The organism is Streptosporangium roseum DSM 43021, assembly GCF_000024865.1.
In the GTDB taxonomy this organism is placed as follows: domain Bacteria; phylum Actinomycetota; class Actinomycetes; order Streptosporangiales; family Streptosporangiaceae; genus Streptosporangium; species Streptosporangium roseum.
Genome location: NC_013595.1, coordinates 7,139,585 through 7,196,587, shown reverse-complemented (window position 1 = coordinate 7,196,587; position 57,003 = coordinate 7,139,585). Strand labels below are relative to the sequence as shown.

Genomic DNA, 57,003 nt, shown 5'->3' with positions numbered 1-57,003 from the left:
CGCGCCAGACGGTCGAGGCGCTGGCCGGAGACGGCCGGCCGGACGCGCGGTCGCGGCCGGAGGCGGACGCCGGAGGCCTGGAGGTGCTGCTCCCGCTGCGCGCCGGGGGTTCCCGGCCGCCGCTGTTCTGCGTGCATCCCGGCGCCGGGCTCGGCTGGCCGTACTCCGGGCTGCTCCGCCACCTCGGCCCCGACCAGCCGCTCTACACCTTCCAGGCCCGAGCCCTGTCCGAGCCGGACTACACGGCCCCGTCGATCGAGGCCATGGCCCTGGACTACCTCGGCCGCCTCCGCGAGGTCCAGCCGCGCGGGCCGTACCGGCTGGCGGGCTGGTCCATGGGCGGCCTGATCGCCCACGCGATGGGCGTCGAACTGCGCGCACGCGGTGAGGAGGTCGCGCTGCTGGCCCTGCTCGACGCCTACCCCGGCGAGAAGATCGACGCTGACGGGCGCGAGGCGCTGCCCGGACTGCTCGCCGCCGCCGGCTACGAGGGGCCGGAGGAGATCGGGAAGGTCATGGAGTTCGTCCACGGCCAGAACGGCAGGTACGCCACCCTCGACGAACAGACATTGCTCGCGGTCTACCGTAATTACCTCAATGGTGTGAAGATCTCTCAGGAGCATGTGCCACGGAGGTTCGACGGGGACGTGCTCCTCGTCATCGCCGCCCACGGCCGTGAGACGGACATCCTCACGGCCGCCGACTGGAAGCCGTACGTCACCGGCACGATCGAGGAGCACACGGTCGCATGTGACCACGAGGCCATGCTGAACCCCGAACCGATCGCGGAGATCGCCGCACTGCTCCGGAAGGAACTGACGTGACTTCCTCCCCAGGGCCGAAGCCCGGGGCCCCGCACTCAAGGAGATTCGATGAGCAACCCGTTCGAGAACGCCGACGGCACCTACCTGGCACTGATCAACGACGAGGGCCAGTACTCCCTGTGGCCGTCCTGGGCCGAGATCCCGGCGGGCTGGACGGTCGCCTTCGGCGAGGACACCCGGCAGGCCTGTCTCGACCACATCGAGGCGAACTGGACCGACATGCGTCCCAAGAGCCTGATCAGAGCCATGGGCGAATGAGCCGCACGATCTTCGAGGGACCCGGGGGCGAGGGGCACGCGTGAGCTGGCTGAACTGCTTCCACCCCCGCCCGAGGGCGACCACGCGGCTGATCTGCTTCCCGCACGCGGGCGGGTCCGCCACGGCCTACCGTGACTGGTCCGCGCTGCTGCCCGAGTCGGTCGAGCTGTACGGCGTGCAGCCGCCCGGCCGGGCCGACCGGTTCGGCGAGCCGATGCCGGAGCACATGAGCACGCTGGTCGACTCGGTCACCGACGCGATGCTCCCGCTGCTGGACCGGCGTTTCGCGCTGTTCGGGCACAGCATGGGCGCGGTGGGCGCCTACGAGGTCACGCGTGCGCTGGAGGCGCGGGGGATCGGCCCGGCGAAGCTGTTCGTGTCGGGGGCGACGGCGCCGCACGAGGCCGGGGAGCGGCGGAAGGTCTCCGGCTACGACGACGACGCGCTCCTGGCCGAGCTGTCCAGGCTCGGCGGCACCGAGCTGGAGATCTTCGCCCACCCCATGATGCGCGAGATCATCTTTCCCTACGTCCGAGGTGACTTCCGGCTGCTGGAGAACTACCGCCACCGTCCGGGCCCCCCGCTGCGCACCCCCGTCGCCGCCTTCGTCAGCGACGCCGACCCGGTGGTCACCCCGGCCCAGGCCAAGGCCTGGGAGACGCTCACGGCCTCGGACTTCTCCCTGACGGTCTTCCCCGGCGACCACTTCTACCTGCAGCCGCAGCGGGCGCGGGTGGTGGCCGAGGTCGTCCAGAGGTTGAGCGCCTAGGTTCGCGCCGTCCGACCGGACACCGGTGTTCAGGCCGCGCTCCACGGGGTCGAGGCCGGCGAGCGCGGCCCGTACCACCGGGGCGAGGGCAGGTGCGGCCACCCGGCCAGGCCGGGCCGGACGGCCTGGCCTGGCCGGGTCGCTCATGGTCAGGGCAGCACGTAACCGAGCCGCGACTCGTAGGTCCACCCCTCGCAGCCGGCCTGGTTGGTGATGAGATGGTCACCGTTGGCCGTGTTGCGACAGCGGTAGAGCGGCACCGAGCCGCTCACCTGCGTGGTGTAGGCGTAGCCGACCGGCCCCATGGGGAACTGCCCCTCGCAGCCGCCGTCGGTGGTGAGGAGGGTGTGGTCACCGACCTTGCACTCGTACAGGGCCACGGTCCCGGACGCCGGCCTGCGCAGCAGCCGCCAGCTCTGCTCCTGGGTGACGCCCGGCGGCAGCAGCCGTGAGGACGCCAGATGGCCGCGGGCGGTGCTGAACCCCCGGCGGAGCCGGGTGTAGGGCAGCTGCTCGAAACCGCAGGACAGCTGGGGCGGCGAGAGGTCGGCGCGGTTGGCCAGGGCCCAGGTGGCCCACGCCGGCTTGGCCGTGCCGTTGGTGCGGTGCAGGCCCACGCCGAGCCCGGCGGCGGTCTCGTCGGGATGGTCGCTCATCCGGTGCCAGATGTAGCTCTCGATGCCGGGCGTGCCGAGCACGTTGCGGAAGGAGTCGCACAACCTGGCCGCCTGGGCCGACTCGCTCGACGGCGCCAGGGAGTTGACGCCGCTCTCGGTCAGCTGCACCTCCCACGCCGACGGGGTGCCGGGGAACTGCTGCCGCAACCATCCCACCAGGACGCCGATGTTGCCGTAGGTCACCTTGGGGAAGTCGTCGGCGGAGAACTCGGGGCGCAGCAGGTTGGGCGGGTACGGATGGTAGGCCACCCGCCATGCACGGCCGCCCGCCCGCGCGGCCAGCCCCTTGAGCACGGTCATGCCCGACAGCATCGCCTCGGCCGCCGCCGGCCGGTCGTAGGTGGTGCCGAAATAGTGGTCGAGCGAGGTGAGCACCTTGGCCGTCGGCTGCTGGGCGGTGATCGCGTCGTAGGCGGCGTTGTAGTTCGCGGCGATCGCGTCCAGCCAGGCGGTCTGGTTGCACGCCGTCCCCTGGCCGCAGCCGATGTCGAACCACGTGTTGCTGTTGACCTCGTTCATGACGACGAAGTCGGCGATGCGGCCGTGGCCGTGCTGGCCGTCGTAGCGCTGGGCGAGCATTCCCGCGAAGCGGCCGTAGTCGGCCGGGTTGTTCGGGACACAGAACATCTCGAAGCCGGCGGCGGCGGGCGTGCACGTCCTGCCCTGCCGGGCCCAGGCGGGCGTGCCGTACACGACCGCGGTGACGACGAGCCCGCGGTCGGTCCAGGCCTTGATGTCGGCGTCGACGCGTGAGTTGACGGTGAAGCAGCGCCCGCCGAACTCCTGCGCGCCCGTCGCGCACGGCGGCGCCTTGACGCTGGGCTCCCAGTCCGACCAGATGAGGTTCATGGCCACGCCGCCCGCGTTGTTGCCGGAGATGTCGTTCTTCTCCGGCCAGAAGTCGGGTTGCAGACCCTTGATGCGGTAGTCGGAGCGGGTGGGGTACGGCAGCGCGGCCTGGGCCGTGGTGGGTGCCACCACGCCGAGCTGGGCGATGAGGAGTAAGGCGAGAGCGATGAGAGTGCGGTGGAATGTCCGCGCCATGCGGGATCTCCTGCCACTGTTGCCCCGATCGGTTAAAACGTCTCAAGAATGATCGAAGAAGCCGGCCGGATCAAGAGGCGATCATGGATCAGCAGGTCAACGTGGTTTCAGGGGCCTGGGAGGCCCGGACCGCCGGTGGCGGAGCCGGTGCCCCCAGGGGCCCGTCAGTGAAACGTCTCAGGCCCGTCAGCCGGCGCTCGGGTGGGCGGGGGCCGAGCTGGAGGCGCGCACCACGAGCTCGGGCTGGAAGACGATCTCCTGGTGCCAGTGGCCGGCCTCTCCCCGGGCGTCGGTGAGCAGGAGCTCGGCCGCGGCCCGTCCCAGCTGCTGCTTCGGCTGGCGGATCGAGGTCAGCGACGGCGACAGCAGTGCGGCGAACTCCACGTCGTCGTATCCCACCACGGCCATCTCGCCGGGGACGGTGACGCCGCGCTGCTCCAGGTTTCTCAGCGCGCCCAGCGCGACCATGTCGTTCATGCAGAACAGCGCCGTCGGCGGCGGGCCCGCCATGGCGAGCAGCTCATCCAGCCCCGCCTCACCCCCCGCGGCGTTGAGCACGGGCAGGGTGATCTCGGTGACGACCTCGTCGGGGACGAGCCCGGCGTTGCGGACCGCCCGCAGCAGCCCCTCGCGCCGGTCCCTGCACTGCCGTATGACCAGCGGCCCGTTGAGGAAGCCGATGCGCCGGTGGCCCAGCGAGAGCAGGTGGTTGCCGGCGAGCTCGCCGCCGCGGACGTTGTCGACCGCCACGGCGCACAGCTGCGAGTCGGCGCCGGGCCTGTCGAGCAGCACCACCCCGACCCCGCGCCGGTGGAGGTCGACGAGATGGCCGATGTCGTCGCCGGCCGGCGTGATGAGGATGCCCGGCACCCGGTGCTGCTCCAGAGTCTGCAGGTAGTGGGCTTCCTTCTCGGGCGAGTCGTTGGAGCTGCACACCACCAGCAGGAGCTGCTCCTCCGACAGCCGGCTCTCGATGCCGGGCAGCACCTCGGTGAAGAACGGGTTGCCGATGTCGCGCACGACGACGCCCACCGAGCGGCTCGTGCCCGCCCGCAGTTGCCGGGCCGGCGCGCTGGGCACGAAGCCGAGCGTCTCGATGGCGGCCTTGACCCGCAGGAGGGTGGGCTTGGCGACGATCTCCGGCCGGTTGAGCACGTTGGAGACCGTGCCGACGGACACCCCCGCGTGGGCCGCCACGTCGACCATGCTGAGCCGGCGACGGCCGTGGGCCCGCGTGTCCTCGGCGCCGAGCGCGGCGCTCCTGCGAGGGCGGGGACGCGACGGCGACGCCTCGGCCGTCTTGTCGGTCTCGGTCACCGGCGGACCTTTCTAGCTCGCCTGCTGGAGGTGCCAGTCTACCTGGTTGAAATGTTTCAGTGAGCTTGTCGGCGGTGATGGCGGGCAGGGTTGACGCCGGTTGCCGGGCTGTCTAGCGTTCCCTGGGTTGAAATGTTTCAATTGCTGGTTTCTGCTGGCCGGGCTGGAAGAGAGCGAACTCATGGAACAGGCCGTCGCGGCCGCCCTCGCCGTCACCGATCTCCGGATGGACGGCCGGACCGAACCCCTGGGCCTGGGCGAGAGCGCGCCGAGGTTCTCCTGGCGGCTCGCCGCTCCGGGCCGGGGCCGGGCCCAGAGCGCCTACCGGATCGTCGTGGGCCGCGAGTGCGACCCGCTCGCCGAGGGCGCCGAGGTCCTGTGGGACACCGGCGAGGTCGGCTCGTCCCGGACGTTCGACATCGCCTACGAGGGCGCGGAGCTGCGCCCGCGCACGCGCTACCAGTGGCGTGCGCGGGCGGCCGACGAGGCCGGCACGTGGGGCGACTGGAGCCCGGCGCACTGGTTCGAGACCGGGCTCGGCGACGTCACGGGGTGGACCGCCGACTGGATCGGCACGCCCGCCGTCCCCGGCTCGCAGCGGCTCCCGTCCCTGGAGAACGTGCCCCGCATCTGGGCCGCCGGTCCGCTCGGCCCGTCCGAGGCGCGGACCGGCGGTTTCCGCACCCGTTTCACCGTGCCCGGCGGGGCACGTCCCCTGTCGGCGTGGCTGGTGATCGGCGGCGCGCTCGATCCACAGGTCCATCTCAACGGGATGCCCGTGGCGGGGGAGGTCCGCGACGGGGCGTTCGTGGCGGACGCCGGCGACCTGATCGACTCCGGGGAGAACGTCCTGGCGCTGCGCGCCGGCGCCGTGGACGGCCTGCCCGGTGGGCTGTGCGTGCGTCTGGAGGTCGTCCTGGAAGGCCGCCCCGCCCTGCCCCAGCTCGTCCCGGTGGCCGGGGAGAGCGCCGTGACCGTGACCTCGGACGGCCGCTGGCGGGCGGCGGGTGAGCCCGCGCCCGGGTTCGAACAGCCCGGCTTCGACGACACCGGCTGGTCGCTCGCCGAGGAGGTGGGGCTGCACGGCGACCCGCCGCGGGGACGCGAGCCGGTCGCGGACCGCCCGAGCCCCTACCTGCGCCGGGAGTTCGACGTGCCCAGGCCGGTGAGCCGTGCCCGGCTGTACGCCACCGCGCTCGGCGTCTACGAGCTGCACCTCAACGGCATGCGGGTGTCCGCCGACCACCTGGCGCCCGGCTGGACCGACTACCGCCACCGTGTCACCTACCAGACCTACGATGTGACGGCACTGGTCGCCGAGGGGGGCAACGCGCTCGGCGCGGTGCTGGCCGACGGCTGGTACGCCGGCAACATCAGCTGGTTCGGCTCCTTCCAGTACGGCAGGCGGCTGGCCCTGCGCGCCGAACTGGAGATCGTCCACGACGACGGCACCACGACCAGGCTGCGCACCGACTCCGACTGGCGGGCCGGCAGCGGCGCGATCAGGTACGCCGACCTGCAGAACGGTGAGCGGCAGGATCTGGCGGCCGAGCCGGTGGGCTGGACCGCGTGCGGGTTCGACGACTCCGGCTGGCTGCCCGCCGTACCGGTGAGCCCTCCGGCAGGGCGGCCGGCGGCGGCCGTCGCCCCGCCCGTCCGGGTGCACGAGGAGCTGGCGCCCCGGGCGGTGTGGGAATCGAGCCCCGGCGTCTGGATCGCCGACTTCGGCCAGAACGTGGTCGGCTGGGTCCGGCTCACCGCCCGCGCCGGCCGGGATCGGCCGGTCGTGCTGCGCCACGCCGAGGTGCTCGACCACGAGGGGGCGCTGCACCTGGCCAACCTGCGCTCGGCCCGCGCCACCGACGAGTTCCTGCCGCGTGGCGGGGCGGGCGCGGAGACCTTCGAACCCCGCTTCACCTTCCACGGCTTCCGCTATGTCGAGGTGAGCGGGCTGCGCGAGCCGCTCACCTCGGACGCGATCCGGGCCCGGGTGGCCTACGCCGCGATGGAGCCGGCGGGCGAGTTCGCCTGCTCCGACGAGCGGCTCAACAGGCTGCAGGGCAACATCGTCCGGGGCCAGCGGGGGAACTTCCTGTCGATCCCGACGGACTGCCCGCAGCGGGACGAACGGCTGGGCTGGACCGGTGACATCTGGGCGTTCGCCCCTACGGCGCTGTTCAACTACGACGCCCGGGCGTTTTTGCACAGCTGGCTCACCGACGTGGTGGACGCGCAGGCCGAGGACGGCGCCGTGACCCACGTCGTGCCCGACGTGCTCTCCGGCCGCGGCCTGTCACCCAACCCCAGGGAGGCCGGCTCGCCCGGCTGGGGGGACGCCATCGTGATGCTGCCCTGGGCGCTGTACCGCCTGTGCGGCGACGCCGACGCCGTGGCCCGGTACTACGGGCCGATGCGCCGCTGGCTGGCCTACCTGGACAGCCGCTCGACCGACGGGATCTTCCCCGACGAGGGCTTCGGCGACTGGCTGAGCATCGGGGCCGACACCCCCAAACGGCTCGTCGGCACCGCGATCTTCGCGCTGTCGGCGCGGCAGCTGGCCGAGCTGGCCGCCGCGCTCGGCCGCGCCGACGACGAGCGGGCCTGCCTGGAGGTGTACGCCCGGGTCCGGCGGGCCTTCCGCGCCGCCTTCGTGCAGGGGCCGGGGGTGGTGGAGAGCGGCACGCAGACCGCCTACGTGCTGGCCATCACCGCGGGCCTGCTGGAGGAGGCCGAGCTGCCCCGGGCCGCCGCGCGCCTGGTACGCGACATCGAGGCGCGGGGCGGGCATCTGTCCACCGGCTTCCTCGGCACGCCGTTCCTGCTCGACGCGCTGACCCGGTCCGGGCACCTCGGCACGGCCTACCGGCTGCTGCTGCAGGAGAGCTTCCCGTCGTGGCTCTACCCGGTCGTGCACGGCGACGCCACGACCATGTGGGAGCGCTGGGACGGCTGGAGCCACCACCGCGGCCTGCAGGACCCGGGCATGAACTCCTTCAACCACTACGCCTACGGCGCGGTGGGCGCCTGGATGTACGAGACGATCGGCGGCCTCGCCCCCGCCTCTCCCGGCTACCGGGCCATCGTGGTACGGCCGCGCCCCGGCGGGGAACTCACCTGGGCCAGGACGGCGTACCGGACCAGGCACGGCCGGGTGGAGATCGCCTGGCGGCGGGAGGGCGGGGACTTCACCCTGGAGGTGAGGGTGCCGCCGAACACCCGTGCCGAGGTCTGGGTCCCCGGCGGGCCCGCGGGCGTGACCGAGTCGGGCCGCCCGGCGGCCGAGTCGCCCGGCGTCGCCCTCGACCGGGTCGTGGACGGGCACGCCGTCTACGAGGTCGGCTCGGGCTCCTACGCCTTCCACGTCTGAGCCGGGCGGACGCGGGTGAACCGGGCGGACGCGGAGGACTTCACCGCGTCCGCCCGGAATTGAGCGTTTCATCAGATCCCCCCTCGCTGGTCGCGCTCAGACGGCCGGTGGGCCATGTGAACAAACCGTTATTGCTGGCTATTGACACCACTTGGAGGTATGACGACACTCGAAACATTCCTGAAACGTTCAAATAACACCTCGGAACGAGGTTCTGGCGTAAGGCTCGATATGACAAGCGGAGAGGCAGTTCCATCGTGATTGGCCGGAAGGCGCCACCAGGGCGCCGGCGCATCCCATGGGGTGTCTACCTGGTTCTCCTGCCCACCTTCGCGGCCCTCGCGGTGTTCGCCTACTACCCCGCACTGAGCGGGATGCTGCACTCGCTCTACGAGTGGCGCCCCGGCTTCACCTCGCCGTTCGTCGGCCTGGAGAACTACGTCACCATGTTCGGCGACGACCTGTGGTGGGCGTCGTTCCGCAACATCGGGATCATCTTCGTCTGGGCGGTCACGCTCATGTGGGTCTTCCCGCTGCTGGCCGCCGAGCTGGTCATGTCGCTGTCGAGCGAGCGGCTGCGCTTCGTCTTCCGCACGCTGCTCATCCTGCCGCTCGCCTTTCCCGCCGTGGTCAACGTGCTGCTGTGGCAGTTCATGTACGACCCGCGGGACGGGGTCGTCAACAGCCTGCTGCGCGCGGTCGGCCTGGACGGGCTGGCGAGCAACTGGATCGGCGACCCGGACACCGCCCTGACCGCGCTGATGACCGTCGGCTTCCCGTGGGTGGCGAGCCTGCCGTTCCTGGTCTTCCTGTCCGCGCTGCAGAACGTGCCCGCGGAGATCTACCAGGCGGCGGAGGTCGACGGCGCGGGCAGGCTACGGCGCCTGTGGAGCATCGACCTGCCGATGATGCTGCGAGACGTCAAGCTGCTGCTGGTCATGGCGGTGATCGCGGTGCTCCAGTACGGCATGCAGGCGCACATCATGACCAAGGGCGGTCCTGACAACGCCACCCAGGTGCCGGTGCTGCGCATGCTCGACGCCGCCTTCCTGGACACCGACTGGGGTTACGCGGCGGCTCTCGGCACCGTGCTGTTCGTCCTGACCCTCGCGGTGAGCGTCGGCGCGCTGCTCGCCGGAAGGAGGGGAGGCCGGAATGCTCGTGCGTGAGAAGGCGCGGGCCGCCGAGCCGGCCGCGGGGCCGGCGGCAGGGCGGGCTGCGAAGGTCTGGATGAGCCGTACGCGCCGGACGGATCTGATGGCCGGCGCCGTGCTGTCGGTGCTCGCCTTCGCCGGCCTCTTCCCCTACCTGTTCATGCTGGCCGCGTCCGTCAAGGACAACGAGCAGTTCTACGCGAGCTACTGGGCGCCCGCGTGGCCGATCAGGCTCGGCAACTACGCGGTGGCGTGGGAGCAGGTCAGCCCCTATCTGTTCACCTCGTTCGTGGTGGCGGGGTTCGCGATCGTCGGCACCCTGGCGCTCGCCTCGGCCGCGGCGTTCGTGTTCGCCCGCTATCGGTTCCCCGGCCGGAACCTGCTGTTCGGCCTCGTCGCGGCGCTGCTCATGGTGCCGGCCGTCACCAGCCTCATCCCGCTGTTCGTCCTGATGCGGGACCTGGACATCCTCGACACCCGGCTGGTGCTCATCATCCCGCACGTCACCGGCAACACCGTGTTCGGCATCGTGATCATGCGCACCTACATGGCGCAGATCCCCGAGGAGATCTTCGAGGCGGCCAGGGTGGACGGGGCCGGCGGGATCCGCGTGTTCGTCTCCCTGATGATGCCGCTGGCCCGCCCGGTCGTCGGCACGGTGGCGCTGGTCACCGTGCTGGGGGTGTGGAACGACTACTTCTGGCCGCTCCTCACCGTGCAGACCGACGAGTTCCGCACGATCCCCGCGGGGCTGGCGTTCTTCGCCAACCAGAACGTGCAGCAGTGGGGGCCGCTGTTCGCGGGCTACACCCTGGCGAGTCTCCCGCTGCTGGTCCTGTTCACCTTCCTGTCCAAGTGGTTCCTCGCCGGCATCCAGGGCGGGATCGTCTCCGGCAAGTGACCGCTCCCGTGGCCTGCCCCATGCCATGACTGTATTGAAACGTATCAATATCTGGCTCACCCCCTCGAAAGGACCAGGCTCCATGAACACTCCCTCCACACGCCGCCGCAGGGCGGCGGCGTCGGTCGCGCTGCTGGCCGCCGGCGTGGCGGCCGGCGGATGCGGACTGCTGGGCACCGACAGGAAGGCCGGCTCGGACGGCGCCGCGGGGCAGGGCAGGGTGACCATCACCTTGGCCGGCCCCAACCAGTGGAACACCAGCGGCAGCAGCTTCGGCCCCGCCTGGGAGGCGCTCGTCGACGCCTTCGAGAAGCGCGAGCCGGGCATCGAGGTGCGCACCCAGGTGCTCCCGCTCGACGGCTTCACCCAGACGATCACGACGCAGCTCGCCGCCGGCACCGCACCGGAGCTGGTCTTCAACCAGCCGCCGCACAAGGCCCACGAGGTGCACGCGCTCGACGCCGAACTGGACAAGCCCAACCCCTACGTCGAGGGCAACCAGAAGTGGCTCGACGTCTTCAAGAAGGAGTACTTCGGTCCCGGCGTCAGCAAGGCGCTCAGCAAGGAGAGCGGGAAGCTCGAATACATCCCGTTCAACCTGGTGGCGATCGGCCTGTTCTACAACAAGGACGCCTTCGCGAAAGCCGGCGTCGACCAGCCCCCGGCCACCTGGGAGGACTTCAGGTCCGCCTGCAAGAAGCTGAAGTCCGCCGGCTTCGATCCCGTCGCGCTGGACAAGGGCGGGCTCGCGCCGGGATGGACCTGGGAGTCGATCAGCACCCAGCTCCTGGACAAGTACTACGACACGTGGAACGCCTTCGACGCCACCGGCAAGCCCGGTACGGCGCCGACCGTGACCGAGAAGTCGATCAGCAAGGCGATCAAGGAAGGGGTGCTCACCACCGCCGGGACGCCGGAGGTGGCCGAGTCGCTCAAGCTCTACAAGGAGTTCTTCGACTGCGGCACGCCGAACTGGACGGGCGTGGCCGACGGCGGCGCCACGGTCGGCTACCGCGACTTCGTCTCGGGCAAGGCCGCCATGTCGTGGGGCACCGACTTCGCCGTCGAGGCGCTCAAATCGGACGCCAAGTTCCCGATCGGCACCATGCCGTTCCCGACGATCACCAAGGCCACCAGCCCGCTGTCGACGGACGCTCCCGCCAGGTACGGAGCGTCGGTCGGCGGCACCAGCTACATGATCCCGTCCACGGTGAAGGGCGGGAAGTACGCCGCCACGATCAAGTTCCTGCAGTTCATGAGCTCGCCGGCGGTCAAGCCGTGGCTGGACGCCACCGGCGGCCTGCCCGCGACGGAGGGAGTGGAACCCTCTCCCGAGACCGCCGGCCTCCTCCAGGGCGAGTGGGGCAAGCCGTTCCGGGTGACCGCGCTGCCCGGCGGTCCCGAGGGCACCTCCTTCCGCGACGTGTTCGACGGTTACCTGCTCGGCAAGCGCCCGCTGGAAGAGGAACTGCCCGACCTGCAGAAGTGGTGGGACCGCGGGATCGAGGCCGGCATCAAGAAGAACAACTGGGGCGATGAGGACTGGGCCAAGTAGCCCGGTCGGAGACACCCCCGCCACACCCCCCGAGCAGGAGATGCAATGCCGTATTCACCACGGAACCTACGCAACGCGCTGATCGCTCTCACCCTCGCCCTGCCGGCGGCGGTGACGGCCCTGCCCGCCCCCGCGCTCGCCAGGACCGAGGCGGGCGTCACCGGGGTCGCCGTCGGCCAGAGCGCCGTCACCGTCACCGGCAGGGCGAGCGGCCAGGTGGCGCTGTACGCGCTGGACACCTGGCAGGACCCCGCGAGCCACACGGGCCTGCAGCCGGTCGCCGTCGTCGAGCCCCGCGCCGACGGCGCCTTCAGCGCCGAGGTACCGCGCATGGACGGCGCGCAGGACCGGCTGCACGACAAGTTCCTCGCCGTCGCCGACGGCCAGGTGCTCGGCGACGTGCACTACGCCGACGACCTGCGCTTCCCCTCGGCCAACGACGCCCCCTACCCGCAGGTGCCCGGCAAGAAGGGCCTGCAGGTCCAGATGACCGACGACGCCGAGGAGATCGGCGTCGAGCACGCGGGTATCAACCTGGCACTGGACTCGGTCATGATGGCCGGACCCGGCGCGGCGGGCAACACCATCGAGCACGTCTCGCAGGGCAGGACGTACTACTTCGACAAGGGCGCGGTCGCCGGGCTGGACGCACAGGTCAAGCCGCTGTCCGACAACGGCGTCCTGGTCAACCTGATCGCCATCGTCTACGACAACAAGGCCGCCAACTCCGCCGCGCCCAAGCTGATCCACCCCGAGGCCGAGCGCGGCAAGGGCACGGTGTACGCCTTCGACGTGAAGACCGCCGAGGGCGAGGGCTACTTCACGGCCGCGATGGAGTTCTTCGCCCAGCGCTACAGCCGCGCCGACGCCAAGTACGGCAGGGCCTGGGGCTGGATCGTCGGCAACGAGATCGACGCCCAGCAGTACTGGTACAACATGGGCCCCCAGGACCGCGACGTCTTCCTGGAGCAGTACACCAGGGCCATGCGGCTGACCTGGCAGGCCGTGCGCAAGTCCGACGCCAACGCCCGCGTCTACACCTCGCTGACCCACTTCTGGACCGGCGCCGTGGGCGACGACCCGAAGTACACCTACAAGGGCCGTGACGTGGTGGAGGGCCTCAACGCCCTGACCAAGGCCCAGGGCGACTTCGACTGGAACATCGCCCATCACCCGTATCCGGAGAACCTGTTCAACCCGGCGTTCTGGAACGACAAGACGGCGACCGACAGCTTCGACACGCTGCGCATCACGTTCAAGAACATCGAGCTGCTGCCGCGCTACCTGGCCCAGCAGCACCTGCTCCACGACGGGCGGCCGCGCCGGGTGATCCTTTCGGAGCAGGGCCTGAACTCCCAGGACTACACCGACGAGCAGCTCAAGCTGCAGGCGGCGGCCTACGCCTACGCCTACTACAAGATCGCATTTGCTGAGGGGATCGACTCGTTCATCCTGCACAGGCACGTCGACCACAAGCAGGAGGGCGGCCTCCGCCTCGGCCTGTGGACATGGGACGACGGGCACGCCGCGCCGTCCAACGCCGGCGACCGCAAGCCGGTGTACGAAGTGTTCAAGTACATCGACACCGAGCGCTCGCTCGAGGTGACCGAGTTCGCCAAGAAGATCATCGGGATCTCCGACTGGAAGGACGTCATCCCCGGCTTCGACCCGGCGAAGCTGGCGACCGGGAAGCTCCCGGCCACCGTCGGCGTACAGCTGGACGCCAGGCCCGCGCTGGAGCGCGTGGTCTCCGACTTCGAGCGGGACACCGGCGGCTGGCGGCCCTCCGACAACGCGGCCGCCGTCGAACGGGTGGCCGTCGACGGCGGGCACGCGCTGCGCGTGCGCTTCGACCGCGACCTGCCGGGCTGGTCGATGTACGCCAAGTCGTACAAGGGGACCGATCTGGCGCTCGACCGGCCGCTCGACGCCTCGCTCAGGTCACAGCTGTCGGTGTCGGTACGGGTGCCGGAGAACGCCGGCGACGGCTTCGAGCCGGGCAACGCCTTCTCCGCGAAGGTCCGCGTCTACGGCCCGGACGGCGAGGTCGCCGAGGGCGTCGGCGCGATCGACCCCGCCCGCGGCTGGAACCGGCTCACCCTCGACCTGTCCCGCTGGGCCGGCCGCAAGGCGATCTCCCGGGTCAAGGTGTGGGTACGCGGCTCGGTCGGCTCCGACTGGGCGGGCTCGTACGAGATCGACAGGCTGAGCCTGGCGGCCGCCGCGGTCCCGGCGGCCGACCGGCGCAACGTCGAGATCACCGCCGCGACGGGCGAGCGCGGCCGGATCGGCTCCACGGTGAGCTTCACCGTGACCAACCACGATGTGCTGCCCATGGCCGGCAAGGTCACTTTGCGGGCCTGCGACGGGGTGAGCCTCACCCCGGCCTCGCTCGGGGTGGGCGGCCTGCGGACCGGCGCCGGCCGTACCTTCACCACCGAGCTGACCGCCTACGCGCCGGCCGACCGGGAGCACCCGGTGGTGTGCGCGGACTACCTCAAGCAGGAGCAGCGGGTCACCTTCCGGCTGCCGCCCGAGGCGGCCTACGTGCCGCCCTCTCCCGACTCCTTCGCCAACCGGGAGCTGTCCGACGGCTTCGACACCGACAGCTCGGCCCGCTACCGGACGCACCGGGTCGAGCCGGAGAACAAGGAGGTCCCGCAGGTGAACGTCGGCGGCGGCACGCTGTCGGCGAGCCACGCCTCCGCGAGCTGGTTCGGGCTGCTCTCCTCGGACGTCTCGCCGCGCAACCCGGCCTTCAGCACCGCGATCACGGTCAAGGGATTCCAGGGGAACTCCACGGACATGGACACGGTCTACACCGGCCTGGTGAAGGACGGGCGGACGGACGTGGTGGCCTTCTACGTCAACACCCACAAGTTCGCCGGGTTCGAGGTGCGCGGGCCCCAGGTCCCGGGCGGTCTCGCGGTGTTCGGCGTCAAGCAGGGGGTGTCGATCCCGGACGGCGGCCGGTTCGCCCTGTCGCTGGTCGGGGACCGGGCGGCCATGTACGCCGACTCCGGCGACGGCTGGCGGCTGGTCACCGCCGCCACGCTGGAGCACCTGCCCCGGCTGACGGACCCGGACGTGCGGGCGGAATACCGCTACGGCTTCGGCGTCCGCGGTGACGCCGGCGCCGCCCCGCTGGTGCTCGACGCGGTCGAGGGCCGTAGCATCTCCTAGGGTCTGCCCGGTGATCGCGCATGATGGAGCCGGCGCGTGGGGAAACCGCCACGAGCACGATCACCGACAGTCCGGCGGGCGTGTCTTTCCGGTCCGTCGAGGCTCCTGAGGATCTCCCCAGCCGTTCACGGGTGATGTGGTGAGATTCGCGGTGGACGCGCCCCCGTCCGGGTGCGTCCACCGCGATCCCCGCCGATGCCCGTCCGCCAAGAATGACCTGTGGGGAAGAGGCTCTCAACGTCTTTCGATCCACGCTTAAAAGCACTGGTCATGCGGGTCGCGCGATACCGCGGTGTGCCGGTTCGGAGCGGAGGGGGCGCTCGGCGGGTCAGAGGATGAGCGCGAAGCAGTCCGGGCGGTAGCCCCTGGGCAGCGGTCCGGGGCTCTCCAGTGCCTTGTTGACGTAGGAGAGCATCACCGGGTCCAGCGTCTCAAGGTTGTGCCCGAGCGCTCCCTCGACGAGTCCCTTCAGCGGGCAGTCGTCCTGGAGCATCCGGTTGGTGACCTGCTCCTTCGGTCCGTCGACGAAAGTCGAGGCCGCCTCCTGCTCGGCCTTCAGCCCGAGGGCGGTGTAGCTGACCCCGTCCTCGACCATGGAGGAGTCGTTGAGCTCCTTCATCAGCGGCGAGTCCGAGCGCAGCTCGTCGCAGACCGTCTCCCAGCCGCAGCTCTTGCGCAGCTCCCCGGTCAGCTCGTGGTGCGGGGCGCCCAGGGTGATCAGCTCCGACACCTTGCCCGCTCCGCCCTCCAGCCGCATGTAGGCCCGCGGCACGATCCCGCCCAGGCTGTGCCCGACGATCGCCGCCTTCTCCGCCCCGGTGGCCTGGAGCACCCCCTCGACGAAGATCTCCAGCACCTGGGCGGAGTCCCTGATCGAGTTGCTCCACCCGTAGTCGAGCGCGAAGACGCAGTATCCCTGCTTGCTCAGGTACGGCGCCGCCACCGGCCAGGTCACCGCCCCGGTGCTCTTCGCGCCGTGGACCAGGATCACCGGGTACGGCGAGCCCTCGCGAGGCCGGCAGCCGAAGTCGTTGGCGTCCTCCAGCCCGTCGGAGGCCATCCGCCTGGCCTGGGCGACCATGTCCACCTTCGGTACGGCGGGAGCCGTCTCCCGGTTCAGCAGCGTGTCGGCCGCGAACGTGAGGACCGCGAACCCGGCCACGGCGCACAGGACGATCACGATGACGTGGCCGGGACGGAGCTGACCCACTCGTTCTCTCCCGTCGGAAGGACGCGGAAGAGAAGCCTTTCCCGGCACCCCGTCACGGATCTAGGGCCTGCCCGCGCCGGTTGGCCCCCCGAAGTTGGCACTCCGCGACAACTCCCGGCCGGTGCCCCCGCACCACCGCTCTGGACCTCCGCGCCACTGCTCTGGACCTCCGCGCCACCGCCCGGCGGCGGCCCCGGAGACGGCCGGGCCGCCGGTCGCCGGGTGGTGACCCGGGGGTGGTTCAGCCCTCCCGGCCGGGCCCCGAGCACCCAGCCGGGAGGACGATCATGGTGGGAACCGCGCGTGCGATCCTCACAGCACGGTGGGGATCAGGTCGAGGTCCTCGAGGTCCTGCTCGATCCGGGGCGCGAGCCGTACCGCGAGGGTGTCGGTGATGTGCACGTCGTCGCGGTAGAGCACGATGCCGTCCAGCGCCGCGGGGCAGCTCGCGGCGGTACCCGGGCAGAGCAGGGGCGTCACGTCCAGCAGGCGGACGCCGGGGCGCTCGCCCGCGACGATCTGCTCGGCCAGCGGATCGGGGCGCAGGCCGCGGTCGCGGGGGAAGGAGCAGTCGCCGACCGGCCCGCCCGACAGGCAGGCGGGCACGTCCTCACCGGGCAGCGGGGTGTCGCGCAGGTAGACCAGCGGGGCGCCGAGCCGGGTCAGCCGGTGGAGGGTGGAGTCCCAGGCGCGGGTCAGCGAGGCCCGGTCGGTCGCGTAGGCGTTGAGGGAGGCGACCAGGATCAGCCGGGGCGCCGGTCCGGCGGCGAGCCGGTTCAGCGCGTACTCGCGCCAGGTGTCGCACTCGTGGTACTCCCGTCCCAGGCGCGGGTCGACGACCGTGAGCCGGGGCAGCGGGCAGCCGGGCTTGGTCAGAACCTCCAGGGCCCACCCCCTGCGCACGGCGACGCGCTCCGCCGCGGCGAACCACTGGCCCGCGTGGGAGTCGCCGATGAGGACGATCCTGTCCTTGGCGGCCGGGTCGCCGAACAGGCACGCAGGGCTGGTCGTCGCGGTCAGCCCGATCTCGCACCCCTTCGACTTGGGGAAGTCGTCACGGGCCTGGGCGGGCGGCGGCTGGAGCGTCGTGACGGGGACGTCGGCCACGGTGACGTGGGCGGTGGTGGCCGCGCCCTGTACGGCTCCGCCGTTGAGCAGGAGCGCGGCCGCGACGGGGACGGTCATCGCGGTGGTGCCCAGGGCCAGGCCGCGCCTGGGGAGCGAGGTCACCACCTTCGACAGCCGCAGCGGGTTCTCCACCAGCCTCATCGTCAGGGCCGCCGGGACGGCCGAGGCCAGGACCAGCGCCAGCCGTACCGGCCAGGGCTGGGTGCCGAGTGCCGCCTCGGCGAGGACCAGGACCGGCCAGTGCCACAGGTACCAGGAGAAGGAGAGCCGTCCGAGGGCCCGGACCGGTCCCAGGGAGAGGACGGCCGAGACCGGCGAGCGGAACAGGACGACCGCGACCGTGCCGAGCGTGGGGACCAGGGCGGCCGTCCCGGGGTAGGGGGTCGCCGAGTCGAACGCCACGACCGACCAGGCGATCGCCGCCGCTCCGCCCAGGCCGAGCGCCGCCGAGGCCACCCCGGCGGCGGAGCGCGGGCGCCGCCCGCCCTCGGTGTCCGGACCGTCCCGGTCCGCGCCGCGCGGGAAGCGGGAGCCGTACGGCATGAGCAGGGCGGCGAGGGCGCCGGCGCCGAACTGCCAGGCCCGGGAGGGGGAGGCCAGGTAGGCCAGGGGCTCGCTGAGAGCGGTCCACCAGAGGGAGAGGGCGAAGGAGGCGCAGGTCAGCGTCACGACGATGACTGCGATGGCGGGGACGGCGCCGCGCCCGAGGCGGCGGGCCAGCAGGGCCGTCACCAGCAGCAGCGGGGCCCACAGGAGGTAGAACTGCTCCTCGACGGCCAGCGACCAGTAGTGCAGCAGGGGGCTGGGATCGCGTTCGGCGGCCAGGTAGTCGGTCTGGCCGGCGACGGCGCGCCAGTTGGCGATGGACAGGGCGGCGGCGACCACGTCGCCGGCGATGTCGCCACCGCGCAGGGGCGGCAGGAGCAGCCACGCTCCCGCCACCGTGGCGAGCAGCACGACTCCGGCGGCGGGCAGCAGGCGCCTGGCCCGCCGGGCGTAGAACTCGGCCAGGGAGAAGCGCCCGGTGGCCGAGATGTCACGCAGCAGCAGGCCGGTGATAAGGAAGCCGGAGACGACGAAGAACACGTCCACTCCGGCGAACCCCCCAGTCATGCCGGGGACGGTGGCGTGAAAGGCCAGCACGGCCAGGACGGCCGCCGCACGCAGGCCTTCGATGTCGGGCCGGAAGCCGAGGTCGTACCGCGGGGTCACGGCGGTCGCTCCTTAGGAGTCGGGAGGGTCAGGGGAGAAGCGGCGGGAGCGCGGTGGAGCCGGAGGCGAGCAGGACGCCCAGCAGGAGCAGGACGGTGATGGCGAGGGCCTCGGGCCAGCGGAGCCGGTGGTTCAACGGAGGATCCTCCACAGGTCGCGGATGAGGGGGAGGGCGATGTAGGTGGTGCCGGCCGCGAAGAGGGTCAGCGCCCAGTAGTCGTCCCAGCCGTGGACGGGCGCGCGCAGGGCGATGCCGATCCAGGTGGCGGCGGTCGTGAGGGTCAGCCAGGCCAGGGCCATCCGGCTGATCGAGGAGACCAGGGTGCTCCGGCCGGCGGCGGCGCCGCTCGGCACCCAGGCCGCCGCCTGGTCGCGCACCGCGTGCACGATGGAGACCAGGTGGCAGTAGGAGTACAGGGTCTGCGCCCGGACCACCTCGAACCGCCAGCGGCTCACCGACACCGCCGGGAGCAGCACCAGCGCCACCCAGAGCGGGGCCACGAAGGGGATCATGTGCCAGGCCCGGACGTCCTCGGGGTAGAAGGCGAGCATGATCAGTCCGGGCAGCGGCACCGCCGCGATGTTGGCGGCCGAGACGAAGTAGCTCAGGAAGCCGCTGTAGTAGGACAGCCGTACCCGCCAGGTCATCGGCGTGCGGTGGAAGTCACGGTCGAACAGCAGGCTCATGCAGCCCATCGCCCACCGGTACTGCTGGGCGATGTAGGAGGCGACGTTGTCCGGGGACAGTCCCTTGGCCAGCAGCACCGGGACGTACTTGGTGCGGTAGCCGTACCTCATCAGCTCGACGCTGGTGTAGATGTCCTCGCTGTGGTCGATCTTCGGGAAGCCGCCGATCTCCTCCAGCGTGGAGCGGCGGTAGACCACGTTCGTGCCCACGCAGATCGCGCCGCCGTCGGCGTCCCTGGAGGGCTGCAGCCACCGGTAGAACATCTCCTGCGCCGCCCCGGCGGTCCGCTGCAGCCAGGGCATGTCGGGGGCGGTGTCGAAGTACTGCGGGGACTGGGCCACGGCGATCCCGGGGTCCTCCAGGTAGGGGACCAGGTGGGAGAGGAAGTCCGGGCGCGGGCAGAAGTCGGCGTCGAAGACCGCGACGAGGTCGCCGGAGCTGATCGACAGGCCGTGGTTGAGGTTGCCGGCCTTCTTCAGGTGTCCCCGGTCGGGCCGGGAGCTGTAGCGGAAGCCGTACCGCCCCGCCAGGTCGGCCACCTCCGCGCGGGCGGCGTCGTCGAGCACCCAGACGGTGGTCGGACCGTTCCACCGCAGGGCGGAGAGGTGGCGGAAGGTGTTGTCCAGGATGGGCAGGGGCTCGCCGCGCGTCGGCAGGAACACGTCCACGGTGGGGACCCGTGCCGGCCGCCAGGACCGGACCAGCAGCTCGTGCGACTCCCAGGTGGTCAGGCGCTGCCGCTGGCCGTCGACGAACGACATCGCCCAGCCCGCCAGGTTGAGCGCCAGCGCGACGAAAAACGGCCACAGCGCGGGATGGCGCATCGAGAAAAGGAAAACGGTGCCCGCGGTGAATGTCAGGGAAAGGGGTGAGCAGAGTAATACCCAGCGCCTTTGCGGGCCGAAATAGAGCTTCAGTTCGTCGTCCGACGGAGGCTGCGGAAGATGGCGCACAGCCTCGTCAGAAGGTGCTTCCAGTATTGCGTGCATGCGGAGGACCCCGATTTCCCAGCCGCGCGGATCGAATCACTTTCAACTACTTCTCCAACTGTAAACAAACTTATCAGTGCTGTGCGAGGGGGCGGGTGAGGGGGAATGAAACACCGCGTTAACTGAACGAGATTCTGTACTGTGAAATATCCGCCGACGTTGTCATAAATGGCTCTTTGTCCAATTCATGGGATCTTCGGATGTGTCGCAGATCACAGCGCGGACCGGTGCTCCGGCCGTCGACTTCTGTCGAAGAACGGCTCCGCCTTGGGCAGAGAGTGCCCATGAGCCGGATCAGGCAGGCCGTTAGCGTCGCTCGTGTGGGTGAACGAGTACTGATCGCACTCGGCGGCAACGCGATGACGGCTCCCGACGGAAGCGCCTCGCCGGACGACCAGCGCGGAGCGGTCGAGGAAGCGATGCGCCACGTCACCGCCCTGATCGCGGCCGGCCACCAGGTGACCCTCACCCACGGCAACGGTCCCCAGGTCGGCAACCTGATCCTGAAGAACCAGATCGCGGCCGGCGTCGTGCCCCCCGTGCCGCTCGACTGGTGCGGCGCGCAGACCCAGGCCACGATCGGCACGCTGGTCCTCAACGCCCTGGACGGCCGCGCCGCGGTCGTGGTGACCCGGACGCTCGTCGACCCCGCCGACCCTGCCTTCCGCGACCCGGTCAAGCCCATCGGCCGCTACTTCCCCGAGGAGGACGCCCGGCGCTTCGAAGGGCTCGGCCAGACCTGGCGCCGCTACGACCGGGGCTGGCGCCGGGTGGTGGCCTCACCGGAACCGCTGGAGATCCTCGACGCCCCCGCGGTGGCCGCGCTGGTGGCCGCCGGATTCACCGTCGTCGCGGCGGGCGGCGGGGGAGTGCCCGTGGCCCGCGACGCCGCCGGGCGGCTCACCGGGGTCGAGGCCGTGATCGACAAGGATCTGGCCGCCGCGATGCTGGCCCGCGCCGTGCGGGCCACGGTCCTGGTGATCGCCACCGACGTGCCCCGGGCAGTCGTGGGATTCGGTACGGCCCACGCCCGGCCCATCGGCTCCGTCACCGCGGCCGAGCTGCGCGTGTTGCACGCGGCCGGGCACTTCGCGGGAGGGAGCATGGGACCGAAGGTCGAGGCCGCGCTCCGCTTCGTCGAGCAGGGCGGCGACCAGGCGGTGATCACCTCCCTTGAGGACATCGGGGCGGCGGTCGCCGGGCAGGCCGGCACCGTGGTGCGAAAGTGAAAACGACCCGATTGGAAGGTGGCAGGCATGCCGGAACCGATTGAAGTGCGCAAGGTGGCCATCGAGAGCGTGACCGACGCCTCCGGGCTGACCAGGCTCATCGACGACGGGGTGATCGAGGCCCACCGGGTGCTCGCGGTGATCGGCAAGACCGAGGGCAACGGCGGGGTCAACGACTACACCCGCATCCTGGCCGACCGCGCCTTCCGTGAGGTGCTCGCCGCCAAGGGACACCCGTCCCCCGAGAGCGTCCCGCTGGTGTGGTCCGGCGGCACCGACGGCGTGCTGAGCCCGCACGCGACGATCTTCGCCACCACCGCGGACGCCGAGCCGGGCGACGAGCCGCGCGTCAGCGTCGGCATCGCGATGAGCGACGTCATCCTCCCCGAGGACATCGGGCGCCCCGCCATGGTGGAGAAGGTCGCCGCCGGCGTGCGCGAGGCCATGAAGATCGCCGGGATCGACGATCCCGCCGACGTCCACTACGTCCAGACCAAGACGCCCCTGCTGACCCTGGCCACCATCAACGACGCCAAGTCCCGGGGCAAGGACGTGGTGATCGAGGACACCGGCCCGTCGATGGACATCTCCAACTCCACCACCGCGCTCGGCGTCGCGGTCGCGCTCGGCGAGATCGAGATGCCCACGGCCGACCAGATCCACCGTGACCTGTCGCTGTACTCCTCCGTCGCGTCCTGCTCCTCCGGTGTCGAGCTGGACCGCGCGCAGATCGTGGTCGTCGGCAACGTGCGCGGCATCGGCGGCCGCTACCGGATCGGCCACTCGGTCATGAAGGACGCGCTGGACGCCGACGGGATCTGGGAGGCGATCCGCTCCAGCGGCATCGACCTGCCCGACCGGCCCCACCCGTCCGACCTGGGCGGCAGGCTGGTCAACGTCTTCATGAAGTGCGAGGCCGACCCGTCGGGCAGCGTCCGGGGCCGCCGCAACATCATGCTCGACGACTCCGACGTGCACTGGCACCGCCAGATCAAGGCCACCGTCGGCGGCGTCGCTGCCAGCGTCACCGGCGACCCGGCCGTCTTCGTCTCGGTCGCCGCGGTCCACCAGGGCCCCAGCGGCGGCGGCCCGGTCGCCGCCATCGCCGACCTCGGCTGATCCGTCCCGGGCGGTACGGTCCTGCCTCCGCGCGGGCCGTACCGTGTCCGGACGGGTCAGCCCCAGAGCGCGTAGACGATCCCGAGGGCCACGGCGAAGAACAGGACCTCGACCGCGACACGTGCCGCCCGGGACTCCCCTGTCCGCCGACCGCCCTCGACCGTCTCCAGCATGACCGCTCCCTTCCGTCCGAATTCCCCGACGAGAGGATCGTCGCCCGTCCCCGGACCCGTCCGCATGGGGCTGGTGTCCCGGTTTCCCCGGGACTCCCGGCCCCGGCGTTCCCGCCTCCCCGCCGCCCGGGACTCCCGGCCCCGGAATCCCGCCTCCCCGCCGGTCGCGGGTAGGCTCCGGATCCGTGCCGAGCATTCCCCAGCCCCTGGTCCCCGACGACGACGGCAGCGCCGACGCCTCCGTGTCGTCCGCGCTCACGGCCTTCTCCGCCGGTACGGCCGACGCCGGGGCGGTGATAGCCGCGCTGGGCGGAGCCCGGCTGCTCGTCCCGGTGGTGGCCCTGCTGACGGAGTCGGAGGTCGGGGAGCACGGCCTGCGGCAGGAGAAGGAGAGCGAGATGGCCCTGCCGAAGCTCATCGGCAACGACGGGCGCGAGGCGGTGCTCGCCTTCACCGGGGTCGAGTCGCTGCGGCTCTGGCGCCCCGACGCCCGGCCCATCCAGGCCACCACCCTCCAGGTCTGCCAGGCGGCGGTGCACGAGAACGCGGCCGCGGTGGTGGTCGACGTGGCGGGTCCGGTGCCCTTCGTGATCGAGGGGGGCGTCCTGCGGGCGTTCGCCGCGGTCGAGTCGGGCACCGTCGACCAGCTCGGACCCGAGGTCACCGTGGCGCGGATGGAGGAGCCGGCGCCGTCCCCCCGGCGGCGGCGGTTCGGCTGGCCGTTCCGCGGACGGGACTGACCGTCTTCCCCGGGATCCGGGGGACGGCCTGGGGCCTCCGGATCCCGGGACCGGCAGGGAGCTTTCGGGGACGCCGGGAGCGGGGCCGGATATGGTCGGCCCGTGGAGGAGCGCGGCGAGCGAGCGGGTGGCGGCGGCGGTCCGTGGGCGGTGCCGGCCGGGGAGGCCCCGTGATTCTTCTGCCGGCCCTGGCGGCGCTCACCGGCCTGGCGGCCGGGCGCTGGACGCGGGGCCTGGTGGTCCGGCACTCGGTGGCCGAGGGCGAGCCGCTCCGGAGGGACTGCCCGCACTGCGGCGCCCCGCTGTCCGGCGCGCGCTGCCCCGGATGTTCCGGGCGGATCGGACCGCCGCCGCTGGCGGTGGAGCTCGTCACCGCGCTGGCCCTGGCCCTCCTCGCTCTGCGCGCCGTGTGGACGGCCCGGTCGGGCGCCGCCCCGGCGGGGCAGTCACCCGGGCCGCTGCCGGAGGTCGTGGCGGCGGGCGAACTGGCCGCCTACGGATGGCTGGCGGTGGTCGCCGTCGCGCTGGTCTTCGTCGACGCCGCCGTCCACCGGCTGCCCGACCGGCTCACTCTTGCCGCCTACCTCGGCACCGCCGCCCTGCTCGCGGTGACGGCCCTGTACGGAGGCCGGTTCGCCGACCTGCTCGGAGCCGGGCTGGGCGGGCTCGCGCTGGCGGCCTTCTACCTGGTGCTGTTCCTGGTCAACCCGGCGGGCATGGGGCTGGGCGACGTCAAACTCGCGGCGGGCCTCGGCACCGCGCTCGGCTGGCTGGGCTGGGACACGCTGGTCGCCGGGGCCTTCCTGGGCTTCCTCGCGGGCGGCCTCTACGGAGTCGCGTTGATGATCCTGCGCCGCGCCGGCCGCAAGAGCGAGATCCCCTTCGGCCCCTTCATGGTCGTGGGGGCCTTCGCGGCCATCCTCACCGGCCTCTGACCACCGGCCTCTGACCACCGGCCTCTGACCACCGGCCTCTGACCACCGGCCTCTGACCACCGGTCGCCGACCGGCCGCCGCCGGTCGCGGGGAAGATCCGGCCGGATCCCGCTCACGCCGCGCTGGCCTCCCAGTCGATGTGGTGGGTGTACATCCAGGCGTGCGACCTCTCGCCGGCGAAGACCTTGAGCGCGACCGGCATCATCAGGTCCCGGAACACCCGTGCCACCGGGCCGGCGGTCTTGCCGGTGCCGAGCTTGCGGGAGTAGGCGACGATCTTCTCCGTGCGCTCGCGGCGCCGGCTCTCGTAGGCGGCGAAGGCGCTCGCCGGATCGGGCAGGTCGCGCAGGCACTGGGCGAGCACCACGGCGTCCTCGCAGGCCATGGAGGCGCCCTGGCCCGCGCTGGGCGAGGTGGCGTGGACGGCGTCGCCGATCAGCGCGACCGGGCCGCGGTGCCAGACCGCGCTGGTCGGGATGTCGTGGACCAGGTGGGCGCCGATCGGGCCGGCGCCGCCCGCGATGATCTGGTTGATCAGCGGCAGGTCGTCGGCGAACAGCTCGGTCAGCCGCCGCTTCCAGTCCTCGGCCGCCAGCGACTCGCGGGTCGGCTCGGTCGCGCTGTGGATGTTGGCGAACCAGTAGATCTCGCCCGACTCCCGGACCAGGTAACCGAAGAACGCCTTCCTGCCGAACACGAAGTGCTGGGTGCCGGTCGTCGGGGCCAGGCCGGGCACCCGGCTGTACCCGCCGACGCCGACCAGGCCGGTGAAGCTCGGCTCGGGGGAGGCGGGATCGAGGATCCGCCGGGTCCGGGAGTGGATGCCGTCGGCGCCGATCAGGATGTCCCCGGCGGCGGTGGAGCCGTCGGAGAACTCGGCGACGACACCGTCCGCGACGGTCCTGTAGGACTCCAGGCGCTTGCCGTACTCGTAACGGATCCCCCGGGAGACGGCCTCCTCGCGCAGCACCTTCTGCAGCAGCCCGCGCTTGACGCACACGCTGACCGTGCCGTCGGGCAGCCGCACCCCGTTGGCCACCTCGCCCAGCCGCTTGCCGCTCCCGCTCCACATGACCATGCGCGGCATGGGGAAGCCGTCGGCGCGGCCGGCGACGTCGACGCCGATCGCCCGCAGCGCGTCCAGCCCGTTGGAGGCGGTGTTGAGAAACAGGCCGGTGTAGTCGGAGGGGGTCTCGTAGGCCTCGTAGACCACCGACTCGATCCCCGCCTGCCGCAGCGCCATGGCCATGGTCGGCCCGCCGACGCCACCACCGATGATCAATGCCTTCATCTGTTAGTCTCCCGTTGCGCGAATTATTTAGTTCGGCCTAACGAAATATAAGAAGGGACCTTCGCCTTGTCAAGAGAGCGACTGCTGGCGGCCCTGGTCGAGGCGGGCCGGGAGCACAGCAACACCGCCGTGATGTTCCACGCCGCGGTCAGCGCGCGGATGGGCCTGGGCATGACCGAGGAGAAGACGCTCGACCTGTTGCAGCGGCTGGGCCCGCTCGCCGCGGGGGAGATCGCCGAGCACTCCGGCCTGGCCCCGGCCTCGGTGAGCGGGCTGATCGACCGGCTGGAGCGCAAAGGTTTCGTCCGGCGGATACGCGACACCGAGGACCGGCGCCGGGTCATCGTGGAGATCAGGTACGACAGCATCGCCGGGTTCGGAGTGCTGTTCGAGGACCTGGTCCGCGGTCTGGAGGGGCTGTACGCCACCTACACCGACGAGCAGCTCGAACTCATCCTTGATTTCCTGCGCAGATCCGCCGAGGTCCAGCGCGCGGCCACCGCCGGACTCGGCTGACGTCTCACCTGATGAGCTGAGGCCATTTCAGTGGGCGGCACATGGAAGACTTGTCACCATGTTGCGCTGGTTGACTGCTGGAGAGTCCCACGGCCCTGAGCTCGTCGCGATCCTGGAAGGCCTGCCCGCCGGGGTGGGAGTGACCACGGCCGATATCGATGGAGCGCTGGCGAGGCGTCGCCTGGGCTACGGCCGCGGCGCCCGGATGAAGTTCGAGCAGGACGTGGTGAACGTCGTGGGCGGCGTGCGGCACGGCCGCACGCTCGGCAGCCCCGTCGCCATTCGCGTGGGCAACACCGAGTGGCCCAAATGGGAGACCGTCATGGCCGCCGACCCGGTGGACCCGGCGCTGCTGGAGGGCCAGGCCCGCAACGCGCCGCGTTCGCGCCCGCGCCCCGGCCACGCCGACCTCGCCGGCATGCAGAAGTACGGCTTCGACGACGCCCGCCCGGTGCTCGACCGGGCCAGCGCCCGCGAGACCGCCGCCCGCGTGGCCCTCGGCCAGGTCGCCAAGAACTTCCTCAAGCAGGCGCTCGGCGTCGACATCGTCAGCCACGTCGTCTCGATCGGCGCGGCGCAGGCCACGCAGGGCATCGTCCCGGGCCCCGGCGACATGGAGGCGGTCGACGCCGACCCGGTGCGCTGCGTCGACCCGGCCGGCAGCGCCGCGATGGTCGCCGAGATCGACAAGGCCCACAAGGAGGGCGACACCCTCGGCGGCGTCGTCGAGGTGCTCGCCTACGGCCTGCCGCCGGGCCTGGGCAGCTACACCCACTGGGACCGCCGCCTCGACTCCCGCCTCGCCGCCGCCCTGATGGGCATCCAGGCGATCAAGGGCGTCGCCGTCGGCGACGGCTTCGAGACCGCGCGCCGTCCCGGCTCCCGGGCCCACGACGAGATCGAGAACACCGCCGACGGCGTGCGCCGCATCACCAACCGGGCCGGCGGCGTCGAGGGCGGGATGACCAACGGCGAGCCGCTGCGCGTCAGCGCGGCGATGAAGCCGATCTCCACCGTGCCCCGGGCGCTGGCCACGATCGACGTGCTGACCGGCGAGGCCGCCAAGGCCCACCACGAGCGCTCCGACGTGTGCGCGGTCCCGGCCGCGGCGATAGTCGCCGAGGCGATGGTCGCGCTGATCCTCGCCGACGCCGCGATCGAGAAGTTCGGCGGCGACTCCGTCGAGGAGGTCGCCCGCAACCTGGCCGGCTACCTCTCGTCGATGGTGATCAAGTGAGCGGGAAGCCCGGCGGGCCGGAGGGATCCGGCCCCCGGACCGGCGAGCAGCCAGAGGAGGCGCAGTGAGTCCCCGCGTAGTTCTGATCGGTCCTCCCGGATCGGGCAAGTCGACCGTCGGCCGGCTGCTGGCCGACCGCCTGGGGGCCGCCTTCCGCGACACCGACACCGACGTGGAGGTCGTGGCGGGCAAGCCGGTGGGCGACATCTTCGTCGAGGACGGCGAGGAGCGCTTCCGCGAGCTGGAGGCGGCGGCCGTACGGCTGGCGCTGGCCGAGCACGACGGCGTGCTCTCCCTCGGCGGCGGCGCGGTCCTGGCCGAGGCCACGCGGGAGCTGCTGGCCGGCCACCCGGTGGTCTACCTCGAGGTGGGCCTGTCGCAGGCCGTGCAGCGGGTGGGCCTGGCCTCGGCGCGGCCGTTGCTCGTGCTGAACCCGCGCAGCCAGCTCAAGAAGCTGATGGACGCCCGCCGCCCGATCTACGAGGGGCTGGCCGCGGTCGTCGTGGCGACCGACGAGCGCAAGCCCGACGAGGTCGTCGACGAGATCGTGAAGGGGCTGCTGCCGTGACGGTCTCCAGGATCAAGGTCCACGGCGACGCCCCCTACGACGTGGTGATCGGCACCGGCGTGCTCGGCGAGCTCCCCGGCCTGCTCGGCTCCGGGGTCCGCACCGTCGCCGTGATCCACCCGGCGAGCCTTCCGGAGATCGCGCGGCCGGTCTGCGGCGCGATCGAGGCCGCGGGATACGAGGTCGTCCCGCTGCCGGTGCCCGACGCCGAACGGGCCAAGACGGTCGAGGTGGCCGCCCAGCTCTGGTCGGCCTTCGGCCGCTACGGCATCACCCGCTCCGACGCCGTGGTCGGCGTCGGCGGGGGGGCCACCACCGACCTGGCCGGGTTCGCCGCCGCCACCTGGCTGCGCGGCGTCAAGGTCGTGCAGGTGCCGACCACCCTGCTGGGCATGGTCGACGCCGCGGTCGGCGGCAAGACCGGGATCAACACCCCCGAGGGCAAGAACCTGGTCGGTTCCTTCCACCCTCCGGCCGGGGTCCTGTGCGACCTGGCCACCCTGGTCTCGGTGCCCCGCGACGACTACGTCGGCGGTCTCGCGGAGATCATCAAGGGCGGCTTCATCGCCGACCCGGCGATCCTGGCGCTCATCGAGGACGACCCCGCCGGCGCCCGGCTCCCCGAGGGGCGGCACACCCGCGAGCTGATCGAGCGGAAGATCCAGATCAAGGCCGACGTCGTCGGCGCCGACCTGCGCGAGGGCGGCCTGCGGGAGATCCTCAACTACGGGCACACCCTGGCCCACGCCATCGAGCGGGTCGAGGAGTACCGGATGCGCCACGGCGAGGCCGTGGCCATCGGCATGGTCTACGCCGCGGAGCTGTCCCGCCTGGACGGCCGGATCGGCGCCGACGTCGTGGACCGGACCCGGTCCATCCTGACCTCGGTCGGGCTGCCCGTCTCCTACCGCCGCGACGCCTGGCCCGAGCTCCGCGACCACATGCGCCTGGACAAGAAGAGCCGCGGCGCGAAGCTGCGCTTCGTGGTCCTGGACGATCTGGCGAAGGTGTCCCCGCTGGAGGACCCGCCCGAGGCCCTGCTCGAAGCGGCCTACGAGGAGGTCGCCCGGTGAGACCCGTCTACGTGCTCAACGGCCCCAACCTGTCGCGGCTCGGCACCAGGGAGCCCGACGTCTACGGCGCGGAGGACTTCTCCGACCTGGCCGCGCTCTGCCGGGAGACCGGCCGGGAGCTGGGCCTGTCGGTGGACGTCCGGCAGACCGACGACGAGGCCGAGATGGTGGCCTGGCTGCACGAGGCGGCCGACGGCCGGGTGCCGGTGGTCCTGAATCCGGCGGCGTTCACCCACTACTCCTACGCGCTGCGCGACGCCATCGCCCAGCGCACCGCGCCCCTGGTCGAGGTGCACATCACCAACCCGGCCACCCGGGAGGAGTTCCGGCACACCTCCGTGGTCGCCGCCGTGGCCACCGGCACCATCGCCGGCTTCGGCCTGAGGTCCTACGTGCTCGCCCTGCACGCCATCGCCGAGAGCGCCCAGTGAGCGGCTACCGTTCCTTCGTCGCCCTCGGCGACAGCTTCACCGAAGGCCTGAACGACCCCGCGGTGGACGGGCCCGGCGCGGGCCCGGCGTGGGCCGGACGCTACCGGGGCTGGGCCGACCGGGTCGCCGAGCGGCTGGCCGCGCTCGACCCGGAGTTCCGCTACGCCAACCTCGCCGTGCGCGGCAAGCTCATCGACCAGATCGTCGAGCACCAGGTGCCGCGCGCGATCGGGATGCGACCCGACCTGGTCAGCTTCTGCGCCGGGGGCAACGACCTGCTCCGGCCGGGCAGCGACCCCGACCGGATGGCCAAGAAGCTGGCGGGGGCCGTACGCGATCTGCGGGCCACCGGCGCCGAGGTGCTGCTGTTCACCGGCGTGGACCCGCGCGACACCCCGATCATGCGCCGCGCCCGCGGCACGTTCGCGATCTTCTACATGCACGTCAGGTCGATCTCCGAGCTGTACGGCTGCCGCCTGGTGGACCAGTGGTCGATGCAGGGCCTGCGCGACTGGCGCGCCTGGAGCGACGACCGCCTGCACATGAACGAGGAGGGTCACCGGCTGGTGGCCGCCAAGGTCTGCGAGGTGCTCGGGATCGACTGCGACGACGACTGGCGCAAGGCCTGGCCGCCCCGTGACCGGGTGGATCCCGGCGTCAAGCGCCGCGAGGACGTGCAGTGGGTGCGCCGGCACCTCGGCCCCTGGGTGATCCGCCGCCTGCGCGGCCGCTCCTCCGGTGACGCCCTCGACCCCAAGCGCCCGGAGCTGGGCGTCTTCCCCTGAACCGGTGGGCGGGAGCGGAACGGAGCCGGTCGGCGGGAGCGAAGGGCGACGGCCGGGCGGTTCTGCCCGTCGCCCCCGACCGGGCGAGCCCGGGGTGGCGACGGCCGGACGGTCCGATCCGCCGCCCCCTCGGCCGGTGAGCCCGGGGCCTACGACGCGGCCAGGCGCCTGAGGGCCTCGCGGACCTTCGCCGGGTCGTTGGTGGGCCAGAAGGGCGGCAGCGAGTCGCGCAGGAAACCCGCGTAGCGCGCCGTGGCCAGGCGGGGATCCAGGACCGCGACCACTCCCTTGTCGTGCTGGCTGCGCAGCAGGCGGCCCGCGCCCTGGGCGAGCAGCAGGGCCGCGTGGGTGGCGGCGACCGACATGAAGCCGTTGCCGCCCTTGGCCGCGACGTGGCGCTGGCGGGCGGAGCTCAGCGGGTCGTCCGGGCGGGGGAAGGGGATGCGGTCGATGATGACCAGGCGCAGGGAGGGCCCCGGCACGTCCACGCCCTGCCAGAGGGACAGGGTGCCGAACAGGCATGTCGGCTCGTCCTCGGAGAACTGCTTGACCAGCAGCATCGTGGAGTCGTCGCCCTGGCAGAGCAGCGGCACGCTCAGCCGGTCCCGCAGGGCCTCGGTGGCGGCCTTGGCGGCCCGCATCGAGGAGAACAGGCCGAGGGTCCGGCCGCCGGCGGCCTCGATAAGCTCGGTTATCTCCTCCAGGTAGGCCTCGGGCAGGCCGTCACGGCCCGGCTGGGGCAGGTGCTTGGCGACGTAGAGGATGCCGCTGCGCGGGTGGTCGAAGGGGGAGCCGACGTCCAGGCCGGTCCACCCGGACCGCTCCTTGGCCCCTTCCTTGGCGCCCAGCCCCCACTGGCGGGCCAGCCCGTCGAACGCGCCGCCCAGCGCCAGCGTGGCGGAGGTCAGGATCACCGTGCGGTCGCCGAAGAGCTTGTCGCGGAGCATGCCGGCCACGGTCAGCGGGGCCACCCGCAGCAGGGGCGGGCGGCGCTCGGTGCCCGTCTCCAGCCAGACCACCTCGGCCCGGTCCACCTCCTCGGCGTGGCCGAACGCGTCCAGCATCCGCTGGGCGGTGTCGTGGACCTCGTCCAGGGCGGTGAAGGCGGCCTTGCGCAGCCCCGCGCCCTCGGGGTCGTCCTTGTCGGAGCTCATCCGGGGTCCGAGGGCGGTGATGCACCCCCACGCCGAGTCGCGGACCAGGGCCAGTGTCAGCCCGAGCACCTCGGGGAGCTCGTCGAGGCGGCCGGCGGGCGCGACGGCGAGCAGGGCCTTCAGATCCTCCCCGGCCTCCACGAGCCGGTCGCCGAGGTGCGGCTCGATCAGCTTGCCGACCCGGCGCGCGGCCAGGGCGACCATGGTCTCCGACAGCTCGCCGGTCACCACCGAGGTGACCCGGTCGACCAGCTCGTGGGCCTCGTCCACCACGACCACCTCGTGCTCGGGCAGGAGGGGGAAGTCCTCCATCGCGTCGATCGCGAGCAGCGCGTGGTTGGTGACGACGACGTCCGACTCACCGGCACGGGCGCGGGCCAGCTCGGCGAAGCACTCCATCCCGCTCGGGCAGCGGGTGGCGCCCAGGCACTCCCTGGCGCTCACCGAGAACTGCCGCCAGGCCTGCTCGTTGACGCCGGGGACGAGCTCGTCGCGGTCGCCGGTCTCGGTCTCCTGGGCCCATTCCTGGATGCGCTGGACCATCCGCCCGGTCAGGCTCACCTCGCGCGGGTCGAAGAGCTGGTCCTGCTCGTCGTCGGGCCATCCCGCGCTGGCCTTGTAGCGGCACAGGTAGTTGCGGCGGCCCTTGAGGATCGCGTATGTGGGCTCGTGCGGGAGCTGCGGGGCGAGCGCCTCGGAGAGCCGGGGCAGGTCGCGGTCGACGAGCTGGCGCTGGAGCGCGATGGTGGCGGTGGAGACGACCACGGCGCCCTTGGAGGTCATCGCGTGGCGGATCGAGGGGATCAGATAGGCCAGGGACTTGCCGGTGCCGGTGCCGGCCTGGACGGCCAGGTGGTCACCCGACTGGATCGAGTGCTGCACCGCCTGCACCATCTTGATCTGCCCGGGGCGCTCCACCCCGCCTACGGCCTCGACGGCGGTGCTCAGCAATTCCTCCACCGGCGGCAGATCCGCCTTCGGGGAGACGTCTTCGGTGGGGGCGATGGAGTCGGTCGGCACGACAGCCAACCGTACCCGTTCCGTCCGACGATCGCGGCTGGCTCCGGGGAGTCACAGGCCGGGCGCATCCCGGAATTCCGGGACCCGGAGCTCGGCGCGCGTGGCAAACTGGCTGGATCATCCGGCTCACCGGCCTCCCCACGATCAAAGAAGATCGCCCGTTTTGGTGTCATAGTGACGGAAGGTGGGGACGGAAAGACCGGTTCGGTAGAGTTTCCCGGGGTCGAGTGGACGAATAAAGGCTGGTTAAAGCACTATGTCTTCCATGTCGGAAGTTGTCCCGTTGCCGTCGTTCGGCGAAGTGTTCTTTGACGAGCGTGGCCAGGAGCGGGTTCTCCGGGTCACCTGGCACGAAGGCACGCTGGTGCTGAGCTTGTGGCGCGGCGAGATGTGCAGTGCCAGTTTCCGGATGCCCATGCAGGACGTGGGCCGTCTGGTGGACACCCTTGACGAGGGCTTCGTCGAGGCCGGGGGCCAGTATCCCGACGAGGTGGGCGAGCAGCAGCCCGCACCCGCGGGCGACTACCAGGAGCACGGGGAGTTCCCCGGCACCGGGCAGTACGCCCGGCCGCGCCCCGAGGACTACGCCCAGCCGCAGTACGCCGACCCGGCCACCCAGATCTCCCCTCCGCCGGACGAGCCGCGCCAGGTCGCGGCCCTCGGCCCCAACGACGTGCTCGTCGCGCGGGGCGCGGTGCCGCCGTTGGACCGGTCCCAGGACCGTGCGGCCGCCGGATACGGTCCCGCCGACGGGTACGGCCCGGCCGACGGGTACGGTCCGGCCGACGTGGTGCCGCGGGAGAACATGATCGTGGGCGACTCCCTGCCCTACGGGCAGCCGCAGCCGGTCGAGCCGCTCGGGGCCGGTCCCGCCGAGCCGCTCTACCAGATACCCGGTGACCTCTACGGCACCCAGCAGCCGGACCCCTACGGCGTGTCCGCCCCGCAGCCCGACCCGTACGGCGTATCCCCGCAGGCCCAGCAGCCCGACCCGTACGGCGTGCCCGCCCAGCAGCCGGTGGACCCGTTCGCCGCCCCGGCGGCCCGGCAGCAGCCGGTGGATCCCTTCACACCGCACGTCGAGCAGTTCCCGGCCTCCGCCCACCAGTCGCACGCCGATCCCTACGCGGCCCAGGGGCAGCAGCACTCCACCGACCCCTTCGGCTTCGCGGCCCAGCAGCAGCAGTCGGCCTACGGCGCGCAGCCCGACGGCTACGGCTACCCCGCCCCGGCCCAGCCCGACCCCTACGCGTTCGGGGCCCAGCAGCCCGCCCCGCACCATCCCCAGCAGGCCGGTCATCCGGCGGACCTGCGCGACCTGTACGGCTCGCCGCCCACCTACCAGCAGGACGTGGACCCGTCCGACCCGCTGGGACTGCGCGGCCAGCAGGCCGAGCAGCGGATGCCGCGCCCATACGTCCAGGACCCGCCGCACTCCACCGGTGAGCGGCTCCGTCCCGAGCAGCACTACGACGACCAGCGCTATGACGACCAGCGCTACGACGACCGCCGCCGCGAGGATCGGGACGAGCGCCGCGACTGGTGATCGGCGCCGCAGGGGTGCCGGGCGGGTCCGCGTGCCGGCGCCGCGCCCCTCGGCGTGTCCGCACCGGTGATCGGCCTGCCCGGGGGCCGTGGGCCGGCAGGGCGGGACCGGTGCCGCGACCGTCCGCGGTGAAAGGCCGAGGCGGTGCACGCGCCGCCGGGAGAGGTCCCGTACGCTGATCGCCCATAGCGATGTGGGAGTGGGATGAGCCAAGCGTCGGTGCTACAGATACTGGTCGTGCCGGTCATCGCGATCGCGGTGGCGGCGGTGGCCAGGCGCAGGGGCTGGTCCGTCCCCCTCCTGCTGGTGCTGGCGGGGCTGGCGCTGTCGCCGCTGGTGCCGGAGTACGAACTGGACCCCGAGCTGGTCCTGCTGGTGTTCCTGCCGCCGCTGCTCTACTCCGCCGCGATCGAAAGCTCCTACCTCAGGCTCAAGGCGGTCCGCAGGCCGGTCGCGCTGCTCTCGGTCGGACTGGTGCTGTTCACCACCCTGGTCGTCGGCTGGGTCACCCACCTGCTCCTGCCCACGCTGCCGCTGGCCGCCGCGTTCGCGCTGGGCGCGATCGTGGCGCCGCCCGACGCGGTCGCTGCGGTCGCGGTGGCCCGCAGGCTCGGGCTGCCCCGCAAGGTGGTCACCATCCTGGTGGGGGAGAGCCTGTTCAACGACGCCACCGCGCTCACCGCGTACCGGGTGGCCATCGCCGCCGCGATGGGAGCGGGGATCACCTGGCTGGACGCGACCGCGAGGTTCCTGTCCGCGGCGGTGGGCGGCGTCGTGCTCGGAGTCGTGCTCGCCTGGGTCCTGGCCCGGGGACTGGTGTTCCTGCGGGACTCGCTCGTCGAGAACACCGTCATGCTGCTCATCCCGTTCGTGGTCTACCTCGCGGCCGAGAGCGTGCACGTCTCCGGGGTGATCGCGGTGGTGATCGTCGGCCTCTACATCGGCCACCGCCTGCCCACCGCGGCCTTCGGCACCCGGATCCTGTCCGACGCCGTCTGGCGGGTCCTGGGTTTCTTCCTGGAGTCGGTCGTGTTCGTGCTGATCGGCCTGCAGCTCTGGCCGATCATGAAGGCGTTGCGGGGAGCGGACCCGTGGCACCTCGCCGGGATGGCGCTGGCGGTCTTCGCCGCCACGGTGCTCGCCAGGGTCATCTGGGTCGTGCCCGGCATCTACCTGCCCAGGATCCTGTCCAGGAAGGTCCGCCGGCGCGAGCCGCACGCGCCGTCCTGGCAGAACGTGGTCATCGTGAGCTGGGCGGGCATGCGCGGGGTGGTCTCCCTGGCCGCCGCCTTCGCCCTCCCGCAGGACTTCCCCGGCCGCGACACGCTGCTCTTCCTCACCTTCGTGGTGGTGATCGGCACCCTGCTGATCCAGGGGATGTCGTTCCCGGCGATCATCCGGAGGCTGAAGATCTCCAACGAGCAGGAGATCTTCGCCGACAACCTCGCCGAGGCCGCCGCCCAGCAGGCCGCGGCCGCCGCCGGGCTGGCCCGGCTGGAGGAGCTGGTGGCCGAGGGGGCCACCGACGTCCACGAGGACGTGGTCGACCAGCTCAGGTCACGGTCCGAACGCCGGGCGCTCAGCGCGTGGGAGCGGCTCGGCGGCGGCACCGGCCCCGAGGGCGAGGAGACGCCGAGCAGCGTCTACCGGCGGCTGCGCCGGGAGATGCTGGCGGCCGAGCGCGAGGTGCTCGTCCGGCTCCGTGACGAGGGGCGCATCGACGACGAGGTGCTCCGCAGGGTCATGCAGGAGCTCGACTTCGAGGAGGCCACCCTTGAGCGCGTCTAGCCGATGATGTTGTCGATGTAGCACCACCGCCAGTCCTCACCCGGTTCGAAGGAGGCCACGACCGGGTGGTCGGTCTCCTTGTAGTGGGCGGTCGCGTGCTTGCCGGGTGAGGAGTCACAGCAGCCGATGTGCCCGCACGACAGGCACCTGCGCAGGTGGACCCAGCGCATGCCGGTGCTGAGGCATTCCTCGCACCCCTGGGGCGTGCGAGGGGGCGGGTCCTGGACCAGAGCGAGATGCTCGCAGGTATGCATGTTCCCCCTTATGTGGGTATCTCATGGCGGTCGTTCGGCCGGAGCCATGTTCCGATGAGCCCGTCCGCGGGCGGGATCGTCCATGACGACGCCGCCGCCGGGAGGTGCCGTCCGGTCCGGCCCGCGGCGGCTCCCGGTCCGGGCGGAACGGGTACGACCACCTTACTCCGGGCCTTCACGGCCCGCCGGACGTGCACGACGGCGCCTGCGGTACCGGCCCGTTGGGTAGGGTCGGGGCATGCGACCCCTTCCGCGACGGATCCCCGTCCTCGCCGCCTCCGTGTTGGCCGCTGCACTCATCACCACCGGATGCTCCGAGCTTCAGCAGGTGAGCGAGGGAGTGGACAAGGCCCAGCAGTGCCTGCAGGCCGCCGCCATCGTCACCGACACCGTCCAGAAGATCACTCCTCTGATCGAGGACCCCGCCGCGATGGAGAAGGCGCTGAACGACGGGGCAGCCAAGCTCGGCGACCTGGCCGACAAGGCGGCCAACACCACCCTCAAGGAGGCCGCCGACGGCGTCGCCAAGGACCTGGAGGGTCTGAACGTCACCGACGCCAACAGCGCCGTCGACGCGGGGCAGAAGGTCGCGACCGACTCGGTCAAGTGGGTCGAGCAGCTCACCTCCGCCTGCGGCTGAGGCTTTTTCCGCAGCTCACCGCCACCTCCGTCCGGGGCTCCGGCCAATCCCGGGTTCTCTAGGGGGAATGTCGCTGAAATAGCGTCGTTCCCATGAACAGCCCCGGCAACGAACCGGATCCCCGGTTCACGCTCGCGAACGAACGCACCTTTCTGACCTGGCTGAGCACGTCGCTCGCGCTGAGCGCGGGCGGCGTCGCCATGGCCGCTGTCTCCGAAGACGTGTTCGTGCCCTGGATGCGGACCGTGCTGGCCCTCACCCTGGTGTGCCTGGCGGCCCTGTCGGCCGCGATGGCCTATCCCCGCTGGCGCCGGGTCCAGCGCGCCCTGCGCAGCGCCACCCCGCTCCCGCCTCCCGCCATCGCCCCCCTGCTGGGGTACGGCGTGGCGACCGTGGCCGTGCTCGCCATGATCCTCATCCTGCTGGGCCGATGAGCCCCCTGTGGGACGAGGGTCTGCAGAACGAGCGGACCCGGCTGGCCTGGGTCCGCACGGCCGCCCTGCTCGCGGTCAGCGGTCTGGGCGCCGCGGGCATCGGGCTGCGCGTCGGCACGCCCCCGATCACCGTCGTCCTCTTCGCCCTGGCCGCCCTGTGCGGCGCGGTCCTGCTGGCCCGCACCGGCATCCGCTACCAGCGCGTGCAACACGCCCTGCACGCGGGCAGCCCCCTCGACGAACGGGCCGATGCCGTCGTCGCCTGGCTCGGCACCCTCGCCGCCGCCGCCGGAGCCGTCGCGTTCGTGCTCCTCCGGTAGGCCCGCGCCGGCCGCCGGAGCCGGATCCGCCGGGGCCGGATCCTCAGACGGGGCGGGTGAGGCCGGTGTGGAAAGTTATCCGGTTGCGCACACGTATCCGGCCGGAGGGCTGCCCGAGAACAGGTAACTCCTCCGAATTCGATAAAAATGCGGCAGGATAGCGCAGCATGTCACGTTTCGATGATCTGCCCGGCTACGCGGCGTCGATCGCTCCGCTGATCGACGCCGTTCATCTCGGCGTCCATGTCGCGAGCCGGCCCCTCGGCCGGGAGCTCGTCGAGCGGTCCGGGCTCCACGCGGATCTGCTGATCGATCTTCGCTACGTGCTTCCGGCCAGGCCGCTCACCCCCGAGGGGCTGGCCGCCCTCTACCGCTACAACCCCTTCGACGACGCCGACACCGAGGTCCAGATCGCCCAGGGCACCCTCCTCCCCGGAGAGGGAGGCCTGCTGCGCGCGACGGACGGCGCGCTCGCCTTCATCGCGGAACTGTACGAGGTGCACGCGGTGGTGACCGGCCGGATGTGGGCGGCCCACGCCGACCGGCTGCCCGAGCTCGCGGACTTCGCCGGGCGGCTGCTCGCGGCCGGTGCCGGCAGCGGCGGTACGGCCTTCAGGCAGGCCTCGCCGCCCCACGAGCCGGAGGGGACCCCCGCGGGCGTGCTGCTGTTCAACCGGCTGGCCGCGCTGCGCTACCACCGGGCCGACGCCCACGCCGCCGCCTGGCGGGCGGCCGGCCTCACCGCCGCCCAGATCGTCACCCTGACCTCGGGGCCCGTCCGCGGCCGGATCGAGGCCGAGACCAACCGCCGCGCGGCCCTGCCGTACGAGACCCTGAGCACGCGGGAGCGGCAGGCCCTCCTGGTGGGGCTGAGCGTCCTCGACCAGTCCTGAGAACACGCCGGAGCGCCTCCGAGCCCCCGCCGGTCCTGCCGTCACCCGCCCGCCGGACCGGTGATCCCCGGCCGGTCCGGCGGGTGGGTGACCGCGGGTCAGGACTCGGCGCCCATGGCCACGGTCTCGGCGACCTCGGCGTGGCGCTCGGCCTCCTCCAGGGCGAAGCGCTCGGCGTCGAGCCTGTCGGCGATCTCCTCGTCCTGCCTCATCAGCGCGTCCAGGCTCTGGCCGGCCATGTCCAGGACGCCCATGTCGGCGTAGGCCTGCTGGAGGCGGGGGCTCCACAGGCCGATGTCCTTGACGCACGGCACGATGCGGCTGAACAGCAGGGAGCGGAACAGCTTGAGGTACTCGGACCGGTCGACGCACTCCATGGCCTCGGCGACCTCGGACCTGTTGAGGCCGATGGTCTCCCACGTCTCCCGGCCGCGCAGCCGGTCGCGCATCAGGTAGCAGCCCTCGATGACGAAGTCCTCGCGCTCGCGCAGCTCGGTCTCGGTGAGCTGGCTGTAGTAGTCGCGCAGCGCCATCCGGCCGAAGGCCACGTGCCGGGCCTCGTCCTGCATGACGTAGGCGAGGATCTGCTTGGGCAGCGGCTTGGTGGTGATGTCGCGCATCACGCCGAAGGCGGCCAGGGCCAGGCCCTCGATGAGCACCTGCATGCCGAGGTAGGGCATGTCCCAGCGGGAGTCGCTCAGCGTGTTGTCCAGCAGGGCCTTGAGGTGCTCGTTGATGGGGTAGGCGAGGCCGACCTTCTCCTGAAGGAAGCGGGCGTAGGTCTCGGCGTGCCGGGCCTCGTCCATGGTCTGGGTGGCGGCGTAGAACTTGGAGTCGAGGTCGGGGACCGACTCCACGATGCGGGCCGAGCAGATCATCGCGCCCTGCTCGCCGTGGAGGAACTGGGAGAACTGCCAGGCGGCGCCGTGCAGGCGGACCTCCTGCCGCTGCCTGGCGTCCATCCGGTCCCACAGGGGCGTGCCGTGGATGGCGATGGTGTTGTCCGGGATGCCGAGCACGTTGTACGGATCGACCTCAAGGCCCCAGTCGATGCGTTTGACGGAGTCCCACTGCTTGTCCTTGCCCTTCTGGTACAGGGCGAGCATGCGGTCTCTGCCGTCGTCGTATTCCCATGTGAAGCGGGCGGCTCCGGCCGCCTCGACATCCCACGTGGAGAGCTCGGCCGGGATCGTGTAGAGATCGTGAGTCGACATGCGGCCTCCAGAGACGTACACCGTACGTACACCAGCGAGAGTCGCACGTACGGTGTACGTACGTCAAGATGAGGAGACAATGGCGATATGCCCGCAGAGCCACTGTCCCGTCCGCGCATCGTCGCCGCGGCCATCGACCTGATCGAGCGCGAGGGCGCCGACGCGGTGTCCATGCGCAGGATCGCGGCCGATCTGGGGGTGGGCGTGATGTCGCTCTACAACCACGTGCCCAACAAGTCCGCGCTGCTCGACGGGGTGGCCGAGACCGTGCTCTCGCAGATCGAGTTCGCCGACGATCCGGACGCCGACTGGACCGACCGCGTCCGGATGCAGGCGCTCGCCTTCCGGCAGATCGCCCACCACTATCCCCGCTGCACGATGGTGGTGGTCAGCCGCCAGCTCCAGTCGACCGCCGGGCTGCTGCCGGTGGAGCGGGCGCTCGCCACGCTGCGCAGCGCCGGGTTCGGCGGGCACGAGGCGGTCCGCATCCTGCGCGTGTTCATCGCCTACATCGTGGGTTCGCTGTTGCGGGAGGTCGGGGTCACCCCGACCTTCGCCCCGGTCCACCGCCCCGACATCGCCGTCGAGAACGTCGATCCCCTGCTGTTTCCGCAGGTGAGCGGGTTGGCTCCGATGTTGGTCGACTGCGACCACGAGTCGGAGTTCGAGTTCGGCCTGGAACTGCTCATCCAGGCGATAGCCGTGCAGCTGAAGAGATGACGTCCGGGACCCGCGAGCCCCGGACGTCTGAGGAGTGCTCCCTTCCCCTGAAGACTCCTCGGGTCAGTACCAGTTGCTGGACCGGAAATGACCCCATGCGCCGCACGGAGATCCGTATCGGCTCTTGATGTAGCGAAGGCCCCAGCTGATCTGGGTGGCCGGATTCGAGCGCCAGTCCCCGCCGCTGCCGCTCATCTTCGAGCCCGGCAGTGCCTGCGGGATGCCGTAGGCCCCTGAGGACGGGTTGTGCGCCTGGTGGTTCCAGTTGCTCTCCCTGGTCCAGAGACTGTCCAGGCAGCGGAACTGGCTGTGGGACCACAGCCGGCGGGAGACGAGGCGGAACGCGATCGCCTTGTTCCTGCTCCTGCTGGTCCTCGTGGTGAGTATGATCTTCGGCTGGGCCTGGGTGAACCAGATGCCCCGGTGGACCGTCGTCGCCGATCCCTTCCTGGCCGGTTCCGCGATCCCCTCGGCCCGCCCGATCTCGGCGGATCCGACCATGGTCGAAGCGGCGAGAGCGGTCACGACTGTATTCCGCAGAACGCGGTATCCGTTCATGTTGATCCTTGTCCGCTGGCCGCGTGCGGGAGGCGCGTGAGAGGGCCATGGCCCGCTCACGCGCCCGGTCATCCCGCACCCGTGGCTCGGACGCGGAGACGCCCGCGCGGTCTCGCCGGCCCGTTTCCGGCATGAGACACCGCGGCGTTTTCTCTAGGCGCTTTCTAGTACGCGGGACAAGCGCCGAAGGGTGGTTGCGACATGCCGCGGAAAGGTGTTTGCCCGATCTTCGTGGTCTACGGGTGGTTCGGCGGGTACCGACTTACCACAGGCCGGACGTCTATGCGGGGGGAGGAGGTGAAAATCACCCCGGCATGGGGTTTGAAACTAGTACCAGCCGCGTGAATGGAAATGCGCCCACGCTCCACACGGCGAACCGTAGCGCTTTTTGATGTAGGTCAGACCCCATTTGATCTGGGTTCTGGGGTTGGTGCGCCAGTCCCGGCCGGCGCTGGCCATCTTCCCGCCGGGCAGTGCCTGGGGGATGCCGTAGGCGCCGGAGTGGCGGTTGTGCGCTCGGTGGTTCCAGTTGCTCTCCCGGGTCCATAGCCGGCTGAGGCAGCCGAACTGGCTCTTGGTCCAGCCTCGTGCGGACACCATGGGCGCGGCGATGGCCTTGTTGCCCTGCCGTGCGGAGGAGGCCTGAGCGACCGTGGCGGTGGTGCTGACGGCGAGCGCCGAGGTGACCAGCAGCACGCTGGTACGGCGTAGCGTCGGCATAGGGGATCGCCTTTCGCTGGGATCGGGGGACGGCCGCCACGATGCCCCAGCGATTCTCGGCGGGCGAGTCGACAGTGCTTGTCGAGGTCTCTGTCAAAGATCGGTTAGAAAAAGATCAAGCGCCTGGTGAGGGGCTCGGCGTCTCGCCTGTGGCCTCCATCACATTTCACTCTTTGGACGGCATAACTCCCAAAAGTGACAAGGCGATTAGGCTGCAGATCATGAGCATCCGTGGTATCTCAGTGCGCACTCTTTCCGACGCCCCCACCACGCTGGCCGAGCTGGCCGGCGACAGGGCGGTCCTGATCGTGAACGTGGCTTCCAAATGCGGCCTCACCCCGCAGTACACGGGCCTCGTCGAGCTTCACCGCGCCTACGCCGACAGGGGCCTCACCGTGGTCGGCGTGCCCTGCAACCAGTTCATGGGCCAGGAGCCGGGCAGCGCGGAGGAGATCCAGGAGTTCTGCTCCACCACCTACGGGGTGGACTTCCCGCTGCTCGCCAAGACGGACGTCAACGGGGAGGACCGGCACCCGCTCTACGCCTCGCTCACCCAGGCTCCCGACGCCGACGGGCAGGCCGGCGACGTCCAGTGGAACTTCGAGAAGTTCCTGGTCTCGCGTGAGGGGGAGGTGCTGGCCCGCTTCCGCCCGGCCGTCGAGCCCGGGGACCCCGCCCTCATCGCGGCGATCGAGAAATCCCTCTAGGGGCGCAGCTGCCCCTGACCATCAGCTCGGTGGGCAGCAGCACGCTGCGCGGACGCCGTGGTCCGGCACGCAGCACCAGCTCGGCCGCGCGGTAGCCGATGTCCTGCGCGGGCTGGGCGATCACGGTCAGCGGCGGGGAGCACAGCTCGGCCCAGGGCACGTCATCGAACATGATCAGTGACAGGTCCCTGGGCACCCGCAGATCCAGCTCCCTGGCGGCGAGCACGGCCGCCTCGCCCAGCAGGTTGCCCCCGGCCAGCACGGCGGTCAGGTCGGGCCGACGCTGGAAGAGCCCGGCGGCGACCGCGTAGGCGGAGTCCCGGCTGCCCCGCGCGGAGACGATGAGATCCTCGTCCACCAGGGCGCCCAGGGCCTGACGGAAGACGGACAGGCGCTGCTCCTGCCCCGGGCCGCCGAGATAGGCGATCCGCCGGTGGCCCAGCCCGGTCAGGTAGTCGACGGCGGTGCGCACGCCCGCGCGGTCGTCGGCCAGGACCGCGGGCACGTCGTCGCGCCCGGCCGCCAGCCGGTGCGCGAACACCGTGGTGAGCCCGGCGCGCAGGGTCGGCGCCCAGGTCTCCCCGTCCCCGGAGGGGACCGCGATCACCCGGTCCACGCCCTGCTCCAGCAGCATGCCGATCAGCTCGGCCTCGCGCTCCGCGTCGTCGCCGGTCGCGCCCAGGATCACCGGCTCGCCCGCCGAGCGCGCGCAGGCGAGCACGCCGTCGGCCAGGCGGCCGTAGAAGGTGTCGGTGATGTCGGGCAGCAGCAGCCCGATCCCGCCCGAGCGCTGCTGGCGCAGGTTGCGGCCGAGCGCGCTGGGCCGGTAGTCGAGCTGGGCCGCGACGTTCAGCACCCGCTCCCTGGTCTCGGGGCTCGCCGAGCCGCCGGACAGAACCCGCGACACCGTGGCGACCCCGACCCCCGCCGCCTCGGCGACATCCTTGATGGTCGTACGACGCATGTTCATGGAAACGATTCCATCATATTTTCCGTAGTCGATCCAGTGCGAAGAGATAGCAGCGGCACCGCTGACAAGGAAGAACCAGATCTGCTCTTGACACGGATGTCCGTTTCCGGTGAGATGCATGAAAACGTATCCACATCGGGTGAACACGGGGTTGGCCCGAGGCGCTAAGGACTGTCCATGGCATCCATCGTTCTCAGCAAAGTCGACAAGATCTACGCAGGCGGTGTAAAAGCCGTAGACGGTCTCGACCTTGAGATCAGGGACGGCGAGTTCATGGTCCTGGTCGGCCCGTCCGGTTGTGGCAAGTCCACCGCCCTGCGCATGATCGCCGGCCTTGAGGACATCAGCGGCGGCGAGATCGCCATCGGTGACCGGGTGGTCAACCACCTGCCTCCGAAGGACCGTGACATCGCCATGGTCTTCCAGAACTACGCGCTCTACCCGCACATGACTGTCGAGGAGAACCTCGCCTTCGGTCTGAAGCTCCGCAAGATGCCCAAGGCCGAGATCTCCAAGCGGGTCAACGAGGCCGCCAAGATGCTCGGCCTGGAGCAGTACCTCAAGCGCAAGCCGGCCGCCCTCTCCGGTGGTCAGCGCCAGCGTGTCGCGATGGGCCGCGCCATCGTGCGTGAGCCGCAGGCCTTCCTCATGGACGAGCCGCTGTCCAACCTGGACGCCAAGCTCCGCGTCTCCATGCGCGCCTCCCTCAACACCCTGCACGAGCGTCTCGGCGTGACCACCGTCTACGTCACCCACGACCAGGTCGAGGCCATGACCCTCGGCGACCGCGTCTGCGTCCTGCGCGACGGCCTGCTCCAGCAGGTCGACACCCCGCAGAACCTCTTCGACAAGCCGGTCAACCTGTTCGTCGCGGGCTTCATGGGCTCCCCGTCGATGAACTTCGTCAACGCCGAGCTGGTGCGCGGCGACGGCGGCGCCGCCGTCTCCTTCGCCGGCTTCAAGCTGCCGGTGCCGAACGAGACCTTCACCGAGAAGCCCGGCCTCGACCAGTGGATCGGCAAGCAGATCATCCTGGGCATCCGCCCGTCCGACTTCGACGACTCCGTCGCCGCCAACGGCTCCGCCGGCGGCTGGACCCGCCTGCAGGTCCGCGCGGAGGTCACCGAGGAGCTCGGCTCCGAGATCAACGTCCTGTTCCTGATCGACGCCCCGCCGGTCCAGCACCAGGACACCGTCGCCGCGGCCGACGCCGGTGACGACGAGGAAGCGGCCCTCCCGCTGGTCGGCGACAAGTCGCTGTGGACCGCCCGCGTCAACTCCCGCAGCCACGTCCGCCCCGGCCAGAACATCGAGCTGGTCGTGGACACCCACAACCTGCACTTCTTCGACCCGGTCTCGGGTCTGGCGATCGGCCACCACGCCAACGCCCGCGTCTGACCAACCCCGTTAACCGGACCGGCCCGCGCCACGACCCCCTCCCGTGGCGCGGGCCTTTCCGCGTGTGCACCCTCGGTGCGGTTCGATAAGTGATGGCCTGTTTTTTCATTATTAATGGTATCTAACGTTGAAGATCCGCCCTAAATAGACAATTTAGCTCTAAATTCAGCGGTTTCTGATTTACGGCGATGATCGTTACCGTTTACTGAATTCATCAGCGTGTAGCCGTTCCGGGCGATGGGGTATCTGATGGATGCCTCCGCCACAGCGAGGTGCAAAGAGAATCCGGTCCCCCGGACTCGCGAACGACACGGGAATCAGATGAATTCGCACATCAGAAAATTCGCCTCCGGCCTTCGTGCGGGAAAGCGCGTCCTGAACATCGCCGCCGTCACGACATTGGCCGGAGCGGGTCTGGCGCTGTCATACCAGGCACCGGCCACCGCCATCACGGCGAAGCCGGCGGCCGTCCAGTCCTACGGGCATCTCACCGGAGCCGGGTTCCAGAGCTTCCTGCTCGGCGGCGGGCACTGCGGGCCCTACCGGTGGAACACCTGCGCTGACCGCTGCCACCATCACCACCACTGCTGCAACTGCCACGACGGCCGGCGGGGCCGGCGCGGCGCGCAGGGAGTCCAGGGTGTGCAAGGGGACCGCGGCCCGCAGGGAGTCCAGGGGCCGAAGGGGGACCAGGGCCCGAAGGGGGATCAGGGGGCCGAAGGGCCACGAGGTCCCGAGGGTCCGCAGGGTCCTGAGGGTCCGCAGGGGCCGCCGGGGAGCAGCGCCGGCATCGACACGGCGTTCCAGGGCAACAACAAGTTCATCGGCCGCCTGGTGGACGGGACGGCGCTGATCCGCGACCCGCGGACGACGCCTCCCTGGAACAACATCTCGACGCTGACCGGCTTCCCCAGCGGGGCGACCGACATCTCCCTGGCGGTCATGGGCAACGACCTTCACGTCACGGTGCTGGGGGCCAATGGCGTGGTCAGGCAGACGTCGTGCACGGTGGACCCCACTCCGGGAACCGGCAACAACCCGGCGTGGCCGGGCAACTGCACCGCCTTCGTGAACCTCACGCCGCCGCTCTGAGCTCCGGCGGCGAGCCGGTGAGCTGACACAGACGCGCCGTGCCCGGGATCTCCCGGGCACGGCGCAGTCGTCTCCGGCCGTTCTCCGGCGGGGCGGCCCGCCCTACCGGCGGCCGAGGCGGCGGGAGACCTCGCCGGCGAGACCCCGGGGGATCAGCCTGCCGACCCCGACGATGGCCTTGTAGCGGATGTCGGGGATGCTCACCCGCCTGCCGCGGGCCAGGTCGCGCATGGCCTCGTCCACCACGTCGTCCGCCGAGAGCCACAGGAAGCGGGGGATGCCGGAGACGTCCATCGAGGCGCGGTCGTGGAACTCGGTCCGGACGAACCCCGGGCACAGGGCCATCACCCGCACGCGGGTGCCGGTCAGCTCGGACGCGATGGACTCGCTGAAATTGACGACCCACGCCTTGGACGCGCTGTAGGTGCCCCGGGTGAAGAACGCCGCCACCGACGCCACGTTGACCACCGCCCCGCGGTCGCGCTCCCGCATCCCCGGCAGCGCGGCCAGCGTCAGCCGCAGCACCGCCTCGCAGTGCACCTTCAGCATCCGCAGCTCGTCGGCGACCGGGACGTCGAGGAAGGCGCCCGGATGGCCGAAGCCCGCGTTGTTGACCAGCAGGTCGACCCCCTCACGCAGCCGCGCCTCGACCGCCGTCAGGCCCTCCTCGGCGGCCAGGTCGGCGGGGAGCACCTCAACCTCCACCCCGTAGCGCAGGCGCAGGCTCTCGGCGGAGGAGGTCAGGCGCTTCTCGTCGCGGGCGACCAGCACGAGGGAGAAACCGTCGGCGGCCAGGCGGCGGGCGAACGCGGCGCCGATGCCGGCGGTCGCTCCCGTGATCAGTGCGGTGGGCATGCGTGCAGTCTAGAGACCGCGCCGCCGGAACCGGCAACTCCCCGCCGCACCTCCGGGCCCCCGTCTCTCCGGGGCTCCCCTAGAGGGCGGCGCCGACCGTCCGGCACAGGGGACGGCGCCGATCGCCCGACGCGGGCCGGGAACCTTCACCGCGGGGCCCCGGTACAGGACATCATGGATACGTCGTCGATCAATGGAGGATGAGGACCGTGCCGATCTCCTGCCGGGCCGGAATGGGGCTGGCCGTGCTCGGCGCGGCGCTGGTGGCCTGCTCCACGGGCGACCCCGCCGCCTCCGCCGCGCCGTCGGCTCCCGCCCCCGCGGTCTCGCGGACGGAGCCTGCCCCGGAGACGGGGGCGGCCCTCCCGCGGGTCCGGTTCACCGAGATCGCCCAGCTGGACATGCCGGTGGCGATGGCCCTGCGCACGGGCGATCCCACGCTGTATGTCGCCGAGCAGACGGGCCGGCTGCGCGCGATAGCGGACGGCGAGGTCGCGGGGGATCCCGTCGTCGACCTTTCCGGGGAGGTCAGCCGGGGCAACGAGCAGGGGCTGCTCGGGGTGGCGTTCCACCCGGAGGGCGACTTCCTCTACCTCAACTGGACCGACCGCGACGGGCACACCCACGTCACGGAGTGGGCCTTCAGCGACGGCAGGGCCACCGCGCGCCGGGACGTGCTGGTCCAGCGGCAGCCGTACCCCAACCACAACGGCGGCCAGCTCGCCTTCGGACCCGACGGCCACCTCTACGTCGCGCTGGGCGACGGCGGCAGCGGGGGCGACCCGCAGGGCAACGGCCAGAACCTCGGCACCTGGCTGGGGAAGATCCTCAGGATCGACCCGCGCGGCACGCCGTACAAGGTCCCCGCCGGCAACCCGTTCGCCGGCAGGAAGGGTGCCAGGCCCGAGATCTGGGCCTACGGCCTGCGGAACCCCTGGCGGTTCTCCTTCGACAGGGAGACCGGGGACATGTGGATCGGCGACGTCGGGCAGAACTCCTGGGAGGAGATCGACTTCCAGCCCCGGGGGAAGGGCGGCCTCAACTACGGCTGGAACCTCAGGGAGGGCGGCCATCCCTTCCAGGGCGCGGCCCCGCCGGGCGGGGCGGTCGACCCCGTCGCCGAATACGCCCTGGGGCGTGACGGGACCTGCTCGGTCATCGCCGGCCATGTCTACCGGGGCGCGCGGATCCCGGGCCTGCGCGGCCGGTTCCTCTACGGCGACTTCTGCGCGGGCTGGGTGAAGGCGGCCCCCGCCGACCGGCCCCGCGAGGCGCGGGAGGTGGGCAGGGTCGAGCAGCTCTCCTCCTTCGGCGAGGATCACGACGGCGAGCTGTACGCGCTCAGCCTGGCCGGGCCCGTCTACCGGCTTGAGGCCGAGGCTCCTTAGCGGGTCCGGACGCCCAGCGTCAAAAGACGGAGAACAGTGTGTGATCGTTCGGTAAGGGCCGTGAGCCGAACAGGGCACCTCATGTCGAGGCGGATATAACGGGTTCCGTGGACATGTCGCTCGTATTCCGAGCGGTATTTTGCCATGGCCTGAATCATCGCCACGGGGGAGTCTGAAATGGCCAGAAAACGGATGGTATCTATTTTTCTAGCGGCGGCGATCGGGGGTGGATTCGCGCTCGCAACCGCCACGATGGCGACAGCCGAAACCGGCATTCCGGCAATCGCCGTCGTTTCGGCGCCCTATCCGCCGGGGCCGGTCAACAACAATAACAACAACAACGGCGCCGACCCGACCGACCCCGGTTTCGACTCCGGTTTCGATTGCGGTGACGACAGCTGCTGCAGCGAGGAGAGCTGCTGCAGCGGTGGCTGCCATGCGGTCAAGGAGCTGCCGTTCACGGGAGCACCCGTGGCCACGGTCGCCACGCTGGGCGGTGGCCTGCTGGCCGCCGGAACCGCCGCCAGCCTGATCGCCGTACGGCGCCGCCGATCCACCAGTGGCATCTAGAAGACGTCGCAGAGCCGTCGTAACCGGCCTGCTGGCCCCCGTCGCCGTGGTGATACTGGCCGGGGGCTGGTCGGCCCATCTCGGCTTGGGCGTGCGCGACCACCTGGAGGCGGCCAAGAGCGCCCTGCTCCGGCTACGCGCGGTGGCCGACACGCGCGACCCCGCACTGATGGGCCGGGCGATCGCGGACGCCCGGTGGCACGCCGCCGAGGCGCGGCGGCTCACCGCGGACCCCTGCTGGTCGATGATGACGCGCGTTCCGCTGGTGGGGGAGGGCGCGACGACCGTGCGCGGGCTGGCCGAGAGCGCCGCGGAGCTGACCGACGTGCTGGCCGCCGTCCAGCGGGCAGCCGCGGTGTTCGTCACGGCGGAGTCGCACTCCCTGGGCAACGTGCCACGTCTGCTGGCGGATCTCGACGCGGCCGCACCGGTCCTGGAGGACGCGGCCGGACGGCTCGCGCGGGTGAGCTCCCGGCTGGCGGCCACGCCCGCCGGCACCGGCGTCGACCTGCTGGACCAGGCGCGGGGCACGGCGCTGCAGGAGGTCGATCGGCTCCGGGGCTGGCTCGGCAACGCCGCGACCGCCGCCGCCCTGCTCCCTCCGATGCTGGGCCGCGACGGCCCGCGCCGCTACTTCCTGGCCTTCCAGACCAACGCCGAGGCCCGGGGGACCGGAGGCCTGGTCGGCGCGTTCGGCATCCTGGAGGCCGACCGCGGGAAGATCGGCATCAGGCGGCTGTCCTCCAACGCCGATCTCGGCATGAGCCCGGCCCCCGTGGTCGATCACGGCCCGGCCTTCCGCGCCCGCTACGGGCCGAGCGCGGCCAAACTCCTCTCGATCTCCAACCTCTCCCCGCATTTCCCCTACGCGGCCGCCACCTGGGCGGGGCTGTGGGAACGGCAGAACCACCGGCGCCTGGACGGCGCCCTGGCGACCGACCCGGTCGGGCTGTCCTACCTGCTGGAGGTGATCGGCCCGATCGCCCTGCGCGGCGGGGAGACGGTGACCGCCGAGAACGTCGTCGACCTCACCGAGCGCGCCGCCTACGCCCGATACGACGACCCCATGGCGCGCAAGCGGTTCCTCATCGAGGTCGCCGGTGCCGTCAGCGAGGCGTTGCCGGCCTCCTTCGCGGAGCCCTCCCGACTGCTGCCCGTCCTGTTCCGCATGGTGGACGAGCGCAGAATCCAGGTCTGGAGCCGCCGGAAGGCCGAGCAGTCGCGCCTGTCGGCGACCGCCGTCGGCGGCGTGCTGCCGGAGCGGCCGGGACCGTTCGCGGGACTGGTGGTCAACAACTCGGCCGGCGGCAAGCTCGACTACTACCTGGAGCGCTCCCTCGACTACGAGCTGGGACCGTGCATGGGCGGGACGCGCTCCGCGACGGTGCGCATCCGGCTCACCAACGACGTGCCGCGGGGAAGCCTGCCCGGCTACGTCACCGACCGGCTCGACTCCCCGCGGCGCAGCCACAGGCCCGGCTCCAACCTGCTGTGGGTGTCGCTGTACGCCGGGGTCGGAGCGAGGATGAGCGAGGCGCGGCTCGACGGGGAGGAGGCGTCGGTCATCAGGGAGGACGAACGGTCCCATCCCGTCTACTCCACCCTGCTGGAGTTCGCCCCCAGGCAGTCGAGGACGCTGGAGTTCGACCTGACCGAACGCTCCTCCGGCGAGTCGCCGCTGGTCCCGGTGCAGCCGCTGGTCCGTCCCCAGCAGACCCGGATCGTCGAGAACACGGTGGGCTGCGCTCCCTGACGGAGGAGGCGCGGCCGGCGGCGGGGAATCCGCCGCCGGCCGCGCCGCCGTCACCGGCAGCAAAGGGTAAACAGCGGCGCGCCGCGGGCGGGGCGCCGCCGGGGGCGATCTACCGTCACGCTCATGGAAGGTGTACGGCGGACCGCCGAGACCGGTCAGCCCATCGATCCCGCGCCGGCCGGACACGAGAACTGCGGCCGCCGGTGCTGGAGGGACGCGCGGGCACTTCCCGCGCCGGATGATCCGGGGGACGGGCCGGATGGTGCAGGGGCCGGGCCGGATGGTGCGGGGGACGCGCCGGATGATCCGGGGGCCGGGCCGGATGGTGCGGGGGCCGGGCCGGGCGGTGCGGGGGATGAGCCCGGGTTCCGCATCCTGTACGTCTGCACGGGCAATCTCTGCCGCTCCCCGCTGGCGGAACGGCTGACCCGGTCGGTCCTGGGGCCGTGCCCGGCGCTTCAGGTGATCAGCGCCGGCACTCAGGCCGAGCCGGGCAGGCAGATGGCCGAACGGACGCGGCGCGTGCTGGTCCGGCTCGGCGGCGATCCCGGCGGGTTCGTCTCCCGCAGCCTGACCTCCGAACTGCTGGCCGCCGCCGACCTCGTGCTGACGGCCACCACCGAGCACCGCGCCGAGTCGGTGGCCGGACATCCCCCGGCGGCCACCCGGGCCTTCACCATCGCCGAGTTCGGCGTGCTGGCCCAGGCCGTGCCGGCCGGCGCGGTCGGCCGTCACGAGGATCCCGTACGGCGGGCCCGTGCGCTGGTCGCCGAGGTGCGCGCCCTGCGCGGGCTGGTCCATGTGGACCGGCCCGACATCCCCGACCCCTACGGCCGCTCCCGGCTCGCCCACCGGGCGGCGGGACGGAGGATCGCCCGGTCACTCGCCGTCCCGCTCCGGCTGCTCACGCATTCGCCGGCACCTTGACCTTGGCGTCGGACTCGTAGCCGTAGCCGTAGTACGTGCTGCTCTTGACCGGCGCGAAGTTCAGGACGGTCCCCACCACGCGGGCGTTGATCGACGACAGCAGCTCCACGGCACGGACGAGGTGCTCCCGCCGGGTCTTGCCGTACCGTGCGACGAGCAGCGTGCCGTCGCAGATCGCCGCGAGCGTCGTGGCATCGGCGACCGGCAGCATGGGCGGCGCATCGATGATCACCATGTCGTACGCATCCGTGAGCCGGGCGAGCACCTGGCGCATCCCGTACGAGCCGAGCAGCTCGCTCGGGTTCGGCGGGATCTGGCCGCTCGGCAGGACGTGCAGGCCGGCCTCGCCCCAGGGTTGCGTGACATCCCGCAGCTCCGCTTTGCCGATCAGCACGTCTGTGAGCCCCACTCCTCCCTCGATCCCGAGATAGCCCGGGATGCTCGGACGCCGGAAGTCACCGTCCACCAGGATCACCCGCCCCCCGGCCTGCGCGAGCGTGATCGCCAGGTTGGCGGAGATCGAGGATTTTCCCTCACCGGGCAGGCAACTGGTGACCACGAGGGATCTCGGCTGCCGGTCGACGCTGATGAACTGCAGGTTCGTGCGGAGTGACCGGAACGCCTCGGACCTGGACGACCGGCCGCCGGTGCGGACGATCAGAGGATGGCGGCGAGCGGCCCGCTCGTAACCGATGATCCCGAGTATCGAGCTCTTCGACGCCTCCTGCAGCACCTCCCTCGTCTTGATGGTCGTATCCAGGTAGTCGCGCAGGACGAGCAGACCGATGCTGGTGAACAGCCAGATCACCAGGGCGAGCGCCAGGTTGATCAGCGGCTTGGGGCTGACCGGCTCCTTGGGGACATCCGCCTGGTCCACTACCGTGATCTTGATGGTGGCGCGGCTGTTGGGAGAGGGCCGCTCGATCTGGTCGATCAGCTGGGTGAACGTGATGCTCAGGGCGTTGGCCAGCTGTGCGGCGCGTGCGGGGTCGGTGTCGGTGACCGTGGCCCGCAGCAATACGGTGTCGGGGATCGCCTCGGCCGTGATGTTCTTCTGAAGACGCTCGACGTCCTCCTCCGCGGTGATCTGGCCGACCACCCGGCGGCTGGTCAGCAGGCTCGCGTAGGACTTGACCCGCTGCGCCGACAGCGCTCCCGCCTGGTAGGCGGTGGAGAGGCTGCCTTTCCTGTCCTGGCCGGAGATCAGCATGGAGGTCGACGCGACGTATTTGGGCGGCGTGTTCTCGGTGACGACCAGCGCTGTGGCCACTGAAATGATCAATGCCAGCAGGATGAACAGCCAGTTCCTGCGTACGAGCCGTACGTAGTGGAGAAGTTCCACCGGATTATCGCCGCCTTTCACGAATGATGGCCGGACGGTTCGGAGCCCCGACCGGGGAGTAGACCCGCACGCGCTGCGGCAGGTTGATGAGGATGAGCGCCGCCCCGATCGCGGCGACCGTTGCGATGAGCGGTGAGATCCAGCCCAGGGCCATCGCCAGGCCGAGCGTGCCGGTGACGGCCGCCACGGCGGCGAGAATGGCGGCTGTCAGCCTCGTGCTGAGCCCGAGCCGGAGCAGGCGGTGGGACACGTGGTCGGTTCCCCCCTGCAGCAGTGGGCGGCCCGCCCGCTTCCGTGACAGGATCACGACACCCGTGTCGACGGTCGCCACGAAGGTGGGCAGCAGCAGGCCCGCGATCACCGTGCCCGTGCTATGTCCGGTGACCAGCAGGGCGGCCGAGCAGGCGATGACGAATCCGATGAACAGCGACCCGGCGTCCCCCATGAACACTTTTGCCGGCGCCCAGTTGTGCAGCAGGAATCCCAGGCTGGCGTGGGCCAGAGCCACCAGGAGCAGCCCGATCGCCAGTTGCAGGTGGACGAAGGCCATCCCCGCCAGGAAGGCGGCGCTGACCGCCGCGACGGTCCCCAGGGCGCCGTCCATGTTGTCGAGCAGGTTGAACGAATTGGTGATCACGACTATCCAGAGCACGGTGATCGGGCCGTCCAGCCAGCTCCCGGTCACCGTCGCCTGGACCCCGCTCACCACGACCCCGACGGCGGCCACCGCCTCGACCGCCAGCCGTGTGAGCGGGGACAGCGACGAAATATCATCGATCAGTCCCAGCAGGGCCACCGCCATGGCGGCGATCATGATCGCGGTGGTCCGTTCGTCGGCCAGGCCCGTGAGGACGGCCGGCGGGACGATCGTGCCGAGCATGACCGCCATGCCGCCGAGATAGGGGATGGGCCGCTCGTGCACCTTGTGGCCGCCCGGTTGATCGGTGAATCCCCAGCGCAACGCAAGACGTCCCAGCAGCGGGGTGGTGCCGGCGGCCAGCAGACAGCCGGCCGCGCCCGTGATGATTACGCTTGCGCTGTTCACCGCTGTGACGCCGCCAGATCGGCACGGGCCTCGGCGATGCTCTCCGTCAGGATGTCGTTCAGCGACCGCTTCGGCACCCACCCGGTGAGCTCGCGGAGCTTCGTGGTGTCGGGCACTCTGCGGGTCATGTCCTCGAAGCCCTTTTCGTAGGCCTCGGCATAGGAGATGAGATCGACCCCGGCTGTGGTCCCGGTGAGTTCGATGATCATTTTGGCGAGCTCCAGGATGCTCACCTCGTCGTTCGATCCCACGTTGAAGGTCTGGCCGACCGCGCCGTCATGGTCGAGAAGCTTGACCAGAGCTTCGACCACGTCTCCGACATGGGCGAAGCACCGGGTCTGCGTGCCGTCGCCGAAGACGGTGAGCGGGACGTCGCCGGCCGCCTGCCGGACCAGGCGGGGGATGACCATGCCGTAGGCCGGGCTCTGACGCGGTCCCACCGTGTTGAACAGCCTGACGATGATCGTCGGCAGGCCGCGTTCCCTGTGGTAGGCGTTGGCCAGGATCTCGTCGACGGCCTTGGCCGTGCTGTAGGCCCACCTGACCACCGCCGGACTGCCCAGGATGCGGTCGGAGAGCTCGGTGAGAGGTCCGCTGGAGTTCTTGCCGTAGATCTCGCTCGTGCTGGTGACGAGGATCTTCCGCCGGTAGCGGTGCGCCGCCTCGATGACGATCTCCGAGCCGCGGATGTTCGTCGTCAGGGACCGCAGCGGCTGCTCGACGATCAGCTTGACGCCCACGGCGGCCGCGAGATGGACGACCACGTCGCACCGGTGCACCAGTTCGTCGACCATCAGCTCGTCGAGGACCGAGCCGTGGACGATGCGCAGCCGGGGGTTCCCGGCGGCGTGGGCGAGGTTGGCCAGGCGTCCGGTGGACAGGTTGTCCAGGATCACGACGGAGTCACCCCGTGCGAGCAGCGCGTCGGTCAGATGGGATCCGACGAAACCGCTTCCTCCGGTTATCAGGTAAGTGGTCCCTGCTGAGTTACTCACAGGTTTCTCCAGATTTCATGTAATAAAAGGCTGTTTGAGTGCTTGTGGATGTTCAGGAGGTGCAGGGCAGGCCGACCTGGCTCGATCCGGTGGCCGGGACGTTGGCCATGGCCTTCTCGAACCAGGCCACGGTCATGCGGAGCCCGTCGTCCAGCGAAACGGGACGGACACCGGGGAACAGGCCGGCGAGCAGACGGGGAGAGGCTTGTGACTCCCGGATGTCGCCTGTCCGTGCCGGTAGGAACGACGGCTCGATCGGCCGGTCCAGAACCGCGGCGAGGGCGTCCTTCAGGGAGAGCAGGGAGACGCGGGTTCCGAACGCGAGGTTCACCGGTTTCCGGCTCGTCACCCGGCGGATGGCTGCGTCGGCGAGGACGGTGGTCACCGATCCCACGTAGGTGAAATCACGTGCCTGGTTGCCGTCACCGTAGATCGGCACCGGACGGCCGTTCAGAGCCGCGGAGACGAACGCCGGGATGACGGCCGCGTAGGCGTGGTCGGTGGCCTGCAGAGGGCCGTAGACGTTGAAGAAGCGGAACGGCAGGACCGGCAGGCCGTAGCTTTCCGCGTACGCCAGGGCGTAGGCCTCCATGGCGAGCTTGCTCGCGCCGTACGGGCTGAGCGGCCGGGTGGGCAGATCCTCGTGCTTGTGCGGCTCCTCGCAGTCGCCGTACACCGAGGACGAGGACGCGAGGATCAGGTGCGGCCGGCTTCCACGGCACGCCTCGAGAACGCGGAGGCTGCCCGTGACGTTGACGGTGTGCGTGGCCAGGGGGTCCATCAGGGAGCGGGGCACCGAGGGCCGGGCCGCCAGGTGGATCACATGCGTGGCACCGGCGACGAGCTCCGCCAGAAGGTCCTCGTCGAGGATGCTCCCCGTCACGACGTCCACGCCGAGGTCGCCGAGGTTTGTGAGGGCCCCGCTGCTCAGATCGTCCAGCACCGTGATGCTCTCGGCTTCGGGCCGGGTGACGAGCGCGCGGCAGACGTTCGCCCCGATGAACCCGGCACCACCTGTCACGAGAATTCTCATCGGGGCGTTCCCTCCAAGACCGTGCGGGACCGGCGCGCCTCGCACAACGACCGATAAAGGGTTTCGGTGTCCGAGACCAGCCGCTCCACCCCGAACGAGGCCGTCGTCCAGCGGCGGGCCGCGTCGCCCAGCTGGCGTGCGAGCAGGGGGTCGCACAACAGCCGTATGGTCTGTGCGGCCAGCTCGCCGGCATCGGGCCCGGTGAGCAGCCCGGTGTGACCGTCCCGGACGACCTCGGCGACGCTTCCCACACGCGTGGCGACGGCCGGGACCCCGGCCATCCCGGCCTCGATGAGGGTCAGCGGCATGCCCTCGTTGTCGGAGGTCAGCAGGACCACGTCGGCCGCCGCGTAGACCGTCTCCACGTCTCTTCTCCACCCCATCAGGTGGAAGGAGCGGTGGGCGGGTCCGATGCTCCGCTCGACCTCCGGGCTCAGCTCGCCGCCTCCGCAGACGACGAAGTGGCACCCGGGGACACTCCGGAGCACCGAGTGGGCCACTTCGACGAACCGGTCGGGGCGCTTGACCTGGGTGAGACGGCCCACATACGCCACGACGGGCGCGTCCATCGGCAGGCCCAGAGCGGCACGGGCCGTTCTGCGGTCGGGAACGCCGCCCAGCCGGACGCCGGGCGGGATCACGACGTACTGCTCCGGGCGGCCGATCCTGGCCGCCAGCAGATCCTCGCGCACCCGGGAGCCCACCGTCACCAGCCGGTCGGACATGGTCGCGAGGAGCCGCTCGGACTGTACGTAGAGGTGGCGTTTGGGCGGCGAGAAGTACCCGTGCAGGAGGTGGCCGTGGAAGACGTGTATCCGGGCCGCACCGGTGCCGGCCAGGCGGGCCGCCGTGCGGCCGAGCGCCCCTGCCTTCGCCGTCCGGGTGTGGACGATGTGCGGGCGGAACTCCCGTATCCGGGCGATCAGGTGGATCAGGGTCCGGACGTCATCGGCGGGTCTGACCGACCGGCCGAGTCCTGGGACCCGGTGAACCCGCACCGTCGAACCGCGGAGCCGGAGATGGTCGCCCTCGCCGCCGTCCACGTAACCGGTATAGAGACGGTGGTCGAACTCATCCGGGTTCAGCCCTTCGGACAGCCCCAACACCTGAGTAGCGGGGCCCCCCACGTTCATCCGGGCAATTATTTCCATGACACGAATCCGGCTGTCCGGTTTCACACGGGCTCCTTGGCGGCAGACGTGGCTCACCTCGAAAAAGTAACTAGGGATTCGGCCCGTTCCGCCCACGCCGTCGCGACGGTGGTGAAATGTTTTCTCGCTCCCTACCTGCACGT

50 protein-coding genes (1 of these 50 running past the window's edge) are annotated in these 57,003 nt (G+C 71.1%); 32 read left to right on the top strand and 18 right to left on the bottom strand.

Annotated features, from left to right (window positions below; all coding sequences use genetic code 11):
- The 3 genes in view from SROS_RS31660 to SROS_RS31650 are tightly spaced (at most 48 nt apart) and all read left to right on the top strand, a layout consistent with a single transcriptional unit that may run on beyond the window.
- Positions 1-824 carry the 3' end of a non-ribosomal peptide synthetase gene (locus SROS_RS31660; RefSeq protein ID WP_012893003.1) on the top strand. The gene continues 3,094 nt to the left of window position 1, outside the view, so only the last 824 of its 3,918 coding nucleotides appear in the window; its start codon lies off the left edge, out of view; the stop codon is at positions 822-824.
- Between the two features lie 48 nt (positions 825-872).
- Positions 873-1,082 carry an MbtH family protein gene (locus SROS_RS31655; RefSeq protein ID WP_012893002.1) on the top strand — a complete coding sequence of 70 codons (210 nt, stop codon included), beginning with the start codon at positions 873-875 and terminating at the stop codon, positions 1,080-1,082.
- Between the two features lie 40 nt (positions 1,083-1,122).
- Positions 1,123-1,851 carry a thioesterase II family protein gene (locus SROS_RS31650; RefSeq protein WP_012893001.1) on the top strand — a complete coding sequence of 243 codons (729 nt, stop codon included), beginning with the start codon at positions 1,123-1,125 and terminating at the stop codon, positions 1,849-1,851.
- 149 nt (positions 1,852-2,000) lie between these two features.
- On the opposite strand, the gene SROS_RS31645 is transcribed toward SROS_RS31650, so the two are convergent.
- Together SROS_RS31645 and SROS_RS31640 are read right to left on the bottom strand one after the other, a co-directional pair.
- The gene (locus tag SROS_RS31645) at positions 2,001-3,572 is read right to left on the bottom strand and encodes a DUF5722 domain-containing protein (RefSeq protein ID WP_012893000.1); all 1,572 of its coding nucleotides are present in this window, start codon (positions 3,570-3,572) and stop codon (positions 2,001-2,003) included.
- 186 nt (positions 3,573-3,758) lie between these two features.
- Positions 3,759-4,889: a LacI family DNA-binding transcriptional regulator gene (locus SROS_RS31640; protein ID WP_012892999.1), complete on the bottom strand. Its 1,131-nt coding sequence runs from the start codon at positions 4,887-4,889 to the stop codon at positions 3,759-3,761.
- A 127-nt stretch (positions 4,890-5,016) separates the two neighbouring features.
- Between SROS_RS31640 and SROS_RS31635 the strand changes: the two genes are divergently transcribed.
- From SROS_RS31635 to SROS_RS31615, 5 genes are all read left to right on the top strand, one after another.
- A complete protein-coding gene (locus tag SROS_RS31635; protein ID WP_148269263.1) occupies positions 5,017-8,256 on the top strand; it encodes a family 78 glycoside hydrolase catalytic domain in 3,240 nt (1,079 codons plus the stop codon).
- A gap of 257 nt (positions 8,257-8,513) precedes the next feature.
- Positions 8,514-9,425, top strand: a complete 912-nt coding sequence (locus tag SROS_RS31630; RefSeq protein ID WP_012892997.1) for a carbohydrate ABC transporter permease — start codon at positions 8,514-8,516, stop codon at positions 9,423-9,425.
- The gene (locus SROS_RS31625) at positions 9,412-10,311 is read left to right on the top strand and encodes a carbohydrate ABC transporter permease (protein WP_012892996.1); all 900 of its coding nucleotides are present in this window, start codon (positions 9,412-9,414) and stop codon (positions 10,309-10,311) included. The genes SROS_RS31630 and SROS_RS31625 overlap by 14 nt, the downstream gene beginning before the upstream one ends.
- 82 nt (positions 10,312-10,393) lie before the next feature.
- Entirely contained in the window at positions 10,394-11,866 is a 1,473-nt protein-coding gene (locus tag SROS_RS31620; protein ID WP_012892995.1) for an ABC transporter substrate-binding protein, read from the top strand.
- Positions 11,867-11,911: 45 nt separating this feature from the next.
- A complete protein-coding gene (locus SROS_RS31615) occupies positions 11,912-15,049 on the top strand; it encodes a DUF5722 domain-containing protein (protein ID WP_012892994.1) in 3,138 nt (1,045 codons plus the stop codon).
- A 328-nt stretch (positions 15,050-15,377) separates the two neighbouring features.
- On the opposite strand, the gene SROS_RS46340 is transcribed toward SROS_RS31615, so the two are convergent.
- The 3 genes from SROS_RS46340 to SROS_RS31600 form a co-directional block, all read right to left on the bottom strand.
- Positions 15,378-16,259 (bottom strand): esterase/lipase family protein, encoded by an 882-nt coding sequence (locus SROS_RS46340; RefSeq protein ID WP_012892993.1) that lies wholly within the window; start codon positions 16,257-16,259, stop codon positions 15,378-15,380.
- Positions 16,260-16,571: 312 nt separating this feature from the next.
- Positions 16,572-18,599: an acyltransferase family protein gene (locus SROS_RS31605; protein WP_012892992.1), complete on the bottom strand. Its 2,028-nt coding sequence runs from the start codon at positions 18,597-18,599 to the stop codon at positions 16,572-16,574.
- Positions 18,600-18,731: 132 nt separating this feature from the next.
- On the bottom strand, positions 18,732-20,111 hold the full coding sequence (locus SROS_RS31600) for a glycosyltransferase family 2 protein (protein ID WP_218919722.1): 1,380 nt from the start codon (positions 20,109-20,111) through the stop codon (positions 18,732-18,734).
- Positions 20,112-20,596: 485 nt separating this feature from the next.
- On the opposite strand from SROS_RS31600, the gene SROS_RS31595 reads away from it, so the two are divergent.
- From SROS_RS31595 to SROS_RS31575, 4 genes are all read left to right on the top strand, one after another.
- On the top strand, positions 20,597-21,505 hold the full coding sequence (locus tag SROS_RS31595) for a carbamate kinase (RefSeq protein ID WP_245564348.1): 909 nt from the start codon (positions 20,597-20,599) through the stop codon (positions 21,503-21,505).
- 27 nt (positions 21,506-21,532) lie between these two features.
- Positions 21,533-22,624: a barbiturase gene (gene bar / locus SROS_RS31590; RefSeq protein WP_012892988.1), complete on the top strand. Its 1,092-nt coding sequence runs from the start codon at positions 21,533-21,535 to the stop codon at positions 22,622-22,624.
- A 358-nt stretch (positions 22,625-22,982) separates the two neighbouring features.
- On the top strand, positions 22,983-23,537 hold the full coding sequence (locus tag SROS_RS31580; RefSeq protein WP_012892986.1) for an SseB family protein: 555 nt from the start codon (positions 22,983-22,985) through the stop codon (positions 23,535-23,537).
- Positions 23,538-23,707: 170 nt separating this feature from the next.
- Positions 23,708-24,472: a prepilin peptidase gene (locus SROS_RS31575; RefSeq protein WP_012892985.1), complete on the top strand. Its 765-nt coding sequence runs from the start codon at positions 23,708-23,710 to the stop codon at positions 24,470-24,472.
- A 112-nt stretch (positions 24,473-24,584) separates the two neighbouring features.
- On the opposite strand, the gene SROS_RS31570 is transcribed toward SROS_RS31575, so the two are convergent.
- Entirely contained in the window at positions 24,585-25,763 is a 1,179-nt protein-coding gene (locus tag SROS_RS31570; RefSeq protein ID WP_012892984.1) for an FAD-dependent monooxygenase, read from the bottom strand.
- Between the two features lie 66 nt (positions 25,764-25,829).
- Between SROS_RS31570 and SROS_RS31565 the strand changes: the two genes are divergently transcribed.
- The 6 genes from SROS_RS31565 (at position 25,830) to SROS_RS31540 (ending at position 30,373) form a co-directional block, all read left to right on the top strand.
- Positions 25,830-26,279 (top strand): MarR family winged helix-turn-helix transcriptional regulator, encoded by a 450-nt coding sequence (locus SROS_RS31565; protein WP_012892983.1) that lies wholly within the window; start codon positions 25,830-25,832, stop codon positions 26,277-26,279.
- A 58-nt stretch (positions 26,280-26,337) separates the two neighbouring features.
- Positions 26,338-27,516, top strand: a complete 1,179-nt coding sequence (aroC, locus tag SROS_RS31560) for a chorismate synthase (protein WP_012892982.1) — start codon at positions 26,338-26,340, stop codon at positions 27,514-27,516.
- 64 nt (positions 27,517-27,580) lie between these two features.
- Positions 27,581-28,084, top strand: a complete 504-nt coding sequence (locus SROS_RS31555) for a shikimate kinase (protein ID WP_012892981.1) — start codon at positions 27,581-27,583, stop codon at positions 28,082-28,084.
- On the top strand, positions 28,081-29,157 hold the full coding sequence (aroB, locus tag SROS_RS31550) for a 3-dehydroquinate synthase (protein WP_012892980.1): 1,077 nt from the start codon (positions 28,081-28,083) through the stop codon (positions 29,155-29,157). The genes SROS_RS31555 and aroB overlap by 4 nt, the downstream gene beginning before the upstream one ends.
- Positions 29,154-29,588 (top strand): type II 3-dehydroquinate dehydratase, encoded by a 435-nt coding sequence (gene aroQ / locus SROS_RS31545; RefSeq protein ID WP_012892979.1) that lies wholly within the window; start codon positions 29,154-29,156, stop codon positions 29,586-29,588. Before aroB ends, aroQ begins: the two co-directional genes overlap by 4 nt.
- Positions 29,585-30,373 (top strand): SGNH/GDSL hydrolase family protein, encoded by a 789-nt coding sequence (locus tag SROS_RS31540; protein ID WP_012892978.1) that lies wholly within the window; start codon positions 29,585-29,587, stop codon positions 30,371-30,373. The genes aroQ and SROS_RS31540 overlap by 4 nt, the downstream gene beginning before the upstream one ends.
- Positions 30,374-30,522: 149 nt before the next feature.
- On the opposite strand, the gene SROS_RS31535 is transcribed toward SROS_RS31540, so the two are convergent.
- The gene (locus SROS_RS31535) at positions 30,523-32,547 is read right to left on the bottom strand and encodes an ATP-dependent DNA helicase (RefSeq protein ID WP_012892977.1); all 2,025 of its coding nucleotides are present in this window, start codon (positions 32,545-32,547) and stop codon (positions 30,523-30,525) included.
- Positions 32,548-32,812: 265 nt separating this feature from the next.
- Between SROS_RS31535 and SROS_RS31530 the strand changes: the two genes are divergently transcribed.
- Positions 32,813-34,093, top strand: coding sequence for a hypothetical protein (locus tag SROS_RS31530; RefSeq protein ID WP_148269262.1), 1,281 nt, complete (start codon positions 32,813-32,815; stop codon positions 34,091-34,093).
- A gap of 204 nt (positions 34,094-34,297) precedes the next feature.
- A complete protein-coding gene (locus SROS_RS31525; protein WP_012892975.1) occupies positions 34,298-35,881 on the top strand; it encodes a Na+/H+ antiporter in 1,584 nt (527 codons plus the stop codon).
- Here SROS_RS31525 and SROS_RS31520 read toward each other — a convergent pair.
- Positions 35,878-36,135: a ubiquitin carboxyl-terminal hydrolase 14 gene (locus SROS_RS31520; protein ID WP_012892974.1), complete on the bottom strand. Its 258-nt coding sequence runs from the start codon at positions 36,133-36,135 to the stop codon at positions 35,878-35,880. The two genes, SROS_RS31525 and SROS_RS31520, sit on opposite strands and share 4 nt — an antisense overlap.
- 238 nt (positions 36,136-36,373) lie before the next feature.
- On the opposite strand from SROS_RS31520, the gene SROS_RS31515 reads away from it, so the two are divergent.
- From SROS_RS31515 to SROS_RS31500, 4 genes are all read left to right on the top strand, one after another.
- Positions 36,374-36,775 carry a hypothetical protein gene (locus tag SROS_RS31515; protein ID WP_012892973.1) on the top strand — a complete coding sequence of 134 codons (402 nt, stop codon included), beginning with the start codon at positions 36,374-36,376 and terminating at the stop codon, positions 36,773-36,775.
- A 92-nt stretch (positions 36,776-36,867) separates the two neighbouring features.
- The gene (locus SROS_RS31510; RefSeq protein WP_012892972.1) at positions 36,868-37,209 is read left to right on the top strand and encodes a YidH family protein; all 342 of its coding nucleotides are present in this window, start codon (positions 36,868-36,870) and stop codon (positions 37,207-37,209) included.
- Complete coding sequence (locus tag SROS_RS31505) at positions 37,206-37,529, top strand: DUF202 domain-containing protein (RefSeq protein ID WP_012892971.1); 324 nt, start codon at positions 37,206-37,208, stop codon at positions 37,527-37,529. Before SROS_RS31510 ends, SROS_RS31505 begins: the two co-directional genes overlap by 4 nt.
- Before the next feature lie 167 nt (positions 37,530-37,696).
- Positions 37,697-38,422, top strand: a complete 726-nt coding sequence (locus SROS_RS31500) for a hypothetical protein (protein WP_012892970.1) — start codon at positions 37,697-37,699, stop codon at positions 38,420-38,422.
- A 98-nt stretch (positions 38,423-38,520) separates the two neighbouring features.
- On the opposite strand, the gene SROS_RS31495 is transcribed toward SROS_RS31500, so the two are convergent.
- Positions 38,521-39,636 (bottom strand): ferritin-like domain-containing protein, encoded by a 1,116-nt coding sequence (locus SROS_RS31495; protein WP_012892969.1) that lies wholly within the window; start codon positions 39,634-39,636, stop codon positions 38,521-38,523.
- 87 nt (positions 39,637-39,723) lie between these two features.
- Here SROS_RS31495 and SROS_RS31490 point away from each other — a divergent pair, with 87 nt between their 5' ends.
- Positions 39,724-40,356, top strand: coding sequence for a TetR/AcrR family transcriptional regulator C-terminal domain-containing protein (locus tag SROS_RS31490; RefSeq protein ID WP_012892968.1), 633 nt, complete (start codon positions 39,724-39,726; stop codon positions 40,354-40,356).
- A gap of 63 nt (positions 40,357-40,419) precedes the next feature.
- Here the strand turns inward: SROS_RS31490 and SROS_RS54230 are convergent, their stop codons facing one another.
- Both SROS_RS54230 and SROS_RS31480 read right to left on the bottom strand, forming a co-directional pair.
- Positions 40,420-40,914 carry an aggregation-promoting factor C-terminal-like domain-containing protein gene (locus tag SROS_RS54230; RefSeq protein WP_012892967.1) on the bottom strand — a complete coding sequence of 165 codons (495 nt, stop codon included), beginning with the start codon at positions 40,912-40,914 and terminating at the stop codon, positions 40,420-40,422.
- A gap of 327 nt (positions 40,915-41,241) precedes the next feature.
- Positions 41,242-41,634 (bottom strand): aggregation-promoting factor C-terminal-like domain-containing protein, encoded by a 393-nt coding sequence (locus SROS_RS31480; RefSeq protein ID WP_043653315.1) that lies wholly within the window; start codon positions 41,632-41,634, stop codon positions 41,242-41,244.
- 221 nt (positions 41,635-41,855) lie between these two features.
- On the opposite strand from SROS_RS31480, the gene SROS_RS31475 reads away from it, so the two are divergent.
- The gene (locus SROS_RS31475) at positions 41,856-42,341 is read left to right on the top strand and encodes a glutathione peroxidase (RefSeq protein ID WP_012892966.1); all 486 of its coding nucleotides are present in this window, start codon (positions 41,856-41,858) and stop codon (positions 42,339-42,341) included.
- Here the strand turns inward: SROS_RS31475 and SROS_RS31470 are convergent.
- Positions 42,313-43,311, bottom strand: a complete 999-nt coding sequence (locus tag SROS_RS31470; RefSeq protein WP_012892965.1) for a LacI family DNA-binding transcriptional regulator — start codon at positions 43,309-43,311, stop codon at positions 42,313-42,315. The genes SROS_RS31475 and SROS_RS31470 overlap by 29 nt on opposite strands.
- Positions 43,312-43,488: 177 nt before the next feature.
- Here SROS_RS31470 and SROS_RS31465 point away from each other — a divergent pair, with 177 nt between their 5' ends.
- Together SROS_RS31465 and SROS_RS51325 are read left to right on the top strand one after the other, a co-directional pair.
- Positions 43,489-44,709, top strand: coding sequence for an ABC transporter ATP-binding protein (locus SROS_RS31465; protein WP_012892964.1), 1,221 nt, complete (start codon positions 43,489-43,491; stop codon positions 44,707-44,709).
- 321 nt (positions 44,710-45,030) lie between these two features.
- A complete protein-coding gene (locus SROS_RS51325; protein ID WP_012892963.1) occupies positions 45,031-45,801 on the top strand; it encodes a hypothetical protein in 771 nt (256 codons plus the stop codon).
- A gap of 102 nt (positions 45,802-45,903) precedes the next feature.
- Here SROS_RS51325 and SROS_RS31455 read toward each other — a convergent pair whose 3' ends face one another.
- On the bottom strand, positions 45,904-46,656 hold the full coding sequence (locus tag SROS_RS31455; RefSeq protein ID WP_012892962.1) for an SDR family NAD(P)-dependent oxidoreductase: 753 nt from the start codon (positions 46,654-46,656) through the stop codon (positions 45,904-45,906).
- Between the two features lie 209 nt (positions 46,657-46,865).
- Here SROS_RS31455 and SROS_RS31450 point away from each other — a divergent pair, with 209 nt between their 5' ends.
- The 4 genes from SROS_RS31450 to SROS_RS31435 all read left to right on the top strand — a co-directional run bounded on the left by SROS_RS31450 (position 46,866) and on the right by SROS_RS31435 (position 51,294).
- Positions 46,866-48,044: a PQQ-dependent sugar dehydrogenase gene (locus SROS_RS31450; RefSeq protein ID WP_012892961.1), complete on the top strand. Its 1,179-nt coding sequence runs from the start codon at positions 46,866-46,868 to the stop codon at positions 48,042-48,044.
- Positions 48,045-48,221: 177 nt separating this feature from the next.
- Positions 48,222-48,614 (top strand): hypothetical protein, encoded by a 393-nt coding sequence (locus SROS_RS31445; protein WP_012892960.1) that lies wholly within the window; start codon positions 48,222-48,224, stop codon positions 48,612-48,614.
- Positions 48,604-50,367: a DUF4012 domain-containing protein gene (locus SROS_RS31440; RefSeq protein WP_012892959.1), complete on the top strand. Its 1,764-nt coding sequence runs from the start codon at positions 48,604-48,606 to the stop codon at positions 50,365-50,367. The genes SROS_RS31445 and SROS_RS31440 overlap by 11 nt, the downstream gene beginning before the upstream one ends.
- A gap of 123 nt (positions 50,368-50,490) precedes the next feature.
- The gene (locus SROS_RS31435; RefSeq protein ID WP_012892958.1) at positions 50,491-51,294 is read left to right on the top strand and encodes an arsenate reductase/protein-tyrosine-phosphatase family protein; all 804 of its coding nucleotides are present in this window, start codon (positions 50,491-50,493) and stop codon (positions 51,292-51,294) included.
- On the opposite strand, the gene SROS_RS31430 is transcribed toward SROS_RS31435, so the two are convergent.
- Genes SROS_RS31430 through SROS_RS31410 form a run of 5 tightly spaced genes read right to left on the bottom strand, consistent with a single transcriptional unit; the run spans position 51,272 to position 56,842 of the window.
- Positions 51,272-52,636, bottom strand: coding sequence for a tyrosine-protein kinase domain-containing protein (locus tag SROS_RS31430; RefSeq protein WP_012892957.1), 1,365 nt, complete (start codon positions 52,634-52,636; stop codon positions 51,272-51,274). The two genes, SROS_RS31435 and SROS_RS31430, sit on opposite strands and share 23 nt — an antisense overlap.
- Before the next feature lie 4 nt (positions 52,637-52,640).
- Positions 52,641-53,681 (bottom strand): MraY family glycosyltransferase, encoded by a 1,041-nt coding sequence (locus SROS_RS31425; RefSeq protein WP_012892956.1) that lies wholly within the window; start codon positions 53,679-53,681, stop codon positions 52,641-52,643.
- Positions 53,678-54,676 carry an NAD-dependent epimerase/dehydratase family protein gene (locus tag SROS_RS31420; protein WP_012892955.1) on the bottom strand — a complete coding sequence of 333 codons (999 nt, stop codon included), beginning with the start codon at positions 54,674-54,676 and terminating at the stop codon, positions 53,678-53,680. Before SROS_RS31420 ends, SROS_RS31425 begins: the two co-directional genes overlap by 4 nt.
- A 52-nt stretch (positions 54,677-54,728) precedes the next feature.
- Positions 54,729-55,709, bottom strand: coding sequence for an NAD-dependent epimerase/dehydratase family protein (locus tag SROS_RS31415; RefSeq protein ID WP_012892954.1), 981 nt, complete (start codon positions 55,707-55,709; stop codon positions 54,729-54,731).
- Positions 55,706-56,842 carry a glycosyltransferase gene (locus SROS_RS31410; RefSeq protein ID WP_245564347.1) on the bottom strand — a complete coding sequence of 379 codons (1,137 nt, stop codon included), beginning with the start codon at positions 56,840-56,842 and terminating at the stop codon, positions 55,706-55,708. Before SROS_RS31410 ends, SROS_RS31415 begins: the two co-directional genes overlap by 4 nt.
- Between the last annotated feature and the right edge of the window lie 161 nt (positions 56,843-57,003).

What these genes read in the sequence shown, in the direction of transcription:
- SROS_RS31525 (WP_012892975.1), top strand. Translation starts at nt 34,298, where the DNA reads ATGAGCCAAGCGTCGGTGCTACAGATACTGGTCGTGCCGGTCATCGCG.
- SROS_RS31455 (WP_012892962.1), bottom strand. Translation starts at nt 46,656, where the DNA reads ATGCCCACCGCACTGATCACGGGAGCGACCGCCGGCATCGGCGCCGCG.
- SROS_RS31475 (WP_012892966.1), top strand. Translation starts at nt 41,856, where the DNA reads ATGAGCATCCGTGGTATCTCAGTGCGCACTCTTTCCGACGCCCCCACC.
- SROS_RS31410 (WP_245564347.1), bottom strand. Translation starts at nt 56,842, where the DNA reads ATGAACGTGGGGGGCCCCGCTACTCAGGTGTTGGGGCTGTCCGAAGGG.
- SROS_RS31490 (WP_012892968.1), top strand. Translation starts at nt 39,724, where the DNA reads ATGCCCGCAGAGCCACTGTCCCGTCCGCGCATCGTCGCCGCGGCCATC.
- SROS_RS31655 (WP_012893002.1), top strand. Translation starts at nt 873, where the DNA reads ATGAGCAACCCGTTCGAGAACGCCGACGGCACCTACCTGGCACTGATC.
- SROS_RS31615 (WP_012892994.1), top strand. Translation starts at nt 11,912, where the DNA reads ATGCCGTATTCACCACGGAACCTACGCAACGCGCTGATCGCTCTCACC.
- SROS_RS31415 (WP_012892954.1), bottom strand. Translation starts at nt 55,709, where the DNA reads ATGAGAATTCTCGTGACAGGTGGTGCCGGGTTCATCGGGGCGAACGTC.
- SROS_RS31470 (WP_012892965.1), bottom strand. Translation starts at nt 43,311, where the DNA reads ATGAACATGCGTCGTACGACCATCAAGGATGTCGCCGAGGCGGCGGGG.
- SROS_RS31445 (WP_012892960.1), top strand. Translation starts at nt 48,222, where the DNA reads ATGGCCAGAAAACGGATGGTATCTATTTTTCTAGCGGCGGCGATCGGG.
- SROS_RS31495 (WP_012892969.1), bottom strand. Translation starts at nt 39,636, where the DNA reads ATGTCGACTCACGATCTCTACACGATCCCGGCCGAGCTCTCCACGTGG.
- SROS_RS31530 (WP_148269262.1), top strand. Translation starts at nt 32,813, where the DNA reads ATGTCGGAAGTTGTCCCGTTGCCGTCGTTCGGCGAAGTGTTCTTTGAC.
- SROS_RS31505 (WP_012892971.1), top strand. Translation starts at nt 37,206, where the DNA reads ATGAGCCCCCTGTGGGACGAGGGTCTGCAGAACGAGCGGACCCGGCTG.
- SROS_RS31480 (WP_043653315.1), bottom strand. Translation starts at nt 41,634, where the DNA reads ATGCCGACGCTACGCCGTACCAGCGTGCTGCTGGTCACCTCGGCGCTC.
- aroC (WP_012892982.1), top strand. Translation starts at nt 26,338, where the DNA reads ATGTTGCGCTGGTTGACTGCTGGAGAGTCCCACGGCCCTGAGCTCGTC.
- SROS_RS31500 (WP_012892970.1), top strand. Translation starts at nt 37,697, where the DNA reads ATGTCACGTTTCGATGATCTGCCCGGCTACGCGGCGTCGATCGCTCCG.
- SROS_RS31520 (WP_012892974.1), bottom strand. Translation starts at nt 36,135, where the DNA reads ATGCATACCTGCGAGCATCTCGCTCTGGTCCAGGACCCGCCCCCTCGC.
- SROS_RS31600 (WP_218919722.1), bottom strand. Translation starts at nt 20,111, where the DNA reads ATGCGCCATCCCGCGCTGTGGCCGTTTTTCGTCGCGCTGGCGCTCAAC.
- SROS_RS31465 (WP_012892964.1), top strand. Translation starts at nt 43,489, where the DNA reads ATGGCATCCATCGTTCTCAGCAAAGTCGACAAGATCTACGCAGGCGGT.
- SROS_RS31570 (WP_012892984.1), bottom strand. Translation starts at nt 25,763, where the DNA reads ATGAAGGCATTGATCATCGGTGGTGGCGTCGGCGGGCCGACCATGGCC.
- SROS_RS31620 (WP_012892995.1), top strand. Translation starts at nt 10,394, where the DNA reads ATGAACACTCCCTCCACACGCCGCCGCAGGGCGGCGGCGTCGGTCGCG.
- SROS_RS31515 (WP_012892973.1), top strand. Translation starts at nt 36,374, where the DNA reads ATGCGACCCCTTCCGCGACGGATCCCCGTCCTCGCCGCCTCCGTGTTG.
- SROS_RS54230 (WP_012892967.1), bottom strand. Translation starts at nt 40,914, where the DNA reads ATGAACGGATACCGCGTTCTGCGGAATACAGTCGTGACCGCTCTCGCC.
- SROS_RS31435 (WP_012892958.1), top strand. Translation starts at nt 50,491, where the DNA reads ATGGAAGGTGTACGGCGGACCGCCGAGACCGGTCAGCCCATCGATCCC.
- SROS_RS31645 (WP_012893000.1), bottom strand. Translation starts at nt 3,572, where the DNA reads ATGGCGCGGACATTCCACCGCACTCTCATCGCTCTCGCCTTACTCCTC.
- SROS_RS31625 (WP_012892996.1), top strand. Translation starts at nt 9,412, where the DNA reads ATGCTCGTGCGTGAGAAGGCGCGGGCCGCCGAGCCGGCCGCGGGGCCG.
- SROS_RS31510 (WP_012892972.1), top strand. Translation starts at nt 36,868, where the DNA reads ATGAACAGCCCCGGCAACGAACCGGATCCCCGGTTCACGCTCGCGAAC.
- SROS_RS51325 (WP_012892963.1), top strand. Translation starts at nt 45,031, where the DNA reads ATGAATTCGCACATCAGAAAATTCGCCTCCGGCCTTCGTGCGGGAAAG.
- bar (WP_012892988.1), top strand. Translation starts at nt 21,533, where the DNA reads ATGCCGGAACCGATTGAAGTGCGCAAGGTGGCCATCGAGAGCGTGACC.